Source organism: Labilithrix sp. (assembly GCA_019637155.1).
Classification (GTDB): domain Bacteria; phylum Myxococcota_A; class Polyangia; order Polyangiales; family Polyangiaceae; genus Labilithrix.
This window is the reverse complement of sequence record JAHBWE010000018.1, coordinates 1-57671: the sequence shown is the minus strand read 5'-3', so window position 1 is coordinate 57671 and position 57671 is coordinate 1. Positions and strand designations below refer to the sequence as shown.

Annotated in this window: 48 protein-coding genes (1 of these 48 running past the window's edge); 19 read left to right on the top strand and 29 right to left on the bottom strand. The window is 70.6% G+C overall.

Features of this window, described 5'->3' with window-relative positions; translation table 11 throughout:
• Together KF837_33575 and KF837_33570 are read right to left on the bottom strand one after the other, a co-directional pair.
• Positions 1-581, bottom strand: the 5' end (the start) of a protein-coding gene (locus tag KF837_33575; protein ID MBX3232306.1) for an ATP-binding protein. 1003 nt of this gene lie to the left of the window's left edge; the window shows 581 of its 1584 coding nt (coding positions 1-581); it begins with the start codon at positions 579-581; its stop codon lies beyond the left edge, outside the window.
• The gene (locus tag KF837_33570) at positions 582-899 is read right to left on the bottom strand and encodes a zf-TFIIB domain-containing protein (GenBank protein ID MBX3232305.1); all 318 of its coding nucleotides are present in this window, start codon (positions 897-899) and stop codon (positions 582-584) included.
• A gap of 123 nt (positions 900-1022) precedes the next feature.
• Here KF837_33570 and KF837_33565 point away from each other — a divergent pair, with 123 nt between their 5' ends.
• The 7 genes from KF837_33565 (at position 1023) to KF837_33535 (ending at position 9536) form a co-directional block, all read left to right on the top strand.
• On the top strand, positions 1023-1991 hold the full coding sequence (locus KF837_33565) for a prolyl oligopeptidase family serine peptidase (GenBank protein ID MBX3232304.1): 969 nt from the start codon (positions 1023-1025) through the stop codon (positions 1989-1991).
• 61 nt (positions 1992-2052) lie between these two features.
• Positions 2053-3105 carry a ketoacyl-ACP synthase III gene (locus tag KF837_33560; GenBank protein ID MBX3232303.1) on the top strand — a complete coding sequence of 351 codons (1053 nt, stop codon included), beginning with the start codon at positions 2053-2055 and terminating at the stop codon, positions 3103-3105.
• A gap of 12 nt (positions 3106-3117) precedes the next feature.
• Entirely contained in the window at positions 3118-3792 is a 675-nt protein-coding gene (locus tag KF837_33555) for a hypothetical protein (GenBank protein ID MBX3232302.1), read from the top strand.
• Between the two features lie 2 nt (positions 3793-3794).
• Positions 3795-4952, top strand: coding sequence for an HRDC domain-containing protein (locus KF837_33550; protein ID MBX3232301.1), 1158 nt, complete (start codon positions 3795-3797; stop codon positions 4950-4952).
• Positions 4953-5022: 70 nt separating this feature from the next.
• Entirely contained in the window at positions 5023-6336 is a 1314-nt protein-coding gene (locus tag KF837_33545; protein ID MBX3232300.1) for a hypothetical protein, read from the top strand.
• Complete coding sequence (locus KF837_33540) at positions 6300-7838, top strand: glycosyltransferase family 39 protein (GenBank protein MBX3232299.1); 1539 nt, start codon at positions 6300-6302, stop codon at positions 7836-7838. The genes KF837_33545 and KF837_33540 overlap by 37 nt, the downstream gene beginning before the upstream one ends.
• Before the next feature lie 9 nt (positions 7839-7847).
• Complete coding sequence (locus KF837_33535) at positions 7848-9536, top strand: hypothetical protein (GenBank protein MBX3232298.1); 1689 nt, start codon at positions 7848-7850, stop codon at positions 9534-9536.
• 21 nt (positions 9537-9557) lie between these two features.
• On the opposite strand, the gene bioB is transcribed toward KF837_33535, so the two are convergent.
• The 4 genes from bioB to KF837_33515 form a co-directional block, all read right to left on the bottom strand.
• Complete coding sequence (gene bioB, locus KF837_33530; protein MBX3232297.1) at positions 9558-10523, bottom strand: biotin synthase BioB; 966 nt, start codon at positions 10521-10523, stop codon at positions 9558-9560.
• 22 nt (positions 10524-10545) lie between these two features.
• On the bottom strand, positions 10546-11610 hold the full coding sequence (locus KF837_33525; GenBank protein MBX3232296.1) for a cyclic nucleotide-binding domain-containing protein: 1065 nt from the start codon (positions 11608-11610) through the stop codon (positions 10546-10548).
• Between the two features lie 583 nt (positions 11611-12193).
• Entirely contained in the window at positions 12194-13690 is a 1497-nt protein-coding gene (locus KF837_33520; GenBank protein MBX3232295.1) for a sigma-54-dependent Fis family transcriptional regulator, read from the bottom strand.
• Positions 13691-13694: 4 nt separating this feature from the next.
• Positions 13695-14528 (bottom strand): MBL fold metallo-hydrolase, encoded by an 834-nt coding sequence (locus KF837_33515; GenBank protein MBX3232294.1) that lies wholly within the window; start codon positions 14526-14528, stop codon positions 13695-13697.
• 120 nt (positions 14529-14648) lie between these two features.
• Here KF837_33515 and KF837_33510 point away from each other — a divergent pair, with 120 nt between their 5' ends.
• The gene (locus KF837_33510; GenBank protein ID MBX3232293.1) at positions 14649-15008 is read left to right on the top strand and encodes a response regulator; all 360 of its coding nucleotides are present in this window, start codon (positions 14649-14651) and stop codon (positions 15006-15008) included.
• On the opposite strand, the gene KF837_33505 is transcribed toward KF837_33510, so the two are convergent.
• The 7 genes from KF837_33505 to thiC form a co-directional block, all read right to left on the bottom strand.
• Entirely contained in the window at positions 14982-16205 is a 1224-nt protein-coding gene (locus KF837_33505) for a hypothetical protein (GenBank protein MBX3232292.1), read from the bottom strand. The two genes, KF837_33510 and KF837_33505, sit on opposite strands and share 27 nt — an antisense overlap.
• Positions 16205-17110, bottom strand: coding sequence for a hypothetical protein (locus KF837_33500; GenBank protein ID MBX3232291.1), 906 nt, complete (start codon positions 17108-17110; stop codon positions 16205-16207). The genes KF837_33505 and KF837_33500 overlap by 1 nt, the downstream gene beginning before the upstream one ends.
• A 68-nt stretch (positions 17111-17178) precedes the next feature.
• Positions 17179-18393, bottom strand: a complete 1215-nt coding sequence (locus KF837_33495; GenBank protein MBX3232290.1) for a serine/threonine protein kinase — start codon at positions 18391-18393, stop codon at positions 17179-17181.
• Positions 18390-19964: a bifunctional metallophosphatase/5'-nucleotidase gene (locus tag KF837_33490; GenBank protein MBX3232289.1), complete on the bottom strand. Its 1575-nt coding sequence runs from the start codon at positions 19962-19964 to the stop codon at positions 18390-18392. The genes KF837_33495 and KF837_33490 overlap by 4 nt, the downstream gene beginning before the upstream one ends.
• A gap of 6 nt (positions 19965-19970) precedes the next feature.
• The gene (locus tag KF837_33485) at positions 19971-21056 is read right to left on the bottom strand and encodes a PilT/PilU family type 4a pilus ATPase (protein MBX3232288.1); all 1086 of its coding nucleotides are present in this window, start codon (positions 21054-21056) and stop codon (positions 19971-19973) included.
• Between the two features lie 18 nt (positions 21057-21074).
• A complete protein-coding gene (locus KF837_33480; protein MBX3232287.1) occupies positions 21075-21683 on the bottom strand; it encodes a hypothetical protein in 609 nt (202 codons plus the stop codon).
• A gap of 46 nt (positions 21684-21729) precedes the next feature.
• Entirely contained in the window at positions 21730-23109 is a 1380-nt protein-coding gene (gene thiC / locus KF837_33475; protein MBX3232286.1) for a phosphomethylpyrimidine synthase ThiC, read from the bottom strand.
• A gap of 54 nt (positions 23110-23163) precedes the next feature.
• Here thiC and KF837_33470 point away from each other — a divergent pair, with 54 nt between their 5' ends.
• Positions 23164-24759, top strand: coding sequence for an adenylate/guanylate cyclase domain-containing protein (locus KF837_33470; GenBank protein ID MBX3232285.1), 1596 nt, complete (start codon positions 23164-23166; stop codon positions 24757-24759).
• Between the two features lie 4 nt (positions 24760-24763).
• Here the strand turns inward: KF837_33470 and KF837_33465 are convergent, their stop codons facing one another.
• From KF837_33465 to KF837_33450, 4 genes are all read right to left on the bottom strand, one after another.
• Positions 24764-25714, bottom strand: coding sequence for an SUMF1/EgtB/PvdO family nonheme iron enzyme (locus tag KF837_33465; protein MBX3232284.1), 951 nt, complete (start codon positions 25712-25714; stop codon positions 24764-24766).
• Positions 25711-26748 carry a hypothetical protein gene (locus KF837_33460; protein ID MBX3232283.1) on the bottom strand — a complete coding sequence of 346 codons (1038 nt, stop codon included), beginning with the start codon at positions 26746-26748 and terminating at the stop codon, positions 25711-25713. The genes KF837_33465 and KF837_33460 overlap by 4 nt, the downstream gene beginning before the upstream one ends.
• Positions 26738-28444 (bottom strand): protein kinase, encoded by a 1707-nt coding sequence (locus tag KF837_33455; GenBank protein ID MBX3232282.1) that lies wholly within the window; start codon positions 28442-28444, stop codon positions 26738-26740. The genes KF837_33460 and KF837_33455 overlap by 11 nt, the downstream gene beginning before the upstream one ends.
• 139 nt (positions 28445-28583) lie before the next feature.
• Positions 28584-30194 carry a glycosyltransferase gene (locus KF837_33450; protein ID MBX3232281.1) on the bottom strand — a complete coding sequence of 537 codons (1611 nt, stop codon included), beginning with the start codon at positions 30192-30194 and terminating at the stop codon, positions 28584-28586.
• A gap of 1103 nt (positions 30195-31297) precedes the next feature.
• Between KF837_33450 and KF837_33445 the strand changes: the two genes are divergently transcribed.
• The 4 genes from KF837_33445 to KF837_33430 all read left to right on the top strand — a co-directional run bounded on the left by KF837_33445 (position 31298) and on the right by KF837_33430 (position 34940).
• Positions 31298-31975 (top strand): CHRD domain-containing protein, encoded by a 678-nt coding sequence (locus KF837_33445; GenBank protein MBX3232280.1) that lies wholly within the window; start codon positions 31298-31300, stop codon positions 31973-31975.
• A 232-nt stretch (positions 31976-32207) separates the two neighbouring features.
• Positions 32208-33329 (top strand): hypothetical protein, encoded by a 1122-nt coding sequence (locus tag KF837_33440; GenBank protein ID MBX3232279.1) that lies wholly within the window; start codon positions 32208-32210, stop codon positions 33327-33329.
• Positions 33326-34153, top strand: coding sequence for a HAMP domain-containing histidine kinase (locus KF837_33435; GenBank protein MBX3232278.1), 828 nt, complete (start codon positions 33326-33328; stop codon positions 34151-34153). Before KF837_33440 ends, KF837_33435 begins: the two co-directional genes overlap by 4 nt.
• 19 nt (positions 34154-34172) lie before the next feature.
• Positions 34173-34940, top strand: a complete 768-nt coding sequence (locus KF837_33430) for a Uma2 family endonuclease (protein MBX3232277.1) — start codon at positions 34173-34175, stop codon at positions 34938-34940.
• Positions 34941-34942: 2 nt separating this feature from the next.
• Here the strand turns inward: KF837_33430 and KF837_33425 are convergent, their stop codons facing one another.
• The 5 genes from KF837_33425 to KF837_33405 all read right to left on the bottom strand — a co-directional run bounded on the left by KF837_33425 (position 34943) and on the right by KF837_33405 (position 44876).
• Complete coding sequence (locus tag KF837_33425; GenBank protein MBX3232276.1) at positions 34943-37435, bottom strand: response regulator; 2493 nt, start codon at positions 37433-37435, stop codon at positions 34943-34945.
• The gene (locus tag KF837_33420) at positions 37432-38013 is read right to left on the bottom strand and encodes a chemotaxis protein CheB (protein MBX3232275.1); all 582 of its coding nucleotides are present in this window, start codon (positions 38011-38013) and stop codon (positions 37432-37434) included. Before KF837_33420 ends, KF837_33425 begins: the two co-directional genes overlap by 4 nt.
• The gene (locus tag KF837_33415; GenBank protein MBX3232274.1) at positions 38013-38807 is read right to left on the bottom strand and encodes a protein-glutamate O-methyltransferase CheR; all 795 of its coding nucleotides are present in this window, start codon (positions 38805-38807) and stop codon (positions 38013-38015) included. The genes KF837_33420 and KF837_33415 overlap by 1 nt, the downstream gene beginning before the upstream one ends.
• 171 nt (positions 38808-38978) lie before the next feature.
• Entirely contained in the window at positions 38979-44315 is a 5337-nt protein-coding gene (locus KF837_33410) for a HAMP domain-containing protein (protein MBX3232273.1), read from the bottom strand.
• Between the two features lie 57 nt (positions 44316-44372).
• Entirely contained in the window at positions 44373-44876 is a 504-nt protein-coding gene (locus KF837_33405) for a hypothetical protein (protein MBX3232272.1), read from the bottom strand.
• 260 nt (positions 44877-45136) lie between these two features.
• Between KF837_33405 and KF837_33400 the strand changes: the two genes are divergently transcribed.
• On the top strand, positions 45137-45901 hold the full coding sequence (locus tag KF837_33400; protein MBX3232271.1) for a HAMP domain-containing histidine kinase: 765 nt from the start codon (positions 45137-45139) through the stop codon (positions 45899-45901).
• Here KF837_33400 and KF837_33395 read toward each other — a convergent pair.
• Entirely contained in the window at positions 45855-46667 is an 813-nt protein-coding gene (locus KF837_33395; protein MBX3232270.1) for a site-2 protease family protein, read from the bottom strand. The genes KF837_33400 and KF837_33395 overlap by 47 nt on opposite strands.
• A gap of 71 nt (positions 46668-46738) precedes the next feature.
• Between KF837_33395 and KF837_33390 the strand changes: the two genes are divergently transcribed.
• Positions 46739-46888 (top strand): hypothetical protein, encoded by a 150-nt coding sequence (locus KF837_33390; protein MBX3232269.1) that lies wholly within the window; start codon positions 46739-46741, stop codon positions 46886-46888.
• A 108-nt stretch (positions 46889-46996) separates the two neighbouring features.
• On the opposite strand, the gene KF837_33385 is transcribed toward KF837_33390, so the two are convergent.
• The gene (locus KF837_33385) at positions 46997-48406 is read right to left on the bottom strand and encodes a sigma-54-dependent Fis family transcriptional regulator (protein ID MBX3232268.1); all 1410 of its coding nucleotides are present in this window, start codon (positions 48404-48406) and stop codon (positions 46997-46999) included.
• A 796-nt stretch (positions 48407-49202) separates the two neighbouring features.
• Positions 49203-49508, bottom strand: coding sequence for a hypothetical protein (locus KF837_33380; GenBank protein ID MBX3232267.1), 306 nt, complete (start codon positions 49506-49508; stop codon positions 49203-49205).
• A gap of 128 nt (positions 49509-49636) precedes the next feature.
• Between KF837_33380 and KF837_33375 the strand changes: the two genes are divergently transcribed.
• Positions 49637-50815 carry a porin gene (locus KF837_33375; protein ID MBX3232266.1) on the top strand — a complete coding sequence of 393 codons (1179 nt, stop codon included), beginning with the start codon at positions 49637-49639 and terminating at the stop codon, positions 50813-50815.
• Positions 50816-50839: 24 nt separating this feature from the next.
• On the opposite strand, the gene KF837_33370 is transcribed toward KF837_33375, so the two are convergent.
• From KF837_33370 to KF837_33360, 3 genes are all read right to left on the bottom strand, one after another.
• A complete protein-coding gene (locus tag KF837_33370) occupies positions 50840-52564 on the bottom strand; it encodes a Na+:solute symporter (GenBank protein ID MBX3232265.1) in 1725 nt (574 codons plus the stop codon).
• Positions 52565-52627: 63 nt separating this feature from the next.
• Complete coding sequence (locus KF837_33365; GenBank protein MBX3232264.1) at positions 52628-53524, bottom strand: hypothetical protein; 897 nt, start codon at positions 53522-53524, stop codon at positions 52628-52630.
• 81 nt (positions 53525-53605) lie between these two features.
• Positions 53606-53806: a hypothetical protein gene (locus tag KF837_33360; GenBank protein MBX3232263.1), complete on the bottom strand. Its 201-nt coding sequence runs from the start codon at positions 53804-53806 to the stop codon at positions 53606-53608.
• Positions 53807-53999: 193 nt separating this feature from the next.
• On the opposite strand from KF837_33360, the gene KF837_33355 reads away from it, so the two are divergent.
• Entirely contained in the window at positions 54000-54902 is a 903-nt protein-coding gene (locus tag KF837_33355; protein ID MBX3232262.1) for a LysR family transcriptional regulator, read from the top strand.
• A gap of 321 nt (positions 54903-55223) precedes the next feature.
• Positions 55224-55976: a serine protease gene (locus KF837_33350; GenBank protein ID MBX3232261.1), complete on the top strand. Its 753-nt coding sequence runs from the start codon at positions 55224-55226 to the stop codon at positions 55974-55976.
• 274 nt (positions 55977-56250) lie between these two features.
• On the opposite strand, the gene KF837_33345 is transcribed toward KF837_33350, so the two are convergent.
• Positions 56251-56985 (bottom strand): DUF4336 domain-containing protein, encoded by a 735-nt coding sequence (locus tag KF837_33345; protein ID MBX3232260.1) that lies wholly within the window; start codon positions 56983-56985, stop codon positions 56251-56253.
• A gap of 77 nt (positions 56986-57062) precedes the next feature.
• Between KF837_33345 and KF837_33340 the strand changes: the two genes are divergently transcribed.
• Positions 57063-57536 carry a MarR family transcriptional regulator gene (locus KF837_33340; GenBank protein ID MBX3232259.1) on the top strand — a complete coding sequence of 158 codons (474 nt, stop codon included), beginning with the start codon at positions 57063-57065 and terminating at the stop codon, positions 57534-57536.
• The last annotated feature ends 135 nt before the right edge of the window (positions 57537-57671 follow it).

Sequence of the window (57671 nt, the reverse complement as noted above, 5' to 3'; positions counted from 1 at the left end):
GCGCGCGGCGACGCGCCGTCGGTGACCGTGAGCGCGATCGGCACGCGCGCGTGACGGCACCAGCGCCGGAGCGCGCGCTCGGCCGCCTCGACGTGCGCGGCGAAGACCTCCGGCTCCATCCGCTGGACGAGCATCACGGTCGTACCGCGCTCGCGGCCGCCGTCTTCGGAGAGCTCCCAGGTGTGATCGCCGAAGAGGCGCACCGTCCACGCCTCGGCGCCGGCCCTCGTCCGGACCTCGACGTGATCGGGCTCGAGCGCGAACACGGAGACGAACCCGATCCCGTATTTTCCGATCTTCGAGCGGTCGCCCTCCTTCGACGACGAGAAGAGCGTGAGGAGCGGGCCTTCGATCGTCGCGCGCGTCATCCCGCAGCCGTCGTCGGTGACGCTCGTGCGCACGACGCCGGCGTCGTCGCGATCGATGCGGGCCTCGATCCGCGTCGCGCCCGCGTCGATGCCGTTCTGGACGAGCTCGCGCAAGAACGCGTGTTTGTCCGCGAACTGGCGGACCATGTCCGCGACGATGCCGGGCTCCGCGGTCTTCTTCTCGTGCTCGAAGCCCCGGTCGCGATAGGCCACTCAGGCTCCGATCGCCTCGAGCTCGCCGCCGTCGAGCCAGACGCCGCGGCACTCGATGCACACGTCGACGAAGATCATCGTGCCGATGCTCCATTCGCGCTTCGTCGTCTCGCCGGTGCACGACGCGCACGCGATCGCCTCCGTCGGGCGATCCCACACGCGCTTCGCGGCGCCCTTCGCCGTGCGCGAGCCGCGGTTCTCGATCGTCAGGAGGTCCTCGTACGCGACGAACGCGCCGCGGCAGGACGGACAGCGCTGGATGGTGGGGCCCGCGGGGTGCCGCTCGTCCACGAGCGCGACGACGCGCCCATGCACCATCACGCCACGGTACGCCGACGGCGCCTCTCCTCCCTGCCTCACGCAGCGCGGACAATTCATCTCGAGCCGGCCGCGATTGTACCCGTGAACGGCGGTGGTCCGAAGAGTGCTTGCGGCGAGGGCGTGCGCATTCTCTTCGTGGGTTGCATTCTCACCGCTGCGGCGTGCGCGAGCGCGGAGGAGGGCTCGGTCGCGCGCGAGCTCTCGCCGACGCCGCCGATCCCGATCGCGAACGGCGCCTCATCGTCGAACGGCGTGGCGCCGCCGCCCTCACCGACGCCGACGTCGACCTCGTCGACCTCGGTGCCCGACGCCGCCGCGCCGGTCCCCGAGCCGCCGCCTCCGCCCACCGTGATCACCTCGAACGAGACGATCGAGGTGTGGGGGCGCACGCGCTCGTTCGTCGTCGCGCGGCCGAGCACGTACGACCCGGCGCGGAGCTATCCGCTCCTCCTCGCCCTCCACGGCGACGGCGGCACCGGCGCGCACATGCGCGCGGCGTTTCAGCTCGACGGCGTCGCCGGGCAAGACGTGATCGTCGCCTACCCGACCGGGAGCGGGAACAGCTGGGACCTCTACACGCCCGCCGACAGCGACAAGGACGTCGCGTTCCTCGTCGCGCTCGTCGACGAGATGAAGGCCCGCTACAACGTCGCGCCGAACCGAGTGTTCTCGTTCGGGATGAGCAGCGGCGCGTTCATGTCGAACCAGATGGCGTGCCGCCGGCCCTCGCTCTTCCGCGGGATCGTCTCGCACTCGGGCGGCGTGCCGGCGGAGCCGAACGACAGCCACGGCACGTGGGGGAACGGCTTCGTGCGCTGCGACGGCCAGGACACCGGCGTCGCTGCGATGCTCATCCACGGCAGCGAAGACAGCGCCGTCCCGTACCCGAGCGGCGAGCACAACACGAGGTACTGGGCGACCGTGAACGGCTGCGCGAGCACCAGCACCGCGATCGCCCCCGCGCCCTGCGTGGCAAGAGACGGCTGTCCCGCCGGCAAGCCCGTCGTGTTCTGCGGCGTCCAAGGGCTCGGCCACGCGTTCTGGTCCGAGGCGGCGGCCGCGACCTGGTCGTTCGTCTCGGGCCTGTGACTCGGGCCTATGACGAAATCATGACGGGAGATCGGACGAGAGAGGCTAAAACCGCGACGTCATGGGCTTCGAGCTTATCGGCACCGGCCATTTCGTCCCCGGCGAGCCGATCCCGAACGAGCGCCTCTCCAAGGTGATGGACACGTCGGACGACTGGATCTTCCAGCGCTCCGGCATCCGCCAGCGGCACTTCGCGGGCGAAGGCCAGGCCGCGAGCGACTTCGCCTTCGAGGCCTCGAAGCGCGCGCTCGAGGCGGCGGGGATCCAGGCGAAGGATGTAGATTACATTCTCTTCTCGACCATGACGCCGGACTACGTGTTCCCGGGCTCGGGCGCGGTCCTCGGCGCGAAGCTCGGCATCCCGGGCGTGCCCGCGCTCGACATCCGGCAGCAGTGCGCGGCGATGATCTTCAGCCTCCAGCTCGTCGACGGCCTGATCAAGGGCGGCGTCGCGAAGACGGTCCTCGTCGTCGGGGCCGAGGCCCATGCCGGCTTCATGCCGTGGGAGGACTGGGACGTCGTCGAGGGCAAGAGCGACCGCGCGGTGAGCGAGGAGGCGAAGAAGCGCGCGAACGAGCACCGCGCGCTCGCGGTGCTCTTCGGCGACGGCGCCGGCGCGATGATCTTCCGCGCGACCGATCGCGACGCGGGCCTCGTCGCGTCGAAGGTCCACACCGACGGGCGCTTCGCCGAGACGCTCTACGTGCCCGGCGGCGGCTTCCGCACGCGGCCGTACTGGAAGTCGAGCCACTGGGACGAGCAGGCCCACATCCCGCGGATGGACGGGCGCGAGCTCTTCAAGTTCGCGGTGACGAAGCTGCCCGAGACGGCGCGCGCGCTCTGCGCGGAGACGAACACGCCGCTCGAGAAGATCGACTGGTTCCTCGCCCACCAGGCGAACTCGCGCATCAACAAGTACGTGCGCGAGCACCTCGGCGTCCCGGAGGAGAAGATGCCGATGAACATCGAGCGCTTCGGCAACACGAGCGCGGGCACGATCCCGATCCTCATCGACGAGTGCACCCGCGCCGGGAAGCTCAAGAAGGGTGAGCTCAACATGCTCCTCGCCCTCGGCGCCGGCATTCATTGGGGCTGCGCTCTCGTACGGTGGTGATACGCTCGGGGAATGCCTTTGCTGCGCCACCTCGGTCGCGTCGCCCTTCTCGCCGCCCTCGCCTCTCCTTTCGTCCCCACCGACGCCGGCGCGTCGGTCTCGATCGCGGTGTCGTTCGACGCCCTCGTGAAGGACGCGGACGACGTCGCCGTCATCACTCCTGGTGAGTCGCACAGCGTCTGGGAGGACGGCCGCATCTTCACGTACACGAAGGTGCACGTCGATCAGGGCGTGGCCGGCAACGACCTCGCCGCCGGCAACGACACCTACGTCCGCACGATGGGCGGCGTGGTCGGCAAGATCGGTCAGCTCGTCGACGGCGAGGCGGTCCTCACGAAGGACAAGCCCGCGCTCCTCTTCCTCCGCAAGCTGAAGGCCGGCTCGTTCGACGTCTCGGCGCGCGGCCAGGGCCAGTACCCGATCAAGATCGATCCGCAGACGAAGGAGCGCCGCCTCATGCGCTCCACCGCGGCCGGCATGCTCCTCCCGCCGAAGCCGCCGGCGGTCCCCGCGAGCGGGGTGCAGACGCAGAGCCTCGCCGCCGGCGCGCCGGTGGCGGCGCCGGGCGCGAAGATCCTCCTCGCGCAGGAGGTCCTCGACAACAAGAAGATCGACGAGGGGGCGCGCGAGATCGCCTCGGCCTGGAAGCGCCTCCACACGTCGCCGCCGCAGACGCAGCCGAAGTGAGCCTGGTCGCAGACGAACGGGGGCTCGCGGCCGTCGCCGAACGGCTCGCCGGAGCGCCCGTGCTCGCGGTCGACGTCGAGTCGAACGGGCTCTTCAAGTACCGCGCGTCGCTCTGCACCTTGCAGCTCGCGACGCCGGACGCGGAGCCGATCGTCGTCGACGCGCTCGCGACCCCGCTCGCCCCGCTCGCGCGCGTGCTCGCGGAGAGCGGGCCGCGGAAGATCGTCCACGACATCGCGTTCGACGCGCGCATCCTCGCCGAGAGCGGCGTCCTCCTCGGCAACGTGTTCGACACGTCGCTCGCGGCGCGCATGCTCGGGCGGACCGCGACCGGCCTCGCCGCGCTGCTCCAGAGCGAGCTCGGCGTCGCGATGGACAAGAAGCTCCAGCATCACGACTGGACGGAGCGCCCGCTCGAGCGGCAGCACATCGCGTACCTCGAGGCCGACGTCGCGCACCTGCCCGCCCTCGCCGCGCGCCTCGAGCGCGAGGTCGCGGAGCGCGGGATCGCGGCGGAGATCGAGGAGGAGACGCGCTACCGCCTCGCGCAAGCAGCGGCGTCGGTCGCGGCGGGAGATCCGCGCGCGCCGTACCTGCGGATGAAGGGGATCGATCGTGTCGCGCGCGAAGAGCTCCCGCTCCTGCGCCGCCTCGCCGAGGTGCGCGAAGCGGAGGCGCGCGCGCTCGACGTGCCGCCGTACAAGGTGATCGGACCGGACGTGCTCTTCGCGATCGCGAAGGCGCGCCCGCGCACGATGGACGAGCTCACCCGCGTCAAGAACGCGCTCGCCGGCCACCGCGCGCGCGCGATCGCGCCGAAGCTCCTCGCCGCCGTCGCGCAGGGCGTCGCCGACGGCGCGATCCCGGACGCGGACGCGGCGCTGCTCGAGAGGCCGCGCTTGCCATCGGCGCAGATCAAGGCGCGGCGAGCGCGCGAGCACCGGCTCACCGCGTGGCGCCGCGCGGAGGCGAAGCGCCGCGGCGTCGACGAGCAGGTCGTGCTGCCGGGCCACTGCCTGCAAGACCTCGCCGACCTCGAGGACGCGACCCTCGCCGCCATCGCCGCCGTCCCCGGCATCGGCGCCTTCCGCATCGAACAGAGCGCCGCCGCCCTCCTGGCCGCACTCCACGGCCGCAACGAGCCGGAGGCCCACGCGTGACCGCGCCCCTCGGCGGCGCGCGGGAGGCACACGCGTGCTCGCTCCTCGGCGGCGCGCGGGAGGCTGGCGCGTGAGCTCGCTTCTCGTCGTCGCGGGGGAAGCGTCTGGGGATCGGGCGGGCGCGGCGGTGGTCGCGCGGCTCGAGGGGGTGCGCGCGTTCGGGATGGGCGGTGGCGCGCTCGCGGGCGAGGGCGTCGAGCTCGTCGCCGACCTGCGCGACGTCACCGCGATGGGGATCGCGGAGGTCGCGCACCGCGCTCTCCGCGTCGCGCTCGCCTACTCCCGCGTCCGCGCCGCGATCGCGCGCCGGAAGCCCGCCGCCGCGCTCCTTGTAAATTACACGGAATTCAACGCCCGCCTCGCGCCGGTGCTCTGGCAACACGGGACGCGCGTCCTCTGGTACGGCGCCCCGCAGATCTGGGCGTGGCGGAGCAGCCGCGCGACCCCGCTCCGCCGCTCCCTCGACCGAATGGCCGTGATGCTCCCCTTCGAGGAGCAACTCTGGCGCGACCTCGGCGTCGACGCCCACTACGTCGGCCACCCCGCCCTGGAGGCTTTCAACGTCAGGGGCTCCGCCCCCGACACCCCCGCCCCAGACACGGCCCTCGCGCGGAGCGCTTGGGGCGCTTCGCGCCCGCTTTCGCGGCCGCTTCTGGGGCCCCTGGCCGAAGCTACCCGCGGAGGGGGGACCCCTGACGTCGAAGCTACCCGCGGAGGGGGGACCCCTGACGTCGAGAAGAGCGTGACGCGCGTGCGCCTCGGCATGACGCCGCTCGCGCCGGCGGTCGCGATCCTCCCTGGCAGCCGCCCGCACGAGGTCCGCCGCCTGCTCGAGCCGATGCTCGCGGGCTTCGAGGAGGTCCGCCGCGATCGCGCGAGCGTCGACGCGCGGCTCCTCCTCGCCGCGAGCCTCGACGACGCGACGCGCGCGTGGGCGCGCGGGCTCGCGCGCGCCCTCGAGATCGACACGGTGCCGGTCGATCCGCGGATCGGGATCGGCCCGCTCCTGCCTGCGTTCGACGTCGCGCTCTGCGCGTCCGGCACCGCGTCGCTCGAGTGCGCGCTCGCGCGGGTCATCCCCGTCGTCTGCTACCGCGTCGGCTGGGCGGCGGAGGCGGCCGCGCGCGCGCTGCTCGAGACGCCGCACGTCGCGCTCCCGAACGTGCTCCTCGGCCGCCCCGCCTTCCCCGAGCTCCTCCAGCGCAACGCGCACGCCACCCGCATCGCCGACGAGCTCGCGCGTGTCCTCGACGAGCGCCCCTCGTTCCTTGCATCCTGCAACGAGCTGGAGGAGATCCTCGGCGACGACAAGTCGCCCTCGCGCGAGGTCGCGCGGATGCTCGAACCATGGCTCGCAAGACCCGAAAGCCAGCGCAGCGCGTAGAGCCGGCGACCCTACCGGCCGCGCCGGTCCCGGGCTCGAGCGCGCCGCTCCGTCTCCTCGTCGCGCTGACGGCCGCGCTCTTCGCGGCGCGAATCTACGCCGCGGGCAAGGTCGGCTTCGGCGACAGCGAGGCGCTCTACGCGTCGTACGCGGTGCACCCGCAGCCGGCGTACCTCGATCACCCGGGGCTCATCGGCCAGGTCGCGCGCCTCGTCGGCGGCGGCAGCGCGCCGGCGCCCGAGAGCGCGCACTACGTCACCGCCGTCGTCGCGACGCTCGTGCCGTGGCTCGTCGTCGCCGTCGCGCGCGTCGCGGGGACCTCACTCTCCCCCGCGCTCGTCGCCGGCGCCGTCGTCGCGGTCGTGCCCGAGATCGCGGTCGGCCTCTTCGGCCTCACGCCCGATCTCCTCCTCGCGCCGCTCTGGCTCGGCGCGATCGGCCTCGCGATCGCCGGCCTGACGCACGGCCGTCCGATCGCGCTCCTCGGCGCGGGGCTCCTCGCCGGCGTCGCCGCGTCCGCGAAGGTCTCGGGCCTGCTCCTCTTCGCGGCCCTCGCGTTCGTGCACCTCCGCGCGCCCCGCGAGCGACGGACGATCTGGCCGTGGGCGGGCTTCGTCGCGGGGGGGATCGTGCTCCTCCCGATCGCGCTGTGGGAGGCGCGGAGCGGCTTCCCGATGTTGCGCCATCGCTTCGTCGAGACGCAGTCGGGCGCGGGGATCGCGCTGCGCAACGTCGGTCAGCTCGTCGGCGGCCAGCTCGTCTACCTCTCGCCGGCCGCGTGTTACCTCGCGTTCGTCGTGGCGCGCGATCTCGTCCGCCGCCGCGACGAGGACGCCGTGACGCGCGTGCTCTTCGCGACGTTCGCGATCCCCTTCGTGCCGCTCCTGCTCCTCTGCGTATGGAGCCCGATCGCGGAGCCGCACTGGATCGCGCCGGCGCTCCTCGCGCTCCCGATCCACGCGGCGCGCCGCGCGGTGGTGACCGCGTCGCAGGTGAAGCTGACGCTCGGCGTCGCGGGGGCGTTCACGCTGCTCGCGCACGCGTGGGTGCTCGTCCCCGCGTCGGCGCGGCTCCGCCCGACCGACGTGGACGCGAAGGCGGACATCGCGAGCGAGCTCTACGGATGGCCGGCGGCGGCGGAGGCGATCAAGGAGCAGCGCATGCTCGCCGCGACGCCGGCGGACCCGAACGGCGAGGACGTCGTCCTCGTCGGGCCGCACTGGACGGTGTGCGCGCAGCTCCAGGCCGCGTTCCCCCGCGCGAAGGTCGGCTGCGCGACCCCGGTCCCGGACGACTTCGATCGCTGGTACCCGCGCGAGCGCTGGAAGGCGGCCGCGGAGGTCCTCTTCGTCACCGACAACCGCTTCGACGGGGACGGCGCCGCCGAGCTGCCTCTTCTATCCCGGTTCTCGCAGAGCAAAGTCCGCATCTTCCGGGGCGGACGCCCGGCCCGCGTCTTCGAGCTGTATCTGTACGCGCGCCGGGGCCAAGCCGCGCTATGACGCGTGTCCGTGACGACGAAGAGCGCGAGCAAGAAGAAGGCGAGGGCGAAGGCGAAGGCGACGCCCGTCGACGAGCCTGCCGAGAAGACGACGGAGCCGGCGGCCACCGACGAGAAGCCCGAGAAGCCGGCCGAGGAGCCCGCTGAAGAGCCCGCCGAGAAGCCCGCCGCGAAGGCGCCCGGCTTCTTCGACGCGACGCGCCGGCACCTGATCCTCGGCTTCTACGCGCCGCTGCTCCTCCTCTTCTGGGAGATGTGGCAGGTCCGTCGGTTCACGGTCGACGACTCGTACATCTCGTTCCGCTACGCGCGCAACTTCGCGCGCGGCCTCGGGCTCGTCTACAACGAGGGCGAGCGGGTCGAGGGCTACACGAACTTCCTGTGGACGGTCCTCCTCGGGATCGGGATCAAGGTCGGCCTCGATCCGGACTTCCTCGTGAAGGTGATGGGCGGGACGTGCGCCGCGATCACGCTCTTCCTCCTCTTCCGCCTCTCCGATCGCCTCCGTCCGTACACCGCCGTGCCCTGCGTCGCGACCTGGCTCTTCGCGACCTCGGCGTTGAACACGGGCTACTCGGTGTTCGGCCTCGAGACGCCGCTGTTCGTCACCCTCGTCGTGGGCGGCATGTACCTCTTCTTCCAGGAGGAGCCGGCGTTCGGCGAGCCCGCGCCGCGCGCGTCGAAGTTCCCGGTGTCGGGCATTCTCTATGGCCTCGCCGGCATCACGCGTCCGGAGGCGCCGATGTTCATCGGCATCCTGATGTTGTTCCTCGGACGCGGTCTCTTCTCGAAGCGCAACATCACGCGCGGCCTCCTCTTCGTCGCGCCGGTCGGCGCGCACCTGCTCTTCCGTCGCTCGTATTACGGCCAGTGGACGCCGAACACCTTCGGCGCGAAGACCGGCAACTTCGACGGGCAGATCCAGGGCGGCCTCCGCTACGTCCAGAACTACATCGCGCACGAGAGCCGTCCGCTTCTCATCATCGCGGCGATCGGCGTCCTCTGGGCCCTCCTCAGCCGCCGCCGCGACCTCCTCTCGATCACGGCGACGGGCGCCGCGGTCGCGGGTTACGTCGTCCTCGTCGGCGGCGACTGGATGGCGCTCTTCCGCTTCCTCGTCCCCTTCGAGCCGTTCTGTTTCCTCCTCATCTGCATCGTCCTCCGCGAGGCGTGGGACCGCCTGAACACCTGGGACAAGGACCGCGCGCGCCTCCTCCGCGCGATCGGCCTCGCGGTGTGCGTGGGCATCAGCGTCTACCGCGTGAGCGAGCTCGGCAAGTCGCAGCGCTTCATCATGGGCCACGAAGATCGCTTCTGGCGCATGGCGGCCGGCGGCACCGCGAAGTGGCTCAACGAGCATCCGCGCGGCATGATCGCGCTCGGCGACATCGGCTACGTCGGCTACGCGACGGACTACCCGCTCCTGGACCTCCTCGGCCTCGTCGACCCGGTCATCGCGAAGCTCCCCGGCGGCTACACGCAGAAGATCGGCCCCGGCTTCGCGGACCGCCTCTTCGACGTGAACCCCCGCTACGTGCTCATCATCTCGGCCAACCGCGAGTGCAACAAGCCATCGGTCGCCGGCTCCCGCGTCATCTACTACGACCACCGCTTCGCCCAGCGCTACACGAAGGCCGGCCTCGTCCCCCTCGACGACAACTTCGCCTGGTGCCTCTTCGAGAACCCCACCGGCCGCTGACGCGCCCAGGCGGCGCGCGCGCTACTCCGCCTCCGCCACGGCGGTGGTCGGCTTCATCGTCGAGAGCCCTGCGTCGCGGAGGAGGGCGAGGTCCTCGTTGGCGGTCGGGTTCGGGGTCGTGAGGAGCTTCTCGCCGTAGAAGATCGAGTTCGCGCCCGCCATCATGCAGAGCATCTGCGCTTCGCGGCTCAGGGCCTCGCGGCCGGCGGAGAGGCGCACGCGGGAGCGCGGCATCAAGATGCGCGCGACGGCGATCATGCGGACCAGATCGAGCGGGTCGACGGGCGGGCGGCTCGCGAGCGGCGTGCCCTCGACCGGGACGAGCGCGTTGATCGGGACGCTCTCGGGCTGCGGCTCCAGGTTCGCCAGCGTGCGGAGCATCTCGCAGCGATCGTCCGTGCTCTCGCCCATCCCGATGATGCCGCCCGAGCACACCGTGATGCCGGCCTTCCGCACGTTGTCGAGCGTACGGAGACGGTCGTCGAACGTGCGCGTCTTGATGATCGAGCGGTAGTGCTCGCGGCTCGTGTCGAGGTTGTGGTTGTACGCGTCGAGGCCCGCATCGGCGAGGCGCTTCGCCTGCTTCTCGTCGAGCATGCCGAGCGTCACGCACGCCTCGAGGCCGAGGTCCTTCACCCCCTTCACCATCGCGACGACCTTGTCGAACGCGGGGCCCTCCTTCACCTCGCGCCACGCCGCGCCCATGCAGAAGCGCGTCGAGCCGAGCTCCTTCGCGCGACGCGCGCTCGCGATGACGCTCTCGACGTCGAGCATCTTCTCCGGGCTCACGTTCGTCTCGTAGTGGCTCGACTGCGGACAGTACGCGCAGTCCTCGGGGCAGCCGCCCGTCTTCACGCTGAGCAGCGTGCAGAGCTGGACCTCGTTGTCGGGATGATTCGCGCGGTGGACGCGCCGCGCCTCGTCGAGGAGCGGCATGAGGGGCTGGTCGTAGAGCGCCCGAACTTCGTCGCGGCTGAACGTCGGCATCGGTGCGGGACCATAGCAAAAATCAGCGACGGGAGCGTGGATCGATCGCCAGCTCCAGCGTGATCGCGTCCGCGGTGTTGCTCCCGTCGTCCCAGTCGTCGAGGACGCTCCGCGCGTCGAGGTCGTTCAGCGACGACGAGCGCTCGATCGCGGCCGCCTGCGTCAGGCGACGCGTGGCCTCGCGGAGCTGCCGCACGCCCGCGAGGGCGACCTGCCACTGGAAACGAAGCGCGACGGGGGACGACGCGCGCAAGAGGTTCGCGAACGCGTCGGCGCGGAGCTCCAGCGCGATCGTGTCGGTCGTCGCGGTGACGGTGGCGGAGCGCGGCGCGCGATCGAGGAGCGCGAGCTGCCCGACGAGGGAGCCCGGGCCGAGCGTCGCGATCGGGAGCGCGACGCCGGGGCGCGTGACCTCGACCTCGCCCGACGCGAGGAGGAAACACGACTCCCCCGCCCCGCCCGCGCGGAACAGCACGTCGCGCGCGGCGAAGGCGCGGAACGCGGCGACGTGCGCGAGCAGCGCGAGGTCCTCCGGCGCGTACGACGCGAACGCCGGCACCGCCCGCAGCTCCTCCACCGAAAACGTGCGCGTCGCGCGCCCGAGCGAGACGGGGCCGCGCTCGCTCGCGGGGCCGCCGCTCGCGAGCCTGTTCCCCGCCTCGCGGAGTCGGCGCGCGACGTCGGCGAGGATGTTGCGAAGGATCGCGGAGGCGACGCGCGGCGTGTCGCGCACGAGGACCGCGAGCGCCTCGCGCGTGAAGTCGAGGACCGTGACCGGCGCGTCGCCCGCCGCGACCGTCGCCGAGCGCGGCTCCGCGTCGATGAACGCGAGCTCGCCGACGACCTCGCCGGGACCGAGCCGCGCGACCACCTCGTCGGCCCCCGCGCTCGAGCGCGCCCTCACGACGAGGTCTCCGTCGAGGACGATCATGAGCGAGCGCCCCGTGTCGCCCTCGCGGAACAGCACGTCGTGCGGCGCGCCGCGACGCGCCTTCAAGACCCCGAGGACGACGTCGCAGTCGGCGTCGGACAGGTCCGCGAACGCCCGCACGCGCCGAAGCACCGCTCGCTTGCCCGGATCGCTCATGAGCTCCTCCTCGCCTCCTCGCCGAGCATAACCTCGAATCTGGATCGCGCGCCGTCCAGGGAGTCGCCTCCTGACGCTCGACTGCCGGCCGTGAGCTACGCTCCGCGAGGTGGGGTCGCGCGCGCTCGCCGTCGTTGTGTCGCGATCGCTGCCTGCGCCGACCGCCGACCCTACGATCCTATCCGTCGGACGGGGGTGACGCGCACGCCAGCGTCGACGCGGCCGCGGAGCCGCGACGGCGCTTCTCGCTCGTGCCTCCTTCGAAGGACCCCGAGGTGCGCTGCGGCGAGTCGCGTATCCGCCGCGCGATTGCGCGAAGGGAGAGCGGCTCGACGGCGAGATCCGGGTCGAGAACCCTTCGTCCTCGCCGCTCGGCGTCGCCACCACGCTCACGGACACGCACGGCATCTTCTCCGCCGCGAGCCACTTCACCGCCGCTTCGACGCGCGAGAGCGATCTCTCCGTCGCGCTCGCCGTCGCGACGGTGGACATCGACCTCCGTCCGGGCGCGCCTGCGCAGGCGACGACGCGGAGGGCCAAGCTCTGGTTCCGTGTCCTCGGCGTCTGCGAGGCGGGTCCGTGATCACTCCTCCTTCAGCACGCGGCCGATCGTGTTGCGGCCGATCTCGAGCCTGCGCGCGGCCTCGGCCTTGTTGCCGTCGCAGGCCTCCACCGTGGCGGCGACGTAGCGGCGGGTGGCTTCGTCGAGGGTGAGGCCGAGCGGGATGCCCGTCGCGACGCGGGGCTCGGAGGGGCGGAGCGCGCGCGGGCGCGGGAGGTGCGCGGGCGTGATGCGGCCGTCGGGGGCGAGCACGATCGCGCTCTCGATCCAGTGCTCGAGCTCGCGCACGTTGCCGGGGAAGTCGTGCGCGCGCAGCACCGCGAGCGCGTCGGGCGCGACGACCGGGGACGGGCGGCCGTAGCGCTTCGCGTACGTGTCCGCGAAATGGATCGCGAGCTGCTCGATCTCGCTCGCGCCGCGCGCGCGGAGGGGCGGGATCTCGATCTCGACGACGCGGATGCGGTAGTAGAGGTCCTCGCGGAAGCGGCCGTCGGCGACGCGCCGCTCGAGGTCCTGGTGCGTCGCGCACACGACGCGCACGTCGGCGCTCATCGTCTGGCGCCCGCCGACGCGCTCGAACGTGCGGTCCTGGAGGAACCGCAGCAGCTTCCCCTGCACGTCGGCGGGGAGATCGCCGATCTCGTCGAGGAACAACGTGCCGCCTCGCGCGAGCTCGACGCGGCCCGGCACGCGGCGGTCCGCGCCGGTGAAGGCGCCGCGCTCGTGGCCGAACAGCTCGCTCTCGACGAGCTGGATCGGCAGCGTCGTGCAGTCGACGGTGACGAACGGGCCCGCCTGGCGGCCCGAGTTCACGTGGATCGCGCGCGAGAAGAGGCCCTTGCCGGTGCCGGTCTCGCCGCGGAGGAGCACCGTCGCGTCCGTCTGCGCCGCGAGCGTGACGCGCTCGTAGACCGCGCGCAGCTCCGCGCTCCGCCCGACGATGCGATTGAAGGGCCCGCGCAGCGTGAGCCCCGGCCCCCCCTCGTCGGCCGGCCGCAACGTCGTGAGCGAGAGCGCCCGCGCGAGCTGCGCCGCGAGCGCGAGCAAGTAGCGCTCGTCCTCGTCGGTGAACGCGCCTTCGCTGCGATTGAGAACCTGCACGACGCCGCGGATCGGGCCGTCCTCCTCCGCGCGGATCGGGACCGCGAGGATCGAGCGCGTCGTGTAGCCCGTCGTCTTGTCGACGGAGCGATCGAAGCGCGCGTCCTTCGCCGCGTCGGCGCTGCGGACCGACTCGCCCGTGCGCGCGACCCAGCCCGCGATGCCCTGGCCGAGCGGGAGCCGCAGGGTCGGGAGCAGGATCGCGACGCGGGACACGAGGTCGCCGCGCTCGGCGTCGACGAGCCAGATCGTCGCGCGCTCGGCGGAGAGCGCCTCCGCGACGCGCTCGCACGTCGTGGCGAGGAGGGCATCGAAGTCGACCTCGCGCGTCAGGAGCGCCGCGAGATCGACGAGGAGCGACAGACGATGGCTCAACGGTTCACCCCGAACCGTATCGAGCCGCGCCGCTGCCGTCATCACCTCACGCCGCCGACCGCTTCGCCCACGTCGTGAGATCGAGCTCGAGCCCCTCGCGCGCGGCGATGCTGGAGCGGAAGAGCGCGCGCGCGTTCGTCTCGATCTCGCTGACGCCCGCGTCGGAGCGCATCGGATCGTGGTGGTAGAGCACGAACGTGTCGACGCCCGCCGCGCGCGCGAGGTCCGCGCCCGCGACGTAGGTCGAGTGCCCCCAGCCGACCTTCGACTTGTACTCCTCCGGCGTGTACTGCGCGTCGTAGACGAGGACGTCCGCGCCCTCCGCGAGCGCGCGCAGCGCCGGGTCGACGCACGCGTAGTGCTCCGTGTCCGTCGCGTAGACGATGGACCGACCCTCGTGCTCGATGCGGTAAGCGACGACGCCGCCGGGGTGATTGCCCTTCGCCACGCGCACCGTCGCCTCGCCGACGTCGAACACCTCCGCCGGCTCGAGCTCGCGCGTGCCGATGCGCGCGCCGAGCTCGTCGAAGCGGACCGGGAAGTTCGGCGCGCTCATCTGCCGCTCCAGCGTCTCGCGCACGCTCATGACGCCGTTCGACCCGCCGATGATCGTGAGCTGCGTGTCGCGCATGTAGACCGGCACGAAGAACGGCAGGCCCTGGATGTGGTCCCAGTGATAGTGCGAGAGCAGCAGGTTGATCGCGAGCGGTCCCTTCCCGACCAGCGTGTTGCCGAGCGATCGCAGCCCCGTCCCCGCGTCGAGGACGATGCGCGTCTCGCCGCACGTCACCTCCACGCAGCTCGTGTTGCCGCCGACCGCCGCCGTGTCCTGCCCCGGCGATGCGATGCTCCCACGGACCCCCCAGAATCGGATCTTCATGCGTCCCCGCACTTCAAGGTCCGCGCCACCCGTATTCCCGCGGAAATGTCGCCTCTTCAGGGGACGGTGCACCAGAAAGGAGCAGCGCGCTGCACCAGAATGGACGTCTAGACTCGGGCGATGCCTCTCCGCGTCCTCGTCGCCGACGACTCCGCCGTCGTACGCGTCGCCCTCGCGCGCCGGCTCCGGCTCGCCGGGCTCGACGTCGCCCTCGCCGCGACCACCGCCGAAGCCAAGGCCGTCGACGCGACGGCGCTCGATCTCGCGGTGCTCGACTTCGATCTCGGCGACGGCTGGGGCGACGAGATCGCGGCCGCCCTCCGCGCCGTCCGCCCCGACCTCCCGATCGCCTTCTTCACGAGCTCCCCCCCGACCGAGACCGAGGCGCGCCTTCGTCCCTACGGCCCCACCTTCGCGAAGCCGGAGGCGATGGACGAGGTCGTCGCGTGGGCGCTACGAGCGGCGAAGGATGACGCCTGAGTAGCCGCCCGGAGGGATCCCGATGACGAAGAGGTTCGTCGAGCTCGTTCCCCAGACGCCGAGGAGGCCCGCGTCCGTGCCGCTCGGGACGAGCGTGAAGCCACGATCGACCGAGCCGCGCAGGATCGTGCCGCGACCTCCGACGACCCAGACGTCCTGCCCCGTGCCCCAGACGCCGCCGAAGCCTTCGGTCGTGCCGGTCGGGAGCACCGTGAACTCACGCATGTTGGCGGAGTACATGACGAGGCCGTTGCCGCCGACGATGTAGACATCGTAGCGGTCTCCGCGAAGCTCACCCCAGATCCCGCCGATCCGCATCTCGGACGTCGGCGTGACGATCCGATGCCACGTCCCGTCGGTCCAACGCTGCGCGATCGCGCCTCTCTCTCCGATGACGAACACGTTGTCGGCGGAGGTTCCCCAGAGGAAACGCCCGTCGACGACGTCGGTCGTCTCCTTGCGCCACTGCCCGTTCCGGTAGTGGCGCACGTCGATCCCGTCGACGGTGTAGATCTCCTGCGCGGACGCGGCCCAGACCCCGAGCGTCCGCCGCGCCGGCGGATCGCCGATGCCGTTCGGCCGCCAGGAGCCCCCCGAATCGACGCTCAAGAGCGGCAGCATGACGTGCTCGCCGTGCGACGTGCTCTCCGACGCGAGGAAGAGATCGCCGGTCGGAGTGTTCGCGAACCCGAAGATGAGACGGTTGTTGTCGACCTCGACCGGCTGCGGGCTCCACTTCCCGTCACCGCGCGAGTGGAAGATCCGCGCAGGCTCGTACGGCGTGCCGCCCGCGACGAACACGTCCTCCGGTCCACGCCCGGTGATGGTGAGGAGCTCCGGCATGTCGCGCTGCTCGATCCGGAACCCCACGCAGCGATCGCCGATCCGCTCGAAGCCGGGGGCGCAGGCGAAGTCGCACGCGAGGAGCGCGCTGCAGCTCGCGACGCCGTCGGCGGGCGGCGCGCACGGAGCGCACGCGTCCGCGGCGCAGCCGAACGCGGGATCGTCCTTCAGCGCGCAGGCGTCGCCGCAGCGCTTGCGCGCGGGCGGACAGGTGCCGTCGCTCGCGACCGGGATCGTGCTCGGGCTCGCGCCGGCGTCGGGAGGAGGCGCCGCCGGGCGATCGAAGTCGGCACCGATCACGGTGCTGCATCCGGCGAGGGCGAGGGCGAGCGCCGCTGCCACGACGAGGCGCATCAGAAGCGCGCTCCGTAGGTGATCGCTCCGGGCGCGACGCCGATCGCGGAGCGCGCGGAGGGCGCGAAGAGGAGGAGGCTCGCGCCGGTCGCGGCCGCGACGCCACCGACGACGAAGGCGGTCGTCGAGATCGCGCTCCACGTCGTGCCCGCGCGCTGCGCGGCGAGACCGTCGGGATCGCACCCCACCGCGGGGCAGTGCGCGTCGGCGTCGCTCTTCGCGTTCATCGTCATGAGCCCCGCGACGAGCCCGGTCGCGATCCCCACCCCGCCGGCGCCGAGGACGAGCCAGCCCGCCGTTCGGGTCCCCGAGCTCTCGGGCGCGGGCCGCGGCTCCGGCGCGTGGACGACGGGCGCCGGCTCGACCGCGGTGCGCGCGCCGGCGGCGAGGACGATCGTGCGGTCCTCGCCCTCCGCGAGCGTGATGCGGCTCTCCACGTCGGAGCGGCCGGGCGCGTGGACGACGAGGACGTGCGCGCCGGGATCGAGCGCGATCGTCCCCTTCGACGCGAGCGGCGCGCCGTCGAGGTCGATCCGCGCGTCGGCGGGCGAGCCGGGCTGGAGCTTCACCGTGAGCTTGGGGATCTTTCGCTCGATCGCGGCGAGCCGCTGCCGGGCGTACGCCGCGCGATCGTCGTCCGACTTGAAGAGCCGGACCGAGGCCTCGAAGCGCGCGCGCGCCTCGCGGAGGTTTCCGCGGTGCTCCTCGCAGTCGCCGAGGTTCAAGAGCGTCCCCGGCGCCGGCTCGCGCTCGGCGCTCGCGCGGAAGCTGGCGCACGCGGCCGTCCAGTCCTTCGCGAGCGCGGCCTTCCTGCCCTCGCGGTAGAGCGCCTCCGCCTCGTCGTCGGCGTACGCCGCCGCGGGGGCGAGCGACGCGAGGACGAAGACGACGGCGCCGAGCCTCATGCGCGAGTCATCTAGTCGGCGGCTCCCGATCTGCAAAGCGCGACCTGCTCGTTCTACGGATCGCCCCGTCAGAACCTCCCTCGGTCGAGCGGGTCGGGCGGCTCGTCCGGCGCCGCCGACGACGGGGCGGGCGGCCGCGGCTTCTTCACGGTCTTCGACGATCTCCCGGCGTCGACGGCGGCGGCCGGCAACGCGGTCGCGGCGACGACCGGCGCTTCTGAAATCGCGGGCGGAGGCGGAGCGCTCGCCGCGACGGAGGGCGCCGGCGGCTCCGGGAGCGCGGGCGCCGGAGCCGGGGCGCGCGACGACCAGACCAACCCGCCGAGCGCCGCCGCGCCGACGACGCCGACGACGACGAGCGGCGCGCGGCTCGCTCGAGGCGCGCCCGGCGGCGGGATCGAAGGGAGCGACGGCAGCCGCTCGGTCGAGGTCTGCAACGGCGGGAGGCTCATCGCGCCGCCGCCGAGCACGCGCGTGACGTCGGCGAGCGACGGCCGCTCCGCGCGATCGTGCGCGAGCATCCGCATGACGAGCGCGTCGAACGAGGACGGCGCGTCGGGCACGGCCGCGCGAACGGAGACGCGCCGCCGCTCCGTGATCTTGCGGAAGATCTGGCCGTAGTTGTCGCCGTCGAACGGCGTCATGCCGACGAGGCACTCGTAGAGGAGGCAGCCGAGCGACCAGACGTCGGACCGCGCGTCGACGTCGGCCTCGCCGTAGACCTGCTCCGGCGACATGTAGCGCGGCGTGCCGAGGACCGTGCCGGTGCGCGTGAGCTGCGTCTGATCGATCGCGGCCGCGGTCGGCTTCGCGATCCCGAAGTCGAGGACCTTCACCACGAACGACGCGCCGGCCGCGGCGAGGAACACGTTGTCGGGCTTCAGGTCGCGATGCACGACGCCGGCGGCGTGCGCGGCCTCGAGCGCGCGCACGATCGGGAGCGCGATCTCCGCCGTCTCCGCCGCCGCGAGGCGCCCCGCGCGGCGGAGACGATCCGCGAGCGACTCGCCGGCGAGGAGCTCCATCACCATGAAGACGGGCGTCCCCTCGCGGCCGTCCCAGAAGTCGAAGACCTGCACGACGTTCGGATGCGAGAGCCCGCTCACGATCCGCGCCTCGCGCAAGAAGCGCGACACGTCCGCGTGCGGCTCCTCCTTCAACAGCTTGATCGCGACCTTCTTGCCGGTCGTCATCTGCTCCGCCGCCCACACGACCCCGATCCCGCCTTCGCCGAGCTGGCGCTCGAGGCGATAGCGCCCGCCGAGGACGTCGCCCGCCCTCATGGATCGATCGACTGACCCTTCGCCGCGCGCGCGCGCACCCACGGCTCGACGACGTCGATCAGCTCGCCCGCGAACGTGGCGCGGACCGCCTTCGACGCGAGCCCGAAGAGCTGCTTCGGGTAGGTCGCGGCGCGCTTGTCGAAGCCGATCTTGTACTTCTTCGTCGGGTCGAAGCGCTGGAGCCCCGACCACTCGTAGTTGCCGCGCGGCTGGAAGCTCCGGAGGAGGCTCGACGCCTCGTCGCCCTGGATCTCCTGGACGTAGATCGAGGAGGTGCCCGTCGAGCCGGCGGGCCGCTTCTGGACGAGCATCGCGTCGTAGAGGCGCTGGAGCGTGACGTCGCCCTTCGGGAGGCCGGCGGCGAAGAGGTCCTTGCCGACGATCAGCGCGTCGAGCTGCCACTGCTCCTTCGCCGCGCGCCACACGACGTCGACCATCCCCTTGCCCCGCGCGATCGCGGCGTTCGTCTTGCCGATCGGCTTCTGCGCGTCGGGCGTGACCGCGTCCTCGAGCTTCTTCACGAGGTCGTCGATCGCCTTGTCGGCGTCCTTGAGCTTGTCGTCGACGTCGACCATTCGGTACTTCTCGAGCTCGACCTTCCGCGGCTCCTTCGAGCTGACGACGATGTCGCCGTAACCGACGTGCTCCCCGAAATGCCCGGCTTGCACGATCCACGTCTTCGTCTTCGCGGGGGGATGAAGGACGACCCCGGGATCGCGGAGCGTGTCGCCGCCGTGGCCGCCGACGATGACGTCGACGAGCGCGCCGTGCTTCCGCGCGAGCGTGAGGTCGTCGGCGTAGCCGAGGTGCGTGAGCGCGATGAGGACGTCGACCTCGGCGCGATGCGCCTTCGCCTCGCGCTCGAGGACCGCGCCGTAGCGCGGGTCTTGCTGGAACACGTCGTCGAACGGCGCCGAGCTCGGCTGATCGTCGGCGCCGCGGTTCTGGGTGACGAGCCCGATGACGCCGACCTTCACGCAGCCGACGTCGAACCGCGCCCAAGGACGGAACAGCGGCTTCGCCGCGCTCTCGCCGGCGTGGCGGACGTTCGCCGCGAGCACCGGATGCGCGCTCAGCCGCACGTCGCGGAGGACCACGTTCTCGCCGTAGCCGAAGTCGTGATCGCCGAGCGTGCGGACGTCGATCGGCATCGCCTGCACGATCTGCCGCGTCGTCTCGCCGTTCGATCGCAGGTCCGCGATCGAGCCCTTCTCGTAGTCGCCGCCGGCGTCGAGGACGAGCGTGGGCTGCGCCGTCTTCAGGAGCTTCAGGTACGCCGCGACGTACGCGTAGCGGCTCTTGCCCGCGATCCGATCCGAGTACCGCGCCTGGAGATCGTTGACGTGCGCGATCCCGATCCGCTGCGCGCCCTTCGCCTGCGCGGGATCGCAGGTCCCGATCGCCTTCGGCGTGTCGGCGTCCTTCGCCTTCACGATCGTGAGGACGTCGGGCGCGGGACCCGACACCGGAGCGGCCGGCGCCGGCGCGGCCGGAGGCGGCCCCGCGTCGAGGACGGGCGCGGCCGAGCCCACCGCCGCCAACCCGATGATCGCGAGCGCCCTTCGATTCATCAGCCCCTAGAAACCGGCCGCCGCGCGAGCGACCTCCTTCTCGAGGAGGCCCTGCTGGAGGAGCGCCTTCAGGTGCATCTCGAAGGTCTGCATCGCGTACGGGTGGGTGCCCTTCTCCATCAGCTCCTTGAGCGGTGGGTTGCCCTCCGGCCGCTTGATCGTCTCGCGCACGGTGCCGGTCGCGACGAGCACCTCCGCCGCGAGGACGAGGCCGGCGCCGTCCTTCTTCGGGAGGAGGCGCTGCGCGACGATCCCCTGGAGCGAGTCCGCGATGCGCTCGCGGAGCTCCTCGGTCGATCCCGGCTGCCCGCGCGGCGCGAGGGCGAGCATGCGGCCGACCGTGCGCGTGACGTCGGGGGTGTGGAGCGTCGACATGACGAGGTGGCCCGTCTCCGCCGCCTTCAGCGCGATGTCGAGCGTGAGCTCGTCGCGGATCTCGCCGACGAGGATGACGTCCGGATCCTGACGGAGCGCGGCGCGGAGCGCGTCGGCGAAGGTGCCGGTGTCGATGCCGACCTCGCGCTGGCTGATGCTCGATTTGTCGTCCTGATGGAGGAACTCGATCGGGTCCTCGATCGTGACGATGTGGAGCGGCTGCGTCTGGTTGAGGTGGCCGATCATCGCGGCGAGGGTGGAGCTCTTGCCGTTGCCGGCCGCGCCGACGACGAGGACGAGCCCGCGCTCGCGCTCGGCGAGGTACTGGCACGGCGTCGGCAGCCCGAGGTCGTCGAAGCTCGGGATCTTGGTCGGGATCGAGCGCATGACGATGCCGAGCGTCCCGCGCTGGCGGTAGACGTTCACGCGGAAGCGCCCCACGCCCGGCGCGGCGTACGCGCAGTCGTGCTCGCGCAGCGTCGCGAGCTCGGCGCGCTTCTGCGGATCGCCGATGACGAGGCGCGCGATGTTGTCGGTGTCCTCCTTCCGCAGCGGCTCGGTGCGGAAGAACACGATCTCGCCGCGGACGCGCGCGCCCGGCGGGATGCCGACCTTCAGATGGATGTCGCTCGCCTTCGCTGCCACCGCCTTCGCGAGCAGCTGATTGAAGTAGGCCTCGCTCGCGTAGACGTTCGGACTTGCCCCACTATCGCCCATCAGATCGCCCAGACTACCTCACTTGGCGTCGAGATCCGACGGGATGTCCTCGGGCTTGGGACAAGGCATCATTCTCAGCGCACGGATCGCGTGGACCCTCCGCCAGCGGGGTTTGTCGCCGTCCTTGCCGAGCGCGATGAGGAGGCCGCAGCCCTCCGCGAGCTCCTCCACGTCCTCGACGTCGACGTTCGTGCGCCGCCGCGCGGCGAGCTCGTGGACGGAGTCGAGCGCGAGCCGCGCCTCGTCGTCGTCCGCCTCCGCCGCGCGCCGCGCGAGGTACGGCGTCTGCGCCCACCCCTCGGCGTAGGCCATCGCGCGGATCGCGATCGGCCGGAGCGACGCGTCCACCTCCGCCGCCTCCACGAGCCCGGACGCGCCCTCGTGCACCGCGAGCGTCTGCAGGCTCTCGACGTCGCCCTTCCGCGCGTGCGACCACATCATCGGATCGATCACCCCCGCCGCCGACGCCGCCACGCGGAGCCGCGCGCCCGACGTCGTCGCGCTCGGCTGCGCCGAGGCGGAGCCCGCCGCCGCCGGCGGCTGATCCGGGGAGCGCCGGCACGCCCCGCACGTCGCGAAGAGGATCGCGAGGAAGAGCGCGCCGACGCCGGCGAGCGCGAGGCGCACGCGAGGCTGGAGCCCCCTCAGCAGCGCGAGCGTCGACTTGAGCTTGTTAGCCCGCAAAGACGTCGAGCGTGCGCTTGCCGGCCTTCTTGTCCTCGTCGACCTTCTTGTTGAAGTCCTCGACCGCGCGGTTGATGTGCATCGAACAGAACTTCGGACCGCACATCGAGCAGAACTCGGCGGTCTTGAAGTATTCGTCGGGGAGCGTCTCGTCGTGCATCGACTGCGCGACCTCGGGATCGATCGAGAGGCGGAACTGCTCCTTCCAGTCGAAGGCGTAGCGCGCGCGGCTGAGCGCGTCGTCGCGGTCGCGCGCGCCGGGGCGCTTGCGCGCGACGTCGGCGGCGTGGGCCGCGATCTTGTACGCGATCATCCCCTGCTTCACGTCCTCCTCGTCGGGGAGGCCGAGGTGCTCCTTCGGCGTCACGTAGCAGAGCATCGCCGCGCCGGCGGTCCCCGCCATCGTCGCGCCGATCGCGCTCGTGATGTGGTCGTAGCCGGGCGCGATGTCGGTGACGAGGGGGCCGAGGACGTAGAACGGCGCCTCGTGGCACAGCTCCATCTCCTTCTTCACGTTCATCTCGATCTGATCGAACGGCACGTGGCCGGGGCCCTCGATCATGACCTGGACGTCCTTCTCCCAGGCGCGCTTGGTGAGCTCGCCGAGCGTCGCGAGCTCCGCGAACTGCGCCTTGTCGCTCGCGTCGGCGAGGCAGCCGGGGCGGAGGCCGTCGCCCGCGCTGATCGACACGTCGTACTTCGCGCAGATCTCCAGCACCTTGTCCCAGTGCGTATAGAACGGGTTCTGCTTGTGATGCTCGATCATCCACTGCGCCATGATCGAGCCGCCGCGCGAGACGATCCCGGTGATGCGGTCCTTCACGAGCTCGAGGTACTGCACCAGCACGCCGGCGTGGATCGTGAAGTAGTCGACGCCCTGCTTCGCCTGATGCTCGAGCATGTCGATCATGTCGGCGGCGGTGAGCTTCTTGACGGACTTCACCTCCTGCAGCGCCTGGTAGATCGGCACCGTGCCGATCGGCACCGGCGACGCGTCGATGATCGCCTGGCGGATGCCGTTGATGTCGCCGCCGGTCGAGAGGTCCATCACCGTGTCGGCGCCGTACTTGAGCGACACCGCGAGCTTCCTGAGCTCGCCCTCGACCTCGCTCGTCACCGCGGACGATCCGATGTTCGCGTTGACCTTGCACGAGAGCGCGATGCCGATGCCCATCGGCTCGAGGTTCAGGTGGTTGACGTTGGCCGGGATGATCATGCGCCCGCGCGCGACCTCGCTCCGGACCAGCTCCAGCTCGACCTTCTCGCGCTTCGCGACGTAGGCCATCTCCTCGGTGACGAGGCCTTGCCGGGCATAGTGCATCTGCGTGACGGTGGCGCCGCTTCGCTTCGAGACCCAGTCCTTACGCATGGGTCAGCTCTTTAGGCCTGTGGACCTCAGCCGGCAAGTGGCACAATGCAGCGCATGTCCTCCGCGGAACTGACCGAAGCGCAGCTGCGGGAGCTCTTCGACCTGCGCGACCTGGTCGACGAGCTGATCGAGGAAGGGCTCGTGAAGCGGTGGAGCGTGAGCGAGATGCTCGGTGCGCTCCTGCCCCGCATCGGCGAGCAGCTCGCTGCGACCGCGGCGTGGGTCGAGACCTACGGCGAGGACCTGAACCTGCGCGCGTTCCTCTGGGGTCAGGACGCCGGGAAGCCGCCGAGCATCCCCGACAAAGCCGACGTCTGGGCGCGCACGTCGGAAGAGAAGCGCGAGCGCGTCGCGATCGCGACCGGCGAGCACGTCGTCATCGCGCAGCACCTCGACGTCGCAGGCGAGTGGTTCGGGCGCGCCGGCCTCGTGTGCGCGCCGGGCGCGGAGGCGAACCGCCTGCAAGAAGCGCTGAACGCGGTCTGCGAGGTGCTCGACAACTACCTCTTCAGCATCAAGGCGATGCGCGAGAAGCACCTCGTCATGATGCGGCTCGGCAACGCGCTCCGGCACCGCGTCCTCGGCGAGGGCGTGAAGCAGGCGGTCGAGGTCCTCGCCGACGCGATCCCGGTCCACAAGCTCGTCCTCGTCTACCGCGCGGAGGAGGGCACCGGAAAGACGCTCCACATCCAGCTCTACGAGGGCAAGGAGCTGAAGGTCGACACGCTCTCGAACGAGGACGAGTCGTTCTCGACGCTGCAGATGCTCGGCCGCGACTACCTCGCCGGCGACAGCCCCGACTTCCTGAAGGAGCTCGGCGTCGCCGACGCGCAGGAGGAGGTGCTGATCAACGGCATCACGAAGAGCGTCGTCGTCGGCAAGGTCGTCGTCACCGCGACCCACGGCACGTTCAACACGTACGACCGCGAGCTCCTCGCCGCGTTCGCCGGCTTCATCCGCCAGCGCATCGTCGACTTCAGCAAGGAGTGGCGCTCGCTCGCGTACTCGTTCCGCCCGGCCGACGTCGCGCGCCTCCTCCAGACCGAGGACTACGAGCGCCGCTACCTCGCGCCGCGGGAGGAGGTCGTCGCCATCCTCTACGTCGACATCGCCGGCTTCACGCGCCTAAGCGAGACGAAGCTGAAGACGCCGGCGCGCGTCGCCGAGCTGGTCGAGACGTGGAGCCGCGACGCGGTCGAGCTCGTCTGGACCCACGGCGGCGTGTTCGACAAGATGGTCGGCGACTGCATCATCGCGCTCTTCGGCCCGCCCTTCTACGACGAGAACGAGGGCGAGCGCCTCGCCCGCGCGATCGAGTGCGCGCGCGACGTCCGCGCGATGACGAACCTCCTCGCCGAGCGGAAGATGTTCGATCACCTGAAGGAAGAGGGCGTGCACGTCTCGACCGGCGTGAACCTCGCGCCGCTCTTCGTCGGCCAGTTCGGCCCGAACAGCAACTTCACCGGCTTCTCGAGCGGCATGAACAACACCGCGCGCCTCCAGGGCTGCGCGGGCAAGGACGAGATCCTCGTCATGGCCGACGCGCTCAAGAAGCTCCCCGACAACGCCGGCTTCGAGTTCGGCGACGAGCGCAGCGCGCCGGTCAAGAACGTCGCGGAGCCGCTCCGCTTCCGCACGCTCGTGAAGTAGCGCGTCAATCGGAGCAGCAGCGGAAGCCGGTGTTGCCGCTCTGGTGATCGCGGCGAATGGAAGGCTCGTCGAAGCCGCAGCCGTAGACGGGGCCGTTCGTCCCGCCGCCGTTGTCGAACGCCCCGCCCTTCAAGATGCAGGTGTCGGCTTCGGGGCCCGCCGCGTCCGGCGCGCCGCTGTCCGGCGGCGGCTTGCACGGACCGTCGAACCACTCGCGGACGTTGCCGACCATGTCGAAGAGGCCCTGATAGCCGCCCTGACACCCGGGCAAGCTCCCGACCGGCAAGACGCCGCCTTCCCCGAGATCGGCGAGGTTGCACTTCGTGCCGTCGAACACGCCGCCGTACGGGAAGCGGAGGCGCGCCTCGGCGGAGCACGCGAGGAGCCACTGGTTCGCCTTGAAGTTGAGGAGGTCCGCCTCCGAGACGGGGCCGATCTTCTTCCCGTCCTCGACCGCGCCGCAGAGGTACTTGCCCGCCCACTGACAGAACGCGACCGCGTCGCACCAGTCGACGTTCGTGACCGGCGCGTCGTCGGCCGGCGCGGGCACGACCATGCCGGCGTCGGGATCCGAGACCGGATACGACGGCTGGTAGGTCTTGTTCCAGAGGCACGTGCCGCCCTGCGTCGCGGGGTTCACGCCGGCGTCGAGGAAGACCTTGTAATCTGCATTCGTCACCTCGGTCGTGTCGATGCAGAACGTGTTCGGCGGCGTGCCGACGCGGATCGCGGTCGGGGTCCCGCGACCGACGCAGGGCACGCCGGTGTCGACGACGGGCACGTTCACGTCGGGCGGCGGCGGAGGAGGAGGCGCCTCGCCGTCGCGATCGCAGTTGCCGCCCTTGCACTCGCCGATGCGGAAGCCGTCGATGCCGGCGACCATCGCGCAGCCGACGAGGACGCTCCCGATCGCGAAGACGAAGGCGCGCCGGAAGACTTGCCTGCTCGACGTCAAAAGGTCCCTCCGAGCCCGTTCAGCGTGGGACGGATCGAGAGCCCGGCGTGGCCCTTCGTCTCGCCTTGGCGCGGCATCGCGAGGCCGAGGACGCCGGCGCCGATGCCGGCGAGGCCGACGCCGAACGCGATCGTCGACACGGTCGCGAGCAACGTCGCGGAGTCGAGATCGCTCTGCGCCGACGGCGCGCAGATGTTGTTCTCGCAGAGCTGCGACACGTCCGACGCCTTGCCGAGCGTCATCAGCCCCGTCACCGCGCCGACGCCGATGCCGACCGCGCCGAACGCGAAGCCGCCCCAGATGAGGCCCTCCGCGAGCGGCGCGCGCCGCCCGCCCTTCGACGCGACGTCCTCGTTGCCGAAGCCGAGGACCTTCGGCTTCTCCTGCGGTTTGTCGGCGTCGTTCGTCGGCGCCGGCGTCGGCTTCGCGGTCGGGTCGGCCGTCGTCGGCCACGTGAGCGTGAGCTCGACCTCCTTCGACTCCTTCTCCGCGACCTCGACGTTCACGCGCGCCTCGGTGCCCTCGGTGCCCTTCGCCGTGACGACGCGCTTGCCGGGGTTCACCGGCACCGGCTCGACGATGAGCGGGAGCGGCACGTCCACGTCGTCGACCGCGACCTTCGACGCGGTCCCGCCCTTCACCTTGATCTTCAGCGACGGGATCCGCCCCTTCACCTCCGCCTCGATCTTCCGCGCGGCGTCGCGCGCCTTCTCGAACACGGCCGGCTCGTGCGCCTCCTTCTGCGTGCGCGCGACCTCCACCGCCGCCTCGCGCGCCTCGACGAGGTGCCCCGCGGCGAGGTGCGCCTTCGCGACGGCGAGGCCCGTCGTCGGCACGTGCATGATCTCGTGCGCCTTCGAGAACGCCTCGAGCGCGCGCCGGTGCTCGCCCGTCTTCATCGCGGCGGTGCCTTCGTCCATGTGGCGGCGCGCCGTCTCGCGCTCCGCCGCGCTGGGCGCCGCGGCGACGTCGCTCGGTGCTGCGAAGAGGAGCGCCCCGACGACGAAGGCGCAGAGACGCGTCCTAGAAGCCATACTCGTCGCCGTCGCCTTTCGGCTTCCGCGGCTTCGGCTTCGGCTTCGGCGCGCTCGACGGCTGCACCGTCGTCGTCGCTCCCGCGCCCACGTGCTCCTTCGGCTCCTTCGTTTCCTTCGGGCGCGCGGTCGTCCCCGCCGACGGGACCGCCGAGCCCGGCGGGAGCACGGTCGGCGGCGCGATCACCACCGGCGTCGCGCTGGTCGGCGCGGCGGCGCTCGGGTTGGCCGGCACGTACGTGACGGGCGTGCTCGACGGCTGCTCGGCGGTGGCGTGGCCCGGCTGGCGCGCGACGAGCACGCCCGCGACGATGCCGAGGACACCGACGAACCCGAGGACGACGACGGTGCCGAAGCCGCTCTTCGCCGGCGGCGGCGGCGCGGCGGAGATCGATGCACCTTGCATGGTTCGCATCGAGGTCGATCCGTCGGTCGGGACGATGGCGGGGAGGAGCGGCTGCGGCGCGATCAGCATCTGCCCGTCGACCGCGCCGAGCATGTCGGCCGACGAGGCCGGATGCGGGAACACGAGCGGCTGCACGAGCGTGCCGGAGGGATCGCCGACGCCGGGCGGCACCTGCATCCCGGACGGCGTGCCGGACACCGTGATGTACGTCTCGTCGGTCGACATCGTGCGGCTGCTGCGCGCGGAGGGCGCCGGCGCGCCGCCGCGCTCCCGCTCGAGCTGCTGCGCGACCTTCACCGCGGCGTCGATCGCGTCCTTGCGGCGCTGCGTGCGCTCCTTCGAGTACTGCACGAGCGCGCTCGCGACGTCCTCGGTCGTGGCGCTGAGGCCGATCTGGACCATCGCCTGCTCGATCGCGCGGCGCATGTCCTCCGCGGTGCGGTAGCGATCGTCGGGATCGTTCGCGAGCGCGCGGTCGACGACGGTGCGGACCGGGAGCGGGACGCCGGGATGGAGCGGCTCGTAGGGCGCGCCGGTCATGAGCTCGTGGAGCGCGAGGAGCTGGCGGCCGTCCTCCGTGTTGCGGAGCGGCTCGCCGGCGAGGAGCTCGTAGAGCACGGCGCCCACCGCGTACACGTCGGCGCGGCGATCGACCTTGGTGCCGTTGGCCTGCTCCGGCGCCATGTACTCGATCTTGCCCTTGAGCGTGCCGGCGGTGGTCTCCTCCGTCCTGCGCTCGCGGGCCTTGGCGACGCCGAAGTCGATGAGCTTCACCGTGCCGCGCATGGTGAGGAGGATGTTCTGCGGGGAGACGTCGCGATGGACGACCTCGAGGTTCCTGCCGTCGGGGCCGACGAGCTCGTGGACGGCGTGGAGCCCGGTTAGCGTATCGGCCGCGATGCGCAGCGCGACGCCGAGGGGGAACGCGGCGCTGGCGCTGCGCACGTCGCGATAGAGCTTCCGCACCGACTCGCCGTCGATGAGCTCCATCGCGTGGTAGAGGACGTCGCGGTCCTCGCCGATCTCGAGCGTGCGGACGACGTTCTCGTGATCGATCTGCCCGGCGATGCGGGCCTCGTCGAGGAACATGTCGACGAAGGTCCGGTCGGTGCCGAACGTCGGCAGGATGGTCTTCACCGCGACGAGCCGCTCGAAGCCGTGTTTGCCGACGAGGCGCGCAAGCCACACGCTGCCCATCCCGCCTTGCGCGAGCATGCAGACGAGCTCGTAGCGATCGAGGCGATCGCCAGGAGACAGCACCGTCGAGGGGGCGGGCGTGAAGCTCCCCATCAGTAGCTAGGATCACGTCTCCCGAATCTGAATGCAAGCGCCGGAATTTTCAACGCAGGGGCTTCGCCCCTGCACCCCCGCTCGCGATTTGGCCTCTGACGGCCGTGGGCGGGGGGGCTTTGGGGGCGTTGGCTGGGCGTTAGCTGCCGATTTGGGGGTGGAGCTTGGCTTTCGTCTTCGAGTGGTCGTCGGCGGGGCGGAGGTGGCCGACGAGGTACAGGGTGGCATTGGCGGCGGCCCAGGAGCGGAAGTGGTGGAAGGTGGTCGCCCATTGGACCACGCGGGGGCCGTCGGCGGCGGCGTTGATCCGGCACGCGGCGGCGTGCTCCTGCGCGAGGCGGAAGGCGTCCGCGATGCGGGTCTGGACCGCGAGGGGGGAGCAGCGCTCGCGCGACATCTTCGAAGCGGCGGTGCCGAGGCGCGCGCGCTCTTCGGGATCGGCGAGGAGGTCGAGGACGGCGCGGCCGAACGTGGCGTCCGCCTCGCGCTCGCTGCGATGCCCCTTGCCCGGGCTGAGGAGGACGCCGTTCACGCGGTCCTTGATCTGGGAGGACACGCCCATGCCGTCGGCGAAGGCGACGGTGGGGGTGCCGCACCAGAGCGCCTCGCCCATGACGTTGCCGTAGGTCTCGCTGAGCGATCCGTGCACGAAGAGGTCGGCGTAGGCGTAGTAGTCCGCCATCTTCGTGAACGGCACCTCGCCCGGGAAGAAGACGCGATGCGCGACGCCCTCTTCTTGCGCGACGCGCTCGTAGTATTCGCGATCGGGGCCGTCGCCGAGCATCGTCAGCGTGGCCTCGCGGTCCACCGGCGCGACGTAGCGCGCGAAGATGCGGATGATGCGGTCCTGGCTCTTCTCGCGCGTGTGGCGGCCGGCGCAGAGGAGCCGCGCGCCGCGCCACGAGTGGCCTTCGGCGGACTCGAGGTGCGTGTACGGGTCCTCGCCGAGCGGGCGATCGAAGATCTCCGGCTGCACGGTGCGGGGGATGACGTGAATCGGCACCGTCACGCCGCGCTCTCGCCAGTACGAGCGGAGGCCTTCGGAGAGGACGACGAGCCCGTCGGAGTCGTTGTAGATGGCGGCGAAATGCTTGTCGACCGGCCGCTTCAGCGCGCCTTCGAGGCCGGCGTTCACCCAGCCGAGCCGCTTCAGGTTCTCGGGGAGGAGGACGTCGTAGGCGGCGGAGAGGTGCGTGGTGTTCACGCAGATGACGGGGATCCCCTTCATCTTGCGGAGCCACACCGCGAAGTGGAGCGCGGGCGACGTGGCCTGCGCGAAGATGATGTCGAAGCTCCAGCGGGACGGGTCGTAGACCCACGCCTCCGTCGGCATCGGGAGGAAGAGGCCGGGGTAGGTCTTCAGCGGGACGCTGGGGAGGCCCACGGTGTCCGGCGGGAGGGAGGCGGGGTCGGCGTGGGGGTCGCGGGGGCCGATGACTGTGACCTCGTGACCACACCGACGCAATTCTTGGTACAGGAACCGTGTCTGGAACGCTGCACCGTTGGCGTACGGAATCGTTGTAAAATCGCTGAGGATGGCGACGCGGAGCGGCCGCCCGTGCCGCGCCGACAGGGCCGCGAAGGGGCTTTCGCTGGTCTCGTTGGCGGCGACCCCGATACGGGAAAACGCGGACCGGGGGCCCTGCGAACGGGTCTGCGCACTACGCTCGGAGCGCGGCGGCGCGTCGCGATGAAGCTCCTCGACGTTACCGAATTCCAGTCCGAAAGGTGTGGCGGGGTTCGAAGCCATCTACGTCTCGAGGGTCATGTTCCGTGCCAGCTGGAGCTCCCCACCGCCCGGCGCCAGCCACGTAGCACGGCTACCAAGAAGCGCACGAGCCCCCCGCCCCGGAGCTACCATCCCCGCCACAACACACGCAAAATTCGAGCAGCGATCGGGCCGCCGGCCCGCCGGTGCCGCTCCCGCGCGTGTTTCCGAGCCGCTCGCCGGGCCCGAACCCCTCCGAACGACGAGCCCTCCGCGTGCTCGACCCGAACGCGCTCCGAGCACCGCGCCTCGATGCCGATGCACGAACACGCCGCGCATCCGCCGAACGTCCTCCGGCCGACGAACCTCGACGCCGACGCACGAAGACGTCGCCCCAACCCGAACGCGCTCCAAGCGACGCCCGCGCGTCCGCCCGGACGTGCTCCGAGCGAATCGGATCGCGTGCCCCCCCCATCGCCGCCGACGTGCAAAGACGCGCTGCTCCACGCCCCTCGGCTCGGGCCGCGCTCGGGAGCGTACTTCGAGCGTGAGTCGGCGCGGCATCGACGCATCCTCGGGATCGGGTGCGTCCATCGCGCCGACCTGCGAAGACGCGCTGCTCCACACCGCACGGCTCGGGCCGCCGCTCGCGAGCGTGCTTCGAGCTTGCTTCGAGCGTGAGTCGGCGTGAGTCGGCGCGGTATCGACGCGCGCATTCTCGGCGGCTCGTCGTTGCACGACCTCCGTGCCGGCGCGGGGCGCGCGAGCATGCGCTCCGTGCCGGCGCGGGGCACGAGCTTCGGAGCGGCGTGCGTGCATGAAGATGCATTGTGCACGCACGAGCGACGGGGGCGCATTGGCAATTAGCGCAGAAGCGTGCAGGTGTTAGCGCGTATTGGAAATGCGCTTAGCGGAGTGAATAACGAAGCGGTCGAATCGTCGCGGAGGGCGCGTCATGCTCGCGATCGGTCCTTTTTTTGTGGCCTCGCGAGCTCGACGGCGCGGGGGCGTGGAGCGAAGTAGCGGATACTACGGTCCTTGTTTCGGTGTGAACGAGAGCAACGGGCCGTGACACCGCGATCAGGTGCGAGCGATTTTCGGTGCGAAGGTTGCGCGAAGGCGATCTTCGGGCGAGCCTACCGGGCATGAAGACCTCTCTTTTCCTCGGCACGGCCCTCGCGGCGGTGCTCGTTACTGGCATGGCTAGCGCCGCGAAGAAGAACTACATCGCGAGCGACATCTCGGGAGAGAACGAGAAGCCGACGGCAACCGACAGCGCGGCGACCGCCAAGGCCCGCTTCACTTACGACACCGATACGAAGAAGCTCTGCGGAAAGATCACCTTCACGCCCTCGACCTTCGCGGAGAAGATCACGGCAGCGCACATTCACACGATCGACGACGAGGCCGCGGGCACGGGCGCGCCGCTCATCACTCTTCCCAGCGGCACGGCGGCGACCACGGTCAACCAGACGCTCACGGACGACGAGGCAACCGGCCTCGACACGAAGGACACCTACCTGAACTTCCACACCGAGCTGCACGGGGCCGGCGAGATCCGCGGGGAGCTCACACTCGACGGTGACGAGGACGCAGCCCCCGAGACGTGCGAAGGCGACGAGGAACCGCCCCCCGACACCGACACCGACGCGGGCACCACGCCGGCGAACGACGCCGGCACCAGCGGCACCGCGGCGACCCCGGCGTCGACCGACGACGGCGGCTGCAACACGACGGGCGGCTCCACCGGCAGCGGCCTCGCCATCGCGGCCGGCCTCGGCATCGCCCTCATGGCCGCTTCGCGCAAGCGCAAGAAGGCCTGATCGCCGAGCCGACTCGAAGGCTCAGCTCGAGGCCACACCACGCGAGGCCCGCCCTCGCGGCGGCGTTTTGCCTCGCACGACGAAGGCGCTCCGTTGGGGGCGCCTTCGTCGTTCCATGGGCGGGCTCGAGCCCGCGCGACTTCGCCAGCCCTCGCACCCCCCGCGCGCCCCGCGCGACTTAAGGAGAGCGGCGGCTTTTCCCCCTCCGGCGCGAGTGGTAAGTCGGGGCGCGATGTCGATCCTCGAGAACCTGACCACCGAGCTGTCCAAGCTCGACGATGAATACGCGGCCGGCTTTGCGGGGCAGTCTCGGCTCACGCGTGACGTCGCGCTCCTCGACAGCATCATGAAACGCATGCGCGACGTGCTCTCGCGCATCGATCAGATCCCCTCCGCGGCGATGCCCGCCGACCTGATCCGCCTGCGTGACGCCGCGCAGAAGAACCTCGACCTCTATGCGCAGGAACGCAACGCGATCGTGCGCGCGCAGGAGGTGGGCCCCACCTTCGAGGAGTTCTCCCACGAGGCGACGAGCGCGAACCTCGTCTTCAACCGCTACGCGCGGCACTTCGCGGGCAAGGACCGCACGACGCGCGACGTCGCGCTCCTCGGCGAGCTCGTCGACGACCTGAAAGGCATCGAGAAGCGCATGACCCAGCTCCTCGAGGAGGGCACCGTGAACGAGTTCCAGCGCGATCGCGAGATCGTCGTCTCGAACCTCACGCAGTACCAAAAAGAGATCGAGCTGATCGAGAACGCGCAGAAGAGCGGCACGCCCGAGGAGCGCGCGAGCGTCCTCGCCACCCTCGCGAACGCGCAGTTCGCGGTGTACCAGGCGCACTTCGCGGGCGAGCCGCGCGTCTCGCGGCGGCCCGCGCTCCTCATGCGCATCATCGGGTCGCTGAAGAAGATCCGCGAGCGCATGGTCGCCTTCAAGGAGGGCGGGCTCGAGCTCGAGTTCAACACGAAGAACATCGCCGTCATCGACGGACGCCTCGAGGTCTACGAGAAGGAGCTCGGCGAGATCCGCAAGGTGCGTCAGTCCTCGCAGATGGCCGACATCATGGGCGAGCTCGGCGGCGCGGCGAACAAGCTGTTCGACACCTACCGCGAGAACTTCGCGGACAAGGCGCGCGCGCAGGTCGACGTCGAGCTGCTCGGCAACATCTGCGACAAGCTCGGCGAGATCCGCCGGCAGATGAGCGACATGAGCCGCGCCGAGGACAACGAGATGAACGCGAAGAACCTCGACGTCGTGACGGAGCAGCTCGTCATGTTCGAGAGCGAGTACGAAGCCGTCGTCGCGGCGAAGGCGCAGAACGCAAACGGCCAGTGGGCAAAGGCGCCTCAGTGACGTCGAAGGGCCTCGGCTGGACCGCCGCTCACATCAAGACCGCGGCCTCCCCAGACGAGGTGAAGAGCGCGATCGCGGAGGCGCGCGGCGCGCTCGGCGACGAGCCGATCCCGGCGAGCCAGGTCCTCGACGCGCTGGAGGAGATCGCGCAAGAGACCGCGCGCGTCCGCGCCGACCTCCGCGCCGCCACGCGCGCGCGCGAGGTCCTGCTCGCGAGCGTCGCGCACGACCTCCGCAACCCGCTCAACACGTTCGCGATGAGCACCGGCCTCCTCCGCGACGACCTCGAGGCCCCCGACTTCGAGCGCGCCCGCGCGACCTCCCTCGTCTCGCGCATGGAGCGCGCGTCGACGCGCATGCAGCGCCTCATCGACGACCTCCTCGAGGCGAGCCGCATCGAGGCGGGCAGCGTCGAGGTCCAGGCCAAGCCCGAGAACGCCGCCGCGCTCCTCCGCGTCGCGGTCGAGAAGGCGAAGCCGCTCGCCGCGGACAAGGGCGCCTCGGTCGAGGAGGGCCCAGCCGACGACTCCGTCACGGTGACGGTCGACCGCGCCCACGTCGTCGACGCGCTGACGAAGCTCGTCAGCGTCGCGCTCAAGTCGACGGGCGAGGGCGGCGTCATCCGCCTCGGCATGGAGAAGCAAGAGGCGAAGGTCGCCTTCACCGTTCGCGGCACCGCCCCGCGCGCCGCCAAGAGCGTCGCCCCCGACGAGAGCCGCGGCGGCCTCGCCCTCCTCATCGCCCGCGGCCTCATCACCGCCCACGGCGGCACCATCGCGACGGAGACCACCCCCGAAGGCGCCCGCATGCTCGTCCTGCTCTGACGCGCTATGCTTCGAGGCGATGGTGCAGCGCGCTCCGTTCGTCGTCGATCCGCGAGATCCGCGCGCCCCGACCCAGGAGCAGTGGGACACGCTCACGGAGCCCGAACGCGCCGCCGTCGTCGCGATGCTCCCCAACGAGGTGTCGATCGAGGAGATGGCGCCGGAGGGCGATCGCCATCGAACAGGCAAGGAAGGACCCCTCGACGCGCTCGGGCGTTTCTTCGAGCGGCTCGGGCGCAAGGTCTATCTCTCCTCCGAGCTCGCGGTCTACTACCCGGGCGCGAGGAAGATCGTCCCCGACGTGCTCGCCGTGCTCGACGTCGATCCTCGCGAGCGCACGAAGTGGGTCGTGAGCAGCGAAGGCAAGGGCCTCGACTTCGTCCTCGAGGTGCACGTCGAAGGCGACAAGGCGAAGGACCACGAGCGCAACGTGGCGCTCTACGCCAGCCTCGGGATCCCCGAGTACGCCATCCTCGATCGCGGTCGCGCCCGGCTGAAGATGTACCGCCTCCCGTCCGCGAACGCGCGCGTCTACGATCCGGTCGTGCCGCAAGCGGGTCGCTATCCGTCGCGCGTCCTCGGCCTCGACCTCGCGCTCGAGGACGACCACCTCCGCTTCTTTCACGGAACCGTCGCATTGCCCGAAGCGGACGACATGATCCGAGAGCTCGGCAAGATGGTCGACGACCTCGTCGCGAAACGCGAGACGGCGGAGCAGCGCGCCGACGATGCCGAGCGGCGGCTCGCCGAGGCGCTCGCGGAGATCGAGCGCCTCAAATCGCGCTGAAGCTACGCCGCGCTCGAGGCGGCCTTTGGCGCGCGGGGGTCCTTCGTCGTCGTCGTGAGCAACCGCGCGACCGCGCCGCCCAGGGTGGCCGGCTGCACCGGCTTGGCGACGTGGGCGTCGAAGCCGGCGCCGATCGCCTTCGTCGCGTCCTGGCGCGAGGCGTAGGCGGTGAGCGCGACGGCCGGGATCTCCGCGATCTCCGGGCGCGCTCGCACCGTCTTGATCAGCTCGATGCCGTCCATGTCCGGCAGACCGATGTCCGAGACCAGGATCTGCGGGTGCTCCGTCGACAGGACGTCGAGCGCAGCCGCGGCGGTCGTGGCCGACGACACCTTCGCGCCGTAGCGCTCCAGGATCGTGCAGATCAGCTCGTTCCCGTCCGGATCGTCCTCGACGATGAGGACATGAACGCCCTTGAGGTCCGGTTCGCCTGTGTTCTCCACCGTGTGCTCCTCCGAGATGGCCGCCGGCGCGTCGGACGCGACCGGCAGCTCGATCGTGAACGTCGAACCTCTCCCCTGCCCTTCGCTCGACGCGTGCACCGTGCCGCGATGCTCCTCGACGAGGTGCTTCACGATCGCGAGCCCCAACCCGAGGCCGCGCGTGCGCGCCGTCTCCGACTGACGGAAACGCTCGAAGACGTGCGGGAGGAAGGCCGGGTCGATGCCCTCGCCGCTGTCGGCGACGACGACGCGGACGCTCGCGTCGTCCCCCTCGAGCCGCACGCTGACCTTGCCGCCCGGCGGCGTGAACTTCACCGCGTTCGAGAGCAGGTTGTGGATCACCTGCCGGAGGCGGCCCGCGTCGCCCATCACCGTCGCGTTGCTCGTCGCGCTCGTCTCGAGCGTGATCTCCTTCGTCGCGCACTGCGGTCGCGCCGCCGCGACGGCGGCGTCGACGATCGACGCGATCGGCACGTGCTTCGACTCGATCTTGAGCGTGCCCGTCACGATGCGGGAGACGTCGAGGAGGTCGGCGACGAGGCCCGAGAGCGCGAGCGCGTTGCGGTCGATCGTCTCCATCGCGTGGTGCAGCTCGTCGCCCGCGAGCTGGCCGCGGCGCATCATGTCCGTCCAGCCCACGATCGCGTTGAGCGGCGTGCGCAGCTCGTGCGAGAGCGTCGCGAGGAAGAGGTCCTTGCTCTTGTTCGCGAGCTCGAGCTCCTCGCGCCGCCTCTCCGTCGTCACGTGGAGGCGGCTGTTGTCGATCGACACCGCGATGCGACGCGCGAGGTCCTCTGCGAGGTCGACGTCGCCGCCGTCGAACACGCCGCCGCCCTCGACCCGCACGAACGACAGCGTCCCGATCGTGCGCTCGCGCGAGAGGAGCGGCACGCAGATGTACGCGTCGACGCCGAGCTCGGCGAGGAAGCGCAGGTGCTCGCCGCCGCGACCGGACGGGTTCGGGCTCCGCTCCGACTCGCGCAGCTTGCCGAGCTCCGCCGCCTCCGCCTTCACGTCGAGGAACACCTCCGCGCGCCCGGAGTAGCCCACGGTGGAGGGGCCGAGATCGAAGCGCGGATCGTCGAAGCGCCGCTCGTCGACGCCCGCCCTCGTCACGCAGACGCGCTGCCGCTCGCCGCCTTCGCGCACGTCGAGGATCGCCGCGTCGCCGAGGATCGGGAGCGCACACGACAGCGCGGCCTCGAGCTCGCGCGCGGTCCCCTCCTCCGTGAGCGAGCGGTTGAGGAGCTGGCTCGCGTCGGCGAGCATGCGCAGCGCGCGATCGGCGCGGACGCGATCGTCGATGTCGGTCGCGGTGCCGACCCACCCCGCGATGTGATCGTCGAGGCGCGGCACCGCGCGGACGAGGTGGTACCGCGCGCCGATCCGGAGCTCCGCCTCCCAGGCCTTCTTGGTCTGGACCGCGTCCGCCCACCCCTTCTCGAACGCGTCGAGGTCGGCGGGGTGCACGATCGCGGCGAAGCCCTCGTCCGCGCCGCCCGCGATCTGCTCCCACTGCTTGTTGCGGTACTTCACCGTGCCGTCGGGATCGGCCGTCCACACCACCTGCGGCATCGAATCGGCGAGGTCTTCGTAGCGGCGCTCGCTCCAGCGCCGGAAATCGGCGTGCTGCGCGCGGATCGCGATGTTCTTCTTCGCGAGGTCGACGAACGTGGCGACCTTCGTGCGCAGGGTGTCGGGATCGTACGGCTTGAAGAGGTAGTCCACCGCGCCGACGCCGTAGCCGCGCGCGACCCACGAGCTCTCCTTGTTGATCGCCGTCAGGAAGATGATCGGGACGCCCTTCGTCTTCGGCCGCTTCCGCAGGAGCTCCGCCGTCTCGAGGCCGTCCATCTCCGGCATCTGCACGTCGAGGAGCACGACGCAGAACTCCATCTTCAGCGCGAGCCGCAGCGCCTCGACGCCCGAGCTCGCGCGGACGACGTTCTGCTGCAAGGGCTCCAGGATCGCCTCGAGCGCGAGGAGGTTCGACGGCTCGTCGTCGACGACGAGGATGTTGACGCTGGGGAGCGGCTCGTTGGGCGCGGTCATGAAGCGCTACCTTTCGGGCGGGGAGCGAGGCGAAGGAGCTCCTCGGCGATGGCGTCGAGGCCGACGACCTTGTCGAGGGCGCCGTCCTTCACCGCCGCGGCCGGCATCTCGGGGCTCTCCGCCGTGGCGGGGTCTTGGACGATCGCGAGCCCCCCCACCGCGCGGATGCGGCGGAGCCCGCGCGTGCCGTCGGAGTTCGCGCCGGTGAGGAGCACGCCGACGACGCCGGAGCCGTAGGCGTCGGCGGCCGACTCGAAGAGCACGTCGATCGAGGGGCGGCTGAAGCCGACCGGCTCGTCGGTCGAGAGCGCGAAGCGCCCCGGCTCGAGGAGCAGGTGGTAGTCCGGCGGCGCGAGGTACACGCCCGGCGCGACGACGGGCTCCTTGTCCTCCGCCTCGCGCACGGGGAGGTCGACGAGCGAGCCCATCACCTCCGCGAACGCCTCCGACTCCTTCGAGCGGTGCTGCACCACGACGATCGGGAGCGCGAACCGCGCCGGGAGCGCGCCGAGGACGCGCTCGAGCGCGCGGAGCCCGCCGGCCGACGTGCCCATGACGACGATCTGAGGGATCGGCATCAGCGCGCCCTCCGAAAGATCCGCTCCTTGGCGTCGATCTCGGTGAAGTCCGGCTCCACGTTCGTGAAGCGGAGCGATTCGCGGCGACCGAGGCAGAGGAAGCCGAGCGGCGAGAGGGAGTCGTGGAACAGCTTCAGCGTGCGCTCCTTGAGCGAGCGATCGAAGTAGATGAGGACGTTCCGGCAGAGGATGACGTTGAACTCGCTGAACGACGTGTCGGTCGCGAGGTTGTGCTGCGCGAAGAGGACGTTCTCGCGCAGCCGCGCGTGGAAGAGCGCGGCCCCGTAGCTCGCGGTGTAGTACTCGCTGAACGAGCGCGTCCCGCCGGCCTGCTGGTAGCTCGCGGTGTACTCGCGCATCCGTGAGATCGGGAAGATGCCGGTCCGCGCGCGGTCGAGCGCCTCCGCGTTCATGTCGGTCGCATAGAGGCGCGATCGTTCGTAGAGGCCCTCCTCCTCGAGGAGGATCGCCATCGCGTAGACCTCCTCCCCCGACGCGCAGCCGGCGTGCCAGATGCGGACGAACGGATACGTCCGCAACATCGGCACCACCTTCTGCCGGAACGCGAGGAAGAAGGTCGGATCGCGGAACATGCTCGTGACGTTCACGGACATGTCGCGGACGAGGTTCTCCATCGCGATCGGGTCGTGGAGCACCTTGTCCTGTAGCGCCGAGAACGTCGTGAGCCCCTCCGCGTCGAGCCGCTTCGTCAGCCGCCGCCGCAGCGACGAGCGCGCGTAGGAGCGGAAATCGTAGCCGTAGTGGCGGTAGATCCCCTCGAGGAGCAGCTCCATCTCGATGCGCTCGAGCGCCGACACCCCCGCGAAGTCGTCGCGGTTGTCGTCGCCGAGGCGCGAGACGGGCGGCCCCTCCTCCTCGAGCTCCGGCACGAGCACGTCCTCGGCGCCGACCTCGGGGGCCGGCACCTCGACACGTCCGTACGTACCGCTGCGCTTCAACATCGATCACGTCCGGTTCGAGTAGAGCCAGACCCGCATGAGGGAGAGGAGCTGGTCGGGATCGACCGGCTTGGTGACGTAGTCGCTCGCCCCCGCCGCGAGGCACTTCTCGCGATCGCCCTTCATCGCCTTCGCGGTGAGCGCGAGCACGGGGAGGTTCTTGTACTCCGGCATCTTGCGGAGCTCCCGCATCGCCTCGTAGCCGTCCATCTCCGGCATCATCACGTCCATGAGGACGATGCTGACGCCGGGGGTGCTCTTCAGCGTCTCGAGGCCCGCTTTGCCGTTTTCTGCAAAAACGACGTTCATACCGGTTTCCTCGAGCACCGACGAGAGCGCATAGATGTTCCGCACGTCGTCGTCGACGATGAGCGCGGTCTTGCCGTGGAAGGTGCTCTCGCCGCCGGCGGCGTCCTGCAGCATGCGTCGCTTCGGCTGCGGGAGCGCCGCCTCGACGCGGTGGAGGAAGAGCGTCGTCTCCGCGAGGAGCCGCTCCGGCGAGCGCGCGTCCTTCAGGATGATCGAGCGCGCGAACTTCTTGAGCCGCGTCTCCTCCTGCGCGGAGAGGTCACGGCCGGTGTAGACGATGACGGGGAGCGAGCGGAGCTCGGGCTTCTTCTGCATCGTCTCGAGGAGGTCGAAGCCGGAGCCGCTCTTCAGGGTGAGGTCGAGGACCATGCAGTCGAAGCGGCTCTCTTCGAGCGCGGCGAGCGCGTCCTGGATGCTGCCGACCGCGGTCGTCTCGACGTCGCCGGAGCCGATGAGCTCGACGATCGTCTTCCGCTCGCGCTCGTCGTCCTCGACGATGAGGAGCGTCGACGCCTTGCGGTGGAGGAAGCCCTCGATGTCCTCGAAGGTTCGATCGAGCGCCTCCTTGCTCACCGGCTTCTCGACGTACGCGACCGCGCCGAGGGAGAGGCCTTCGTGCTTCTTGTCGCCGCCGGAGAGGATGTGGACCGGGATGTGGCGCGTCTGCGGGTGCGCCTTCAGGTGCTCGAGGATGCGGAGCCCGTCGATCGCGGGGAGCCCGAGATCGAGCAGGATCGCGCTCGGCAGGAGGCGCCGCGCGAGCGAGAGGCCGGTGTCGCCGCGGAGCGCGACGATCCCCTTGAAGCCATGGGCGCGCGCCATCTGGAGGAGCGTCGTGGCGAACTGCTGATCGTCCTCGACGATGAGGACGACGCTGTCGTTCGGGGTGAGGCCCTCGCGATCGTCCGGCATCTCGCCGGGAGGGAGCGACTCCGCCGGCTCCTCCGCCGTCGCCTCGCGCTCCTTCGCCGTGACCGAGCCCTGATGCGAGAACGGCAGGTAGAGCGTGAAGGTGCTCCCCTTCCCGAGCTCGCTCTCGACGCGCACCTCGCCGCCGAGGAGGCGCGAGAGCTCGCGGCTGATCGAGAGGCCGAGCCCGGTGCCGCCGTAGCGGCGCGAGGTGGTGCCGTCGGCCTGCTGGAACGCCTCGAAGACGAGCTGCTGTTTGTCCTTCGGGATGCCGAGGCCGGTGTCCTTCACCGCGAACGCGATGACGTACTCCGGCTGGCTCGCGAGGTTGCTCGAGCCGTACGCCTGCTGCGGCGGGGGGAGGAAGACGTGGAGGCCCACGCTCCCGAGCTCGGTGAACTTGAACGCGTTCCCGAGGAGGTTCCGGAGGATCTGCAGGACGCGTTGCCCGTCGGTCTTGAGCGTGACCGGGACGTCGGGGTCGACCTCGATGACGAGATCGAGCTTCTTCGACTGCGCGACCGGCCGGAACGTCGCGTCGATCTGCTTCGTGAGCTCGGTGATGCTCACGTCGGTCGGGTAGATCTCGATCTTCCCCGCCTCCACCTTCGAGAGGTCGAGCACCTCGTTGATCAGGTTCAAGAGGTCCGACCCCGCGCCGTGGATCGTCTTGGCGTACTCGACCTGCTTCCCGCTGAGGTTCGCCTCTTTGTTGTCGGCGAGCATGCGCGCGAGGATGAGGAGCGAGTTGAGCGGCGTGCGCAGCTCGTGGCTCATGTTCGCGAGGAACTCGCTCTTGTACCGGGACGAGACCGCGAGCTGCGAGGCCTTCTCCTCGACCGCCTGCCGCGCGAGCTCGACCTCCTTGTTCTTCTGCTCGACGGCGCGGTTCTGCTCGACGAGCAGGGACGCCTTCTCCTCGAGCTCCTCGTTGACCTGCTGCAGCTCCTCCTGCTGCTCGCGCAGCATCTCCTCCGAGGCGCGGAGCGTCTTCGCCTGCTGCTCGAGCTCGTTGTTCGAGCGCTTGAGCTGCTCCTGCTGCTGCTGCAGCTCGCGCGACTGCTCCTGCAGCTCGTGCGCGAGCGACTGCGACTGCTTGAGGAGCTCCTCGGTGCGGGTGTTCGCGCCGATCATGTTCAGCACGACGCCGATCGTCTCCGAGAGCTGCTCGAGGAAGATGCGGTGGATCGCGCTGAAGCTCTCGAAGCTCGCGAGCTCGATCACGGCGCGGACCTCGTCCTCGAAGAGGATCGGGATCACGATGAGGTTCTTCGGCGGGGACTCGCCGAGGCCCGAGTTGATCTGGACGTAGTCGTCGGGCACGCGCGAGAGGAGGATGCTCTTCTTCTCGAGCGCCGCCTGGCCGACGATGCCCTCCCCCATCCGGAAGCGGTTCGCGACGTGCTTCCGCTCCTTGTAGGCGTAGGTCGCGAGGAGCTTGAGCGCCTTGCCGCCCTCGGCGTCGTCCATGACGAAGAACGCGCCGTGGGAGGCGGCGACGAGGGGCGTGAGCTCGCTCATGATGAGGCGGCTCACCGCCTCGAGGCTCTTCTGCCCCTGCATGAGGCCGCCGAAGCGGGCGAGGTTCGTCTTGAGCCAGTCCTGCTCGGTGTTCTTCTGCGTCGTGTCACGCAGGTTGAGGATCATCTGGTTCACGCGCTCTTTGAGCTGCGCGACCTCGCCCTCGGCCTCGACGGTGATGCTCCGCGTGAGGTCACCCTCCGTGATCGCGGTCGCGACCTCCGCCATCGCGCGGATCTGGTTGGTGAGGTTCGCGGCGAGCTGGTTCGTGTTGTCGGTGAGGTCGCGCCAGGTGCCCTGCGCGCCGGGCACCTTGGCCTGGCCGCCGAGCTTGCCTTCGGTGCCGACCTCGCGCGCGACGCGGGTGACCTCGGAGCCGAACGCGCGGAGCGTGTCGGTCATCGTGTTCAGCGTCTCGGCGAGGGCAGCCATCTCGCCCTGCGCGTCCATCGTGAACTTCTGCGAGAGGTCGCCGTTCGCGACGGCGGTGACCAGCTTGATGATGCCGCGCACCTGCGTCGTGAGGTTCGACGCCATCCCGTTCACGCTGTCGGTCAGGTCCTTCCACGTCCCCGCGACGCCGGGGACGCGCGCCTGGCCGCCGAGCTTCCCTTCGCTCCCGACCTCGCGCGCGACGGTGGTGACCTGATCGGCGAAGATGCCCAGCGTCTGGGTCATGTCGTTGATCGTCTCCGCGAGCTCGGCGATCTCGCCCTTCGCCTCCACCACGAGGCGCTTCGAGAGGTCGCCCTTCGCGACCGCGGTGACGACCTTCGCGATGCCGCGCACCTGCGTCGTGAGGTTCGACGCCATGTAGTTCACGTTGTCGGTGAGGTCCTTCCACGTCCCGGCGACGCCGGGGACGAAGGCTTGCCCGCCGAGCTTGCCCTCGGTGCCGACCTCGCGCGCGACGCGGGTGACCTCGCTCGCGAACGAACGGAGCTGATCCACCATCGTGTTCAGCGTGTTCTTCATCTCGAGCATCTCGCCCTTCACGTCGACCGTGATCTTCTGCGAGAGGTCGCCGTTCGCGACCGCGGTCGTGACCTGCGCGATGTTGCGGACCTGGCTCGTGAGGTTCGAGGCCATCCCGTTCACGCCGTCGGTGAGGTCCTTCCAGGTGCCGCCGACGCCGGGGACGAAGGCCTGCCCGCCGAGCTTCCCTTCACTGCCGACCTCGCGCGCGACGCGGGTGACCTCGGCGGCGAACGAACGGAGCTGATCCACCATCGTGTTCAGCGTGTTCTTCATCTCGAGCATCTCGCCCTTCACGTCGACCGTGATCTTCTGCGTGAGGTCGCCGTTCGCGACCGCGGTCGTGACCTGCGCGATGTTCCGCACCTGGCCGGTGAGGTTCGACGCCATGTTGTTCACGGAGTCGGTGAGATCGCGCCAGGTGCCGCCGACGCCGGGGACGTTGGCCTGCCCGCCGAGCTTGCCGTCGCTGCCGACCTCGCGCGCGACGCGGGTGACCTCCGCCGCGAAGGTCGAGAGGGAGTCGACCATGCCGTTGATGACGTTCTTGATCTGGAGCACCTCGCCCGAAACCTCGACGGTGATCTTCTGCCCGAGGTCGCCGGAGGCGATCGCGGTCGAGACCTTCGAGACGTCGCGGAGCTGCACGGTGAGGTTGCCGGCGAGGCCGTTCACGCTGTCGGTGAGGTCCTTCCACGTGCCGCTGACGCCGCGGACGGTGGCCTGGCCGCCGAGCTTTCCTTCGGTGCCGACCTCCTTCGCGACGCGGGTGACCTCGCGCGCGAACGACGAGAGCTGATCGACCATCGCGTTGATGGTGTTCTTCAGCTCGAGGATCTCGCCCTGCGTCTCGACGACGAGCTTCTTCGAGAGGTCGCCGTTCGCGACCGCCGTGACGACGCCGGCGATCCCGCGCACCTGCATCGTGAGGTTCGACGCCATGCTGTTCACGGAGTCGGTGAGGTCCTTCCAGGTGCCGGCGACGCCGGGCACGTTCGCCTGCCCACCGAGCTTGCCCTCGGTGCCGACCTCGCGCGCGACGCGGGTGACCTCGCTCGCGAAGGTGCGGAGCTGATCGACCATGCGATTGACGCTGATGCCGATGCGGAGGAACTCTCCGCGGATCGGCTTGCCGTCGATCTCGAGCGCCATCTTCTGCGAGAGGTCGCCCTCGGCGACCTGCACGATGACGCGCGCGACCTCGGTCGACGGTCGAACGAGGTCGCCGATGACGGTGTTGAAGGAGTCGCCGATCACCTCCCAGCCGCCGCGGAGTCCATCCATCCGGAGGCGCTCGCCCATCTCGCCGTCGCGGCCGACGACGCGCGTGACGCGCGCGAGCTCCAGCGACGTGTGCTCGAGGCGCTCCGCGAGGGCGTTGAACGCGTCCTGGACCTCGCGCGAGGCGCCGTCGCGCGGACGCAGGCGCGTACCGAAGTCGCCGCGATGGAGGGACTCGAGCGCGATGACGATCGCCTCGCCTTCGCTCAAGTGTTTTCCGTTTGCGCTCTTCTTTCCGGACTTCGTGCTCGCCGCTACAGGGCGCCGCTTGCTGCGCGAAGGAAGGTCCTCGATGTCTGCCACGTGCTGGCCTCCGTCGTTCCCCAAAAGGGGGAATGCGGTCGTCATGCAAGCGTCAAACCGTTCAGCCCGGCCGCGCGATTTCGCGACAAAACCGCGACGAGCCTAGCGAGAGGCGGCAAGAACGCCACAGGAGCGCCAACGCGCCCCAGCGTCGACCGCGGCGGCGAGCGACCACGCTTCGGCCGAGGCCAGCCGGACGCGGCTCGCGATCGACTCGCCGAGCGGGCTCACGTCGAGGCCGACGACCTCACCGAGGACACGCGCGCACTCCGCGAGGACGCGCGCGTCCGCGCTCTTCTCCATCATGCTGCCGGTCGACGCGACCCACTCCCAGCGAAGACGATCGGTCATGCGGAGGCGCGGCCGCACGTCGAGGCCGTGGGTCGCGGCGGCGACGGCGATCTCGTCGAGCAGCGAAGAGGCCGAATTCGCGGCGCTGATCACGGCGACGGCGACGTTCGGATCGTTCGTCCGTCGCGCGCAGAGCTCGTAGCCCGCGCGCGCTCCGGCGAGGGCGTTCGCGATCGACGCGAGGGCCGCCGGCGCGAGGGGCTCGCGCCGCCGCCGCGCGCGCTTCGTCTTCTCGGTGGGCTCGGTGGGCCGCATGACGCCTCGCGCCTGCGCCTCGCATGCCAGAGCTCCCGAGCCGCTCCGCAGCCGGCGAAGCGACGGGATTGTGGAAGGGCACACACCTCGCGAGGCCGCCGGGTCCGCTGCGCCCGCGCCTCAGCTGGCGCAATCCGCCACGACGCGGCATCGGGGACCAGGGTGATAACTGCGCATTTCATGGGGCAAGAAGGATGGAACCACTCGTGCTAGCGAGGTGGGGCCGGCCTCCGCATACCGCGGAGCCTCACCACGACCGCATGACCGCACACCCTTCCGCCATCGCGTCCGCCGGGCGCACCGACGAGGTCCAGTGCGCGCACGAGGAGCGCGCCAACCACCTCTCGACGCAGTTCCTCCGCCGGGTCGCGCACGACATCGCGTCTCCGGCCGGCGTGACGATGACCGTCCTCGACGAGCTCGCGATCGGCGCGAAGCCGGAGCTCGTCGCGATGGCGCGGCGCGGCCTCCGCCGTCTCCTCCGGCTCTCGGAGCAGCTCGCGCTCGTGGCGGATCTCGAGGCCGGCGCCTTCGCGCCCGACACCGCGCCGGAGGACCTCCGCTCCGTCGTGCAGACCGCGCTCGACAACGCGCTCGGCATCGACGGCCGGCGCGACATCACCGCCGACTGCTCGCTGCCGGACGCGCGCGTCCTCGTCGACGTCGACCGCCGCCTCCTCGTGTCGGTCGTGCGCGAGGTCATCGGCAACGCGCTCCGCCTCGCGACGTCGCGGGTGACGGTGGCGCTCATGACGGAGGGCGACGACGTCCTCATCCGCGTCGAGGACGACGGGATGGGCTTCAAGGACGAGGTGAGGGCCTCGCTCGGCGAGCGCTTCACGCCTCGCGCGGGCGCGCGCGGCCTCGGCCTCTCGATCTCGATCGCGAAGGAGGTCCTCGCCGCGCACGGCGGCGCGCTCGAGGTCGGCGAGAGCACGCTCCCGCCCGGCCGTCGCGGCGGCAAAGGCGGCGCGGTCACTATCCGCCTCCCGACGACGCGACCGTCGATGATCGCTGCGCGATGACGCGCTCGTAGCCCTGCGCCGCGGCGGACGCGATGAACCAGCCGACGAACGCGGCCAAGGTCCCGAGCGCGGTGAACGGGCTCCGCGAGACGCCGAGCGTCGCGGCGATGCCGACGACTACGAGCGTCCAGCCCACGACCTGACCCATCCACGCCGCCCAGCGCGTCGCGCAGTCCACGTCGCCCGTCACGCGCCACAAGAGCGCGCGGAGCAGGCGGCCTCCGTCGAGCGGGTAGGCCGGCAAGAGGTTCACGATCGCGATCGCGAGGTTGAAAGCCGCGATCTCGGCGAGCACGAGCCCGTGCACGCCCATGCGATCGAGATCGTCGGCGGCGCGCGGCAGCGGCGCGCTCGAGATCGCGACGCCGAGCGCGAGCACGAGGCCGACGACGAGGCTCGCGGCGGGCGCGGCGACGGCGCCGAGCACCTCGGTGCGGGGCGTCGCGGGTGCACGCTCGACGTCGGTGACGCCGCCGAGGACGAAGAGCGTGAGCCGATGCACCGGCAGCCCGGAGCCGCGCGCCGCGGTGACGCGGACCAGCTCATGCGCCCCAAGCGAGGCGAAGAGCCCCGCCGCGGCGGCGAACGCAGCGGCGATGGCGACGCCGACGGAGACGTCGGGAAGCAGACGTCGGTTCAGCGACACCAGCGTCCCTGCCGCGAGGACGAAGGTGACGATCCAGCTCCAATCGACGAAGACCTCCACCCCCAAAATGCGGCCAACACGCAGACGCCGGTTCATGCCGTTCCCCGTTGCAATCTTCATGGTCAGGGGCTCCGCCCCCGACACCCCCGCCCCTCTCTCGAGGCATCGAACCTGCACGTTGAGCGCGCAGCATGACCCCGACCACCACCGACATCGAAGAACGAGACAAGTGGCGAGCCCGGATCAACCGCGCGCTCGCGGAGTTCCAGACGCACGCGGATCACATCGAACGCGCCGCCGCGGACGAGCGTAAGACGGAGAGCAGCGCCGCGGACGCCTGAGCTACGTCGAGAGCTCGTCTGCAACCCGTGCACAGCTGCGCAGATTGCGCGCGATGCGGAAGAGGCGGCCTCCTTCCCGGAGCCGCCTCTTCTTTTGTGTGTCGGGCTTCAGCTGGGCGGAAGGCTGTCGCCGCCGCCGTCCTTCTTGCCTTCTTCCGCGGTCGCGGCGCCGTAGCGCTCGAGCTTGCGGTAGAGGGTGCGGCGGTCGAAGCCGAGCACCTGCGCGGCGCGGCTCTTGTTGCCGCCGACGAGGCTGAGGACGCGGAGGATGTACCGGCGCTCGAGCTCGTCCATCGTGACGATCTCGGTCGGATCGTTCGCGGCGACGACGAAGCGCTCGGCGCGGTACGCGCGGATCTTCTCGGGGAGGTCCTCGACCGTGACCTGATCGAAGCGCGCGAGGGCGACCGCGTGCTCCATGCAGTTCTCGAGCTCGCGCACGTTGCCGGGCCAGTTGTAGGCCATCAGCTTCTCCGCCGCGGTGGTGGAGAGCTCCAGCGTCGGCTTCGCGTTGCGCTCCGCGAACGCCTTGAGGAAGTGCTGCGCGAGGTGGAGGACGTCGCCGCCGCGCTCACGCAGCGGGGGCACGTCGATCTTCACGACGTTGATGCGGTAGAAGAGGTCCTCGCGGAAGCGCTTCTCGTAGACCTCGTCTTCAAGGTTCCGGTTCGTCGCGGCGACGATACGCGCGTCGAACGAGATCTCGGCGTTCGAGCCGACGGGGCGGACCTTCCGCTCCTGGAGCGCGCGGAGCAGCTTCGGCTGCACGTCGATCGGGAGCTCGCCGATCTCGTCGAGGAACAGCGTGCCGCCGCTCGCCTGGACGAAGAGCCCCGTGCGCTGCGCCTTCGCGTCGGTGAACGCGCCGCGCGCGTGGCCGAACAGCTCGCTCTCGAGGAGGGAGTGCGGGACGGCGGCGCAGTTGATCGCGACGAACGGTCCGCTCTTGCGGCGCGAGCGGTTGTGGATGCCGCGCGCGATGAGCTCCTTGCCGGTGCCGGTCTCGCCGTGGATGAGGACGGAGGCGTCCGACTCGCCGACGCGGTTGATGAGCTCGTAGACGCGACGCATCGCGCCGCTCTGACCGACGATGCGCTGCTCCTCGCTCTCGCCGTCCACCGCCTGCCGCAGGCGCTTCACCTCGTCGGAGAGGCGCCGGTGCTGGATCGCGCGCGAGACGGAGAGGAAGAGGAGCTTCGGATCGACCGGCTTCGTGATGAAGTCGTACGCGCCGACGCGGATGGCGCCGATGGCCGTCTCGAGGCTCCCCTGCCCCGTGATCACGACGACGGGCATGTCCGGCCGCGTGCCGAGGACGCGCTCGCAGAGATCGAGGCCCGACATCTCGGGCATCTGGAGGTCGGTGAGGACGACGTCGAAGTCCTGCTCTGCCACCTGGTCCAGCGCGCGCTGGGCGTTGGTGGACGTGGTCACCTTGAAGCCGTGACGACCGAGCGACATCTCGAGGAGGTCGCAGGTCTCCTGTTCATCGTCGACGACCAGGATGTGGCCTTTCATCGGGTTCTCTTTCTATCCGGAGGGGGTGGCGCCTCAGCTCGAGCGCCGAATCGCCACGCTCGCGGCAGCATGGTCCGTACCAAATGAGCCCAGTCGCAGAAGTCCGCATTTGTCATGGAATCGCCGGCCGCAGCCGGTACAAAACCGCCACAAATGTCGTGCCCTGCCCCGAGTGTGACACGAGTCGAGGGGCTTGGCTCTTACTCAACTCAACGTCGGGGGCTTCGCCCCCGACACCCCCCGCGCGCGCGGACACGACCCCCGAAGACGGGGGTTGCTTCGCAACCGCTGTGGCGGTCGCGTCCGCGCGCCGGTTGGCCTGGGGGTGGGGCGAGTCTGGTGCGGGGGGTCTTTCTTGGTCGGGGGCTCTTGCCGGCTTCGCGCCCCGCTTCAACGTCGGGGGCTTCGCCCCCGACACCCCCACCCCAGACACGGCCCTCGCGCGTTGCGCTCGGGGCGCTTCGCGCCCGCTTTCGCGGCCGCTTCTGGGGCCCCGTGCTGGCGCGGCTGCTTTGGGGCTGGTGCTGGCGCGGTCGCTTCTGGGCCCGCTTCTGGGGCCCCGCGCTGGCGCGGTCGCTTCTGGGCCCCGCGCTGGCGCGGCTATTTGTGGTACCCCGTGATGGCGCGGTCGCTTCTCGGGCCCGGTGCTGGCGCGCAAGAGCACGATGCCGTGCTCGCGAACGTCGCTTCTGGGGCCCGGTGCTGGCGCGGTCGCTTCTCGGGTGCTGACGCGGCTGCTTCTGGGGCCCGGTGCTGGCGCGGCCCCGCGCCGGGCGCGGCCGCTTCTGGGCCCCGGCTAGTGTTTGCGGGGGCGGCCGCCGCGTTTTTTACCGCCTTTTGTGGTTGGGGCCGGTTCGGGGGCGGGGTCTGGGGCGGGCTCGGGGGCCGCTTCGGGGGCGGGCTCGGGCTCGGGCAAGACGCTTGGGGCGGGGTCAGCCGATGCGATGGTGAGGGCGCTGTCGGCTGCGGCGGCGGATGCGTCGGCGGCGGATGCTCGCCGTCGCTTCTCGACGTCGTTCTCCGGTCCCCAGATCGCGAGCGCGCCCGTCGCGACGACGGCGACCGCGACGATGATGCCGCCGAAGAACACCCACGAGCTCACCGAGGTCGGCGGAGCGGTCGCTCCCCTCCGTTCCTGTTGGCTCGGGGCGTTCATCTGCGATCCAGGAGAGCATAACTAAAGCCGGGCTTCCCAGCTCCGCGACGCGGTCGCGTAGGCTCTCCTCGCTCATGAAGGTCGCGTTCTCGCTCGGCGCTTCGGTCTGCTTCATCCTTCTCGGGACCTCCGGCGCACGCGCGCAGGAGGAGCCGTCCGAGCGGGCGCTCGAGATCAGTCCCGTCGGCTACGTCGAGGCCCACTACGCCTACAACTTCAATCGCCCCTCGAACGGGATTACGAATTTCCGAGGCTTCGACAACCGCCACAACACGTTCACGCTCGCGAACGCCGCCGCCGGAGCGAATGCCGACTACGGGCCCGTCACCGCGCGGCTGATCGTTCAGGTCGGCTCCACGCCGAGCACGTACTACCTCTCCGAGCCGAACCTCGCCGGCACCGGCGGGACGAACGCCTCGAACGCGGAGCTCTGGAAGTACCTCCAGGAGGCGAACGTCGCGTACAAGGCGCCGCTAGGCCGCGGCCTCCTCCTCCAGCTCGGCCTCGTCCCCTCGCCGATCGGCCTCGAGAGCTTCGCGATCAAGGACAACTGGAGCTACAGCCGCTCCAACCTCTTCTTCGGCTTCCCGTTCTACCACACGGGGTTTCGCGCGACGTACGAGTGGACGAAGGGGCTGACGACGACGGTCGCGGTGTTCAACGGCTGGAACTCCGTCGTCGACGACAACGACGAGAAGAGCGTGCAGGCCGACGTGACGTACGAGAGCGAACGCGCCTTCCTCAAGGCCGTGTACTTCGGCGGCGTCGAGCGCCCCGCCGGCCGCCGGCTGCTCGAAGGTCCGGCGTGGCGCCACACGTTCGACGTCGTCGCGCAGGTGCGCGCGACGACGTGGCTCTCGTTCGCGAGCGAGGCCGTCCACGGCTGGGAGGCGAACAGGCTCGGGATCGCGAGCTGGACCGCCACCGCGATCTACGCGCGCGTGAAGCCGCTCGACCGCGTCTACGTCGCGCTCCGCGGCGACCGCTTCCACGAGCGCCTCGCGCACGACGGCAGCCGCGCGAGCACGCCGATCTTCTGGAACGGCGTCGGCTGGGTGAGCTCCGGCACCGCGACGCTCGACGTCCGCCCGCACGACCACCTCTCCGTGCGCCTCGAGGTCCGCCACGACGCCGCGTCGGCGCCGCTCTTCTTCCGCCGCGACGTCCGCGGCGACGGGAGCCCCGCCTCGCCGTACCTGCCGAACGCGACGTCGCAGAACACGCTGCTCCTCGGCGCGACCGCCTGGCTCTGAATCCGCGCTCGAGTCACGCGCGCTTCATCGCGCCGGCGTCGCCGCGCGCAGGTCCCGCGCGAGGAGCGCCGCCGACACGATCGCAATGCCGATCAGCGCCGCGCCGAGCGCGCGCTGGCCCAATATCCATTTGCCGACGCCGAAGAGCGACGAATAGACCAGTACACAGCCGAGGATCCAGTCGCGGGCGCGGACCGGGAGCGGCGGCCCGTCCGCCGCGACGCTCGATTTGGCGGCGATCGGCCGCCAGCCCGGACCGCCGGGGCGCACGCGATCGTAGAACGCGACGAGCGTCTCGTCCGGCTCCGGCCGCGTCAGGAACGTCGCCGCGAGCCATGAGGCCGTGGTCGCGACGAGCGTGCCGAGCATCAAATAGGCAAAAGGCAATGGCTCGTCCGGATCGAGGCCGACGCCGTAAAGCAGAATCGCCGAGGTGACGAACGAGGCCGCCATCGCCGCGATCTCGCTCCACGCGTTGATGCGCCACCAGTACCAACGGAGGATGAGGACGAGGCCGGTCCCCGAGCCGAAGGCGAGCATGAGCCGCCACGCGCCGGCGACGGAGTCGAGGAAGAGCGTGAGCGTGCCGGCGACGGCCATCGTCGCGAGCGTCGCGAGGCGCGAGACGCGGACGTAGTGCTTGTCCGTCTCCTTCGGGCGGAGGAACCGCTTGTAGATGTCGCCGACGAAGTACGACGCGCCCCAGTTGAGGTGCGTCGCGACGGTGGACATGTACGCGGCGAGGAAGCCCGCCATCATGAGCCCGCGCAGGCTCGTGGGCAGGTGGTCGATCATCACGCGCACGTAGCCGGCCTCCGGATCCTCCATCGGCCCGTAGAGCACCGAGGCCGCGAGCGCGGTGAGGATCCACGGCCAGGAACGCACGGTGTAGTGCGCGACGTTGAACCAGAGCGTCGCGTACATGCCGTCCTTCTCCGTCTTCGCCGAGAAGATGCGCTGCGCGACGTAGCCGCCGCCGCCGGGCTCCGCGCCCGGATACCAGGCCGCCCACCACTGCACGCCGATGTAGACGGCGAAGGTGAGCGCGGGCATCCACGCCGAGTCCAGATCGGGGACGAAGGCGAGCTTCGCCGGCGGGAGCGCGGCCTTCAGCCGATCCATTCCGCCCGCCGCGCGCACGGCGAAGATCGCCAATACGATCGTCATTCCGAGCTTCACGACGAACTGGAGCACGTCGGTGACGAGCACTCCCCAGAGACCGGAGACCGAGACGTAGAGGGCAGTGAGGAGGAGACAGGCCGCGACGGCGGGACCTTTCGGGAGGCCGAGCGTGAGCGCGAGGATCTTGGCCATCGCGAGGTTGACCCACCCGATGATCATGCAATTGACGGGCAAAGCGAGATAAAGCGCGCGAAAAGCCCGCAGCGCGGAGGCCGACTTTCCCGCATAGCGAATCTCGATCAGCTCGACGTCGGTCATCACCCCGGCGCGACGCCAGAGCGCGGCGAAGAAGAAGACGGTGAGCATGCCGCTCGCGACGGAGCTCCACCAGAGCCAGTTCCCCGCGATGCCGCTCCGCGCGACCATCCCCGTCACCGCGAGCGGCGTGTCGGCGCCGAAGGTGGTCGCGACCATCGACGTGCCCGCGAGCCACCACGGGACGTTGCGACCGGAGAGGAAGAACTCGCTCGTGCTCCCGCCCGCGCGCCGCGCGTAGGCGAGGCCGATGACGACGTTCAGGGCGAAGAAGCCGCCCACGATCGCCCAATCGAGCACGCCGAGCCGCATCGCCCGACGTTCGCACGGAACGGCGAGCGAGCGAGAAAGAACCGCCGCTCCCGCCCCGCGCGATCAAGGAACGACGGGGCCCGGCGGCTCCGACGCGCGAAGGACCGCGCCGGTGTCCGCGTCGACGTCGAAGCTCATGTAGTCGGAGCCGCGGCGGAGATGGACCGCGTAGGCGAGCGTGAAGACGGTCGCGTTCGCCTCCTCCGTCCGCACGAGGTGGAGCGAGACGCTCTCGACGTCGGAGGACGCGATCGGCGCGAGGAGACGGCGCCGGTAGGTCGACTGGTACGTGCCGGGGATCGCGCTCACGGGCTCGTACGACTCGAACGGCTGCCCGACGATCTGGGCGAGGACGCGCGGATCGTCCTTCGACAGCGCGCCCGTGCTCCGGATGCGAAGCGCGGGGAGGTCGTACGCGCTCGATTGGAAGCCTCCGACCTCACCGTCGTCGTAGACCTGCATCCAGATCATGACCGTGCGCTCCGCGCCGCGGACGCCCTCGAACCCACGCTGCGTCGCGCTGCCCGCGAGCAGCACCGCGAACATGACGCGCGGCTGCCACCAGCGGTCGCGCGCGGTGGTGGTCGCCTTGAGCCCGGCGAGCTCGGACGTCGTGAGCCCGAGGAGGTCGACGTTCTTCGCCGCGAACGCGCGCGCCTTCGCCTCCGCCTCGACGGCGGTGAGCGGCGTCGCGCGCGGCGCGCCGGGCGCCGACGCGCGCGACGACACGACGTCACCGCGCAGCTTCGAGATCGCGCCGCGGTCGACGGTGAAGCGGGGGTTCCGCTTCTCGAAGGCCTTGATGCGCGCGTTCGCGGCGTCGTCGGTCACGACGGGGACACGCTGCGTGAGCCCGGCGCTCGGCGGCGTGACGAAGGAGTCGGCGGCGCGCGCGGCGCCGGCGGCGAGGACGAGGACGGCGCCGAGAAGCGAAGCAGCGATCCGGTTCGTTCGGTTCATGACGCGATCGACGGGCGAGGCGCCTCGCCGGTCGATCGCATTTTCGTTACGCCGCTGTATGGCTCCGCTTTACAGTCCGCGTCAGACCGCGCCGCTGCGTCGATTCGGATCGATGATCGGCGGCTGCTTGGTCGGCGGATCGCCGAGCGGGCCCTTCCGGTTCTGCGGATCGGACGCCGGCGGCTTATGTGGCTCGGGCTCGCGCGCGGGCGGCTCACGCCCCGGATCGCGGGCGGGCTTCGGGTTCGGCTCGGCGGGCCCAGGCGGAATGCGATCGCTCATGCGGACCGAACAAGCGAGACCCGTGCCGCGGCGCCGCCGACGCTCGCCGTGCTTCTCCGGTGTGAGCCCGACGTGAGCCCGCCGCGTCCGCTCGTGCTCTCCGCCCGGAGCTCGCCCGCCCACTCCGGCGGCGCCGTGGCGGTTACGCGTTGCCGTCGGTGCGCCGGTTGGGTAGCTCATCGGGCCGAGCACCATGCGCGACGCCGAGAGCCTTCGCTTCGACGACGTCATCACGTTTCTCACGGTCCATCACACGCGGTCGATCTCGTCCGCCGCGAGGCAGCTCCAGGTCACGCCGTCACAGGTGAGCAAGGCCGTGGCGCGGCTCGAGGAGTTCGTCGGCGCGCAGCTCCTCGCGCGTGGGTCGCGCGGCGTCGCGGTGAGCATGGCGGGCCTCCGCGCCATCCCGATGCTCGAGGAGATCGTGCGCGGCGTCCGCGGGCTGAAGGTCGCGGAGGACGAGACGCCGATGGTCCGCGTCGCGGCGCCGTCGTCGATCCTCTCCACCGTCGCCGGCGTGCTCGCCCGCAACGCGCGCGGCATGCGCTTCTCGTGCATCGAGCTCGATCCCGTCCGCACGCGCGCGCTCGCCTTCGAGGACGTCTTCGACGTCGCCCTCATCTCCGACGATCGATCGCTCGGTGAGCTCTACACGCACGACCCGCTCGGCGCGGCGGAGAGCTGCCTCTTCGCGCGTCCCTCGCTCGCGCAGAAGCTCGGCGAGCCGCCGATCGCCCCCGACGCCCTCGTCGGCGTCCCGTTCGTGATGCCGCTATTGTTGCAAGATACACGCGTCGCGAGCGGCCGCGATCTGTGTCCCTTCCCGTTCGAGCACCGCACGCACGGCCACGCCGCGGCGACGTTCGGCGCCGCCCTCGAGCTCGCGACCCACTCCGATCACCTCGTCTTCGGGCCTCGCGTCGCGGCGCGCGGCCTCCTCGCGCGCCGCGAGCTCGTCGAGATCGAGGTGCAGGGTTGGCAGGTGCGGTGGCAAATCCACCTCGCCTGCCACACGACCCGCGTGACGCAGAAGACCGCGCGCGCGGTCCACGGGATCTTGTCCCGCTGGCTCGACGAGTCCCTCGCACCGACCTGACGACCTGACGAGAGGGGTGGGATCCCCGATCCGGGGCGCCGGAACACGTTGATCTCGTCCGACTTTCCGCGTCTCAGACGAATATCGATGGCAACCGGCATCAGGGTGTACTTTTCCAACTTGCATGGAATCTGAAATGCGGTTGCGCGCCTGATTTTCCATGATCCCTCGGTAATTCAGGCCCCGCGTTGTCGGCCGACGAAGGGAGATTGCCTACATCCGCCTCCGCCGGCGCACGTCGCCGCTTTGCCATTTTGGAAAAGGGACCTGGGCTGGCCACGCCCTCCCGCGAACGCTCGCGATGGGGCTTAGTGACCTCCGATGAACACGACGACCACCGCCATCAAGCTCTCGCTGATTGCCCTCTTCGCGCTCATGACGGGGTGCGCCGCCGAGCAAGGCGACGACGAGGTGACGGAGGAGGTCGACGCGACCGAAGACGCGATCGTCGGCGGGACGACGACGTCGGCGTATCCGGCCGTCGGCGCGCTCACGCAGTACGGCCAGGCGTTCTGCACCGCGACCGTCATCGCGCCGCGCACGCTCGTCACCGCCGCGCACTGCCTCGACGGTCAGTCGGCCTCGCGCATCAAGTTCGCGCTCGGTCCCCGCGCGAGCGCGCCGACCGCCTCCCTCGCGGTGAAGCGCATCGCGGTGCATCCGCAGTGGAACCCGAGCACGATCAAGAACGACATCGGCGTCGTGATCCTCGCGCAGGACGCGCCGGTCACGCCGATCGCGCTGAACACCGCGATGTCTTCGAGCTGGGTCGGCAAGGACCTCGTCTTCGTCGGATACGGCGTCTCCAACGGTCACACGCAGACGGGCGGCGGCGTGAAGCGCGTCGTCACGATCCCGGTCTCGCAGGTCGCCGCGACGCAGTTCGCGTATCAGGCGCCTGGCAAGAACACCTGCAACGGCGACTCCGGCGGCCCCGCGTTCGCGCAGGACGCGAGCGGCAACCTCACCGTCGTCGGCGTCACCTCCTACGGCGACCGCGGTTGCACGCAGTACGGCGTCGACACGCGCGTCGACGCTTATCGCAGCTTCATCGCGTCCGTCCCGACGAACTGAGCCGGCGCTCAGCGGCGCGCGACGTCTCCTCCGTCGTCTGCCTCACGCAGCGCGCGACCGACCGCCACAGTCACGAGAAGAGCCGCCATCGCGAGGAGCATCGACTTTGCCATGGCCGCCTCGAAAGCACCGACCGAACCAACGTCGGAGCCCCAACGATTTCAGCAAGTTCATGTCCCGCCGGGGTATCTCCGCGGAGACATTGGATCGTGATCCTGGTCGGAGATACACCACCTCGGTAATTTTCCGTGCCGAGCGGAACGCGTGCCCCCTCTCAGTGCGCGACGTCGGCCTCGGCTGCAGCGTCGGACTTCTGCGCCGGGCTGCCGGTCATCCAGGCGAGCGCGCGGCGCATCCGTTCGCGCGCGTCGTCCTCGATGACGTCGCCGTGGCCGACGACGACGCGCTCGTAGTCGCGAGCCAGGAGCGCGGAGGCGCTCTCGGCCGCCGCGGCGCGGTCCTTGACGGCGAAGCGCCAGACGCGGCTCTGCGCCGTCTTCCGATGCGCGCCGTTGATCCAGAGGAGCATCGACATGGGCCAGCTCGCGTCCGCGTGGATGTTGAAGACGAGGTCGCTGAGGAGGAGCGAGCGCGACGGCCCGTGAAGGAGGACGTGCTCGTTGATCGAGGGCGCGCCCGCGATCCGCAACACCTCGAGCTCGTCGCCGAAGGCGCCGTTCGCGAGCGGCTCGAAGCGAACGCCCGCCTTCGCGGTGAGCTTCTGCTCGAGCCCCTCGACGCCGAGCACGCGCGCGTCCGGATAGCGTTCGACGGCGCCCTTCACGAACATCCAGTGCAGGCAGCTCGGCGCGACGATGTGCTTCACGGGCCCCAGCGCCGCGAGCTCACGCGCCACCTCGTCGTCGATCGCGAGCGGCGCGTGCAGCACGACCTCGCCGCCCGCGAGCCGCACCACCGTCGCCCGCGCCGGCATACGAAAGCCCGGCGACGGCGTGACGACGTCCTCGATCCCCCAGACGCCCTCGGCGATGACCCTCAGTCGCTCCATGGCGAGATAGTCAAGCACGCCTGACCATTAAGTCAAGCTGACTTGACCATTCCAACGAACGACGGATAGTGGTGGGCGTGGGCACGTTCGAGACCAAGCTCGAGGAAGAGAAGGCGCGTTCCACCGTCCAGCTCCTCTTCAAGGCCGCGCGTCTCCTCAACGAGCGCGCGATCGCGACGTTGCGGGAGCGGACCAAGCAGCCGATCCGCACCGCGCACACGGCGGTCCTCCCGCACATCGATCTCGAGGGCACGCGCCTGACCGATCTCGCGGCGAAGCTCGGGGTGACGAAGCAGGCGGCCGGCCAGCTCGTCGACGAGCTCGTCGCGCTTGGCCAGCTCGAACGCATCCCCGACCCCGCCGACGCCCGCGCGAAGCTGATCCGCTTCAGCAAGCGCGGCCGCGCCGGCCTCCTCGAAGGCCTCGCCACACTCCAAGCTCTAGAGGCGGACCTCACCACCCTCATCGGCGCCCCAGCAATGAAGACCCTCCACGACGCCCTCGCAAAGATCATCCATCACGAACAAACACACACGCCCAACGACCGGTAGCCACGCCGTGTCCGTACTGTGTTCCCGCCCCCGGGGAGAGTCCGTCAAGATAGGTCGTGGATTCGCGTCCGCCACTTCGGTGTTCAGGATGCGGATCGCGCGCTGATCCATTGCAGCTCCGCGACAGAGCGCTCG

What these genes read in the sequence shown, in the direction of transcription:
- KF837_33570 (MBX3232305.1), bottom strand. Translation starts at nt 899, where the DNA reads ATGGTGCATGGGCGCGTCGTCGCGCTCGTGGACGAGCGGCACCCCGCG.
- KF837_33560 (MBX3232303.1), top strand. Translation starts at nt 2,053, where the DNA reads ATGGGCTTCGAGCTTATCGGCACCGGCCATTTCGTCCCCGGCGAGCCG.
- KF837_33555 (MBX3232302.1), top strand. Translation starts at nt 3,118, where the DNA reads ATGCCTTTGCTGCGCCACCTCGGTCGCGTCGCCCTTCTCGCCGCCCTC.
- KF837_33540 (MBX3232299.1), top strand. Translation starts at nt 6,300, where the DNA reads ATGGCTCGCAAGACCCGAAAGCCAGCGCAGCGCGTAGAGCCGGCGACC.
- bioB (MBX3232297.1), bottom strand. Translation starts at nt 10,523, where the DNA reads ATGCCGACGTTCAGCCGCGACGAAGTTCGGGCGCTCTACGACCAGCCC.
- KF837_33525 (MBX3232296.1), bottom strand. Translation starts at nt 11,610, where the DNA reads ATGAGCGATCCGGGCAAGCGAGCGGTGCTTCGGCGCGTGCGGGCGTTC.
- KF837_33520 (MBX3232295.1), bottom strand. Translation starts at nt 13,690, where the DNA reads ATGACGGCAGCGGCGCGGCTCGATACGGTTCGGGGTGAACCGTTGAGC.
- KF837_33515 (MBX3232294.1), bottom strand. Translation starts at nt 14,528, where the DNA reads ATGAAGATCCGATTCTGGGGGGTCCGTGGGAGCATCGCATCGCCGGGG.
- KF837_33510 (MBX3232293.1), top strand. Translation starts at nt 14,649, where the DNA reads ATGCCTCTCCGCGTCCTCGTCGCCGACGACTCCGCCGTCGTACGCGTC.
- KF837_33505 (MBX3232292.1), bottom strand. Translation starts at nt 16,205, where the DNA reads ATGCGCCTCGTCGTGGCAGCGGCGCTCGCCCTCGCCCTCGCCGGATGC.
- KF837_33500 (MBX3232291.1), bottom strand. Translation starts at nt 17,110, where the DNA reads ATGAGGCTCGGCGCCGTCGTCTTCGTCCTCGCGTCGCTCGCCCCCGCG.
- KF837_33495 (MBX3232290.1), bottom strand. Translation starts at nt 18,393, where the DNA reads ATGAGGGCGGGCGACGTCCTCGGCGGGCGCTATCGCCTCGAGCGCCAG.
- KF837_33490 (MBX3232289.1), bottom strand. Translation starts at nt 19,964, where the DNA reads ATGAATCGAAGGGCGCTCGCGATCATCGGGTTGGCGGCGGTGGGCTCG.
- KF837_33485 (MBX3232288.1), bottom strand. Translation starts at nt 21,056, where the DNA reads ATGGGCGATAGTGGGGCAAGTCCGAACGTCTACGCGAGCGAGGCCTAC.
- thiC (MBX3232286.1), bottom strand. Translation starts at nt 23,109, where the DNA reads ATGCGTAAGGACTGGGTCTCGAAGCGAAGCGGCGCCACCGTCACGCAG.
- KF837_33470 (MBX3232285.1), top strand. Translation starts at nt 23,164, where the DNA reads ATGTCCTCCGCGGAACTGACCGAAGCGCAGCTGCGGGAGCTCTTCGAC.
- KF837_33460 (MBX3232283.1), bottom strand. Translation starts at nt 26,748, where the DNA reads ATGGCTTCTAGGACGCGTCTCTGCGCCTTCGTCGTCGGGGCGCTCCTC.
- KF837_33455 (MBX3232282.1), bottom strand. Translation starts at nt 28,444, where the DNA reads ATGGGGAGCTTCACGCCCGCCCCCTCGACGGTGCTGTCTCCTGGCGAT.
- KF837_33450 (MBX3232281.1), bottom strand. Translation starts at nt 30,194, where the DNA reads ATGGCTTCGAACCCCGCCACACCTTTCGGACTGGAATTCGGTAACGTC.
- KF837_33445 (MBX3232280.1), top strand. Translation starts at nt 31,298, where the DNA reads ATGAAGACCTCTCTTTTCCTCGGCACGGCCCTCGCGGCGGTGCTCGTT.
- KF837_33440 (MBX3232279.1), top strand. Translation starts at nt 32,208, where the DNA reads ATGTCGATCCTCGAGAACCTGACCACCGAGCTGTCCAAGCTCGACGAT.
- KF837_33430 (MBX3232277.1), top strand. Translation starts at nt 34,173, where the DNA reads ATGGTGCAGCGCGCTCCGTTCGTCGTCGATCCGCGAGATCCGCGCGCC.
- KF837_33425 (MBX3232276.1), bottom strand. Translation starts at nt 37,435, where the DNA reads ATGACCGCGCCCAACGAGCCGCTCCCCAGCGTCAACATCCTCGTCGTC.
- KF837_33420 (MBX3232275.1), bottom strand. Translation starts at nt 38,013, where the DNA reads ATGCCGATCCCTCAGATCGTCGTCATGGGCACGTCGGCCGGCGGGCTC.
- KF837_33415 (MBX3232274.1), bottom strand. Translation starts at nt 38,807, where the DNA reads ATGGAGCTGCTCCTCGAGGGGATCTACCGCCACTACGGCTACGATTTC.
- KF837_33410 (MBX3232273.1), bottom strand. Translation starts at nt 44,315, where the DNA reads ATGACGACCGCATTCCCCCTTTTGGGGAACGACGGAGGCCAGCACGTG.
- KF837_33405 (MBX3232272.1), bottom strand. Translation starts at nt 44,876, where the DNA reads ATGCGGCCCACCGAGCCCACCGAGAAGACGAAGCGCGCGCGGCGGCGG.
- KF837_33400 (MBX3232271.1), top strand. Translation starts at nt 45,137, where the DNA reads ATGACCGCACACCCTTCCGCCATCGCGTCCGCCGGGCGCACCGACGAG.
- KF837_33395 (MBX3232270.1), bottom strand. Translation starts at nt 46,667, where the DNA reads ATGAAGATTGCAACGGGGAACGGCATGAACCGGCGTCTGCGTGTTGGC.
- KF837_33390 (MBX3232269.1), top strand. Translation starts at nt 46,739, where the DNA reads ATGACCCCGACCACCACCGACATCGAAGAACGAGACAAGTGGCGAGCC.
- KF837_33385 (MBX3232268.1), bottom strand. Translation starts at nt 48,406, where the DNA reads ATGAAAGGCCACATCCTGGTCGTCGACGATGAACAGGAGACCTGCGAC.
- KF837_33375 (MBX3232266.1), top strand. Translation starts at nt 49,637, where the DNA reads ATGAAGGTCGCGTTCTCGCTCGGCGCTTCGGTCTGCTTCATCCTTCTC.
- KF837_33370 (MBX3232265.1), bottom strand. Translation starts at nt 52,564, where the DNA reads ATGCGGCTCGGCGTGCTCGATTGGGCGATCGTGGGCGGCTTCTTCGCC.
- KF837_33365 (MBX3232264.1), bottom strand. Translation starts at nt 53,524, where the DNA reads ATGAACCGAACGAACCGGATCGCTGCTTCGCTTCTCGGCGCCGTCCTC.
- KF837_33360 (MBX3232263.1), bottom strand. Translation starts at nt 53,806, where the DNA reads ATGAGCGATCGCATTCCGCCTGGGCCCGCCGAGCCGAACCCGAAGCCC.
- KF837_33355 (MBX3232262.1), top strand. Translation starts at nt 54,000, where the DNA reads ATGCGCGACGCCGAGAGCCTTCGCTTCGACGACGTCATCACGTTTCTC.
- KF837_33350 (MBX3232261.1), top strand. Translation starts at nt 55,224, where the DNA reads ATGAACACGACGACCACCGCCATCAAGCTCTCGCTGATTGCCCTCTTC.
- KF837_33345 (MBX3232260.1), bottom strand. Translation starts at nt 56,985, where the DNA reads ATGGAGCGACTGAGGGTCATCGCCGAGGGCGTCTGGGGGATCGAGGAC.